Here is a 57,671-nt window from a genome sequence, read left to right on the forward strand (position 1 = left end):
TCCAACCTCTCTGAATGGCCGGAGTTATGAAGTTTAACTTGATGTCTTCTTCGGACATCTGTTTTTTGCCCAATATCGTCATAGCAAAACCTCCCAATTCATTCTTCGTGCTGGCTATTCTCCGGTCGTTTCGAGAATATTTTCTATATGGCAGTCCATTACCTCCCAGATACGAAGCAGAACATCTGTGGTAATGTTGTCCCCTTTGCCGAGCTTTGCAAGGGAAGCAGAGCGAATGCCGGCTTTTTTCTCTCTTGATCTATAAGCCTCTTCCAGAGCTTATTGCAACTGATACGCGCCATCGGAAGCTTCCCAACCAATTCCGTTAATATTTCTTATATTATACCAAAAATCCACAAATTCCTCCACTGGTTTCGCAAATTAAATATTTTGTGATAGAGACAATAAAAATCGTATTCTGTTTTCCTGATCGCAAAAGAAGCGGCCACCGACTATTGAACACTCGGTGGTCGCTTCTACGGACTCCGTTCATCGTTTCGCCAATACTCCAGAATTCCTCAGAGCACGCCAAAATGCCTCAGTGCATCCATAATGGCCGCTTCCTTTTCCGGCGGGCACTGCGGCGCTTTGGCATCTTCCTTCTTCGACAGATGATAGTCTTGGCCAGCCTCCAACCCGCACTTCCGCTTGACCTGGGAGATATGCAGGGACGATACCTTCAAGCCAGTATGCTCCAGTACATACGCTTTGATCTCGTCATAGATGACTTTGCTCTCCGCCGCAGTCAAATCCAGCTCATCTCAATTCAACTCCACCTCGATATGCTACTTAGTATTTGAGTTTGGACAACAGGCACACCGTCTCTACATGCGCCGTCCGCGGAAACAAATCCACCGCCTCCGCCCTCTGCAGCACATACCCCTGCTCCTCCATGCGCTTGACGTCCCGGGCCAGTGTCGCCGGGTCGCAGGAGACATAGACCAGACGCTGCGGGGCCATCTGAACGATGGCGTCGATCACCGCCGGGGCCAGTCCCTTTCGCGGCGGGTCCACGCAGATCACATCGGGGCGCAGGCCGCGGTCGGCCAGGGTCTGGGCGGCCTGCGCCGCGTCGGCGCAGAGAAACTCCGCGTTGGTCACCCCGTTGCGGGCCGCGTTGGCCTTGGCGTCCTCCACCGCGGCGGGGATCACCTCCGCCCCAATGGCCCGCCCCGCCTGCCGGGCCATGACCAGGGTAATGGTTCCAATGCCGCAGTAGAGGTCCAACACCGTCTCCCGCCCTGTCAGCCCCGCAAAGGCCAGCGCCCGGCCATACAAAACCTCCGCCTGCTCCCGGTTCACCTGGTAAAAGGAGGGCACGGAGAGCCGGAAGGTCAGGCCGCATAGGGTATCCTCCAGGTAGTCCCGCCCCCAGAGGCACCGGTGGGTCTTTCCCAAAATAACATTGGTCTTCTCCTGGTTGACCGACAGCACCACCCCCGCCAAATCAGGCTCTGCCCGGCGCAGCGCCTGCACCAATTCCTCCTGATGGGGCAGGTCCGTCCCATTGGCGATCACCGCGCACAGGGACTGTCCCCGCTGGTTGACCCGCACATAGAAATGCCGGATCAGCCCCCCGTGGACCCTTTCATCGTAGGCGGGAACCTGATACCGTTCCATCCACAGTTTGAACGCCTCCCGCAGCCGGGTGGCGGCCAGCGGCTGCAAGAGACAGTCCTCCGCGTCAATCACTTCATGGCTCCGGGCCCGGAAAAAGCCCACCCGAGGGCCGTCGGCCACGGGAAACTGGATTTTGTTCCGATACCGGTCCGGCGCTTCCGCCCCGTGGATCTTCTCCACCCGCCCGGTCCATCCGCCGATCCGCTGCAAGGCGTCCTGGACCTTCTGCCGCTTAAAGCGCAGTTCCTCGGCATAGGTCATGTGCCGCAGCTGACATCCTCCACACCGGGGATACCGGGGGCAGTCGGGGCTCTGGCGGCCTGGAACCGGCGTCAGCACCTGGGTCACCCGGCCCCAGGCGGCGGACTTGCCCACCTTCAACAGCTGAACCTGGCAGATCTCTCCCGCCAAGGCCCCCTTGACAAAGACCGCCTGTCCCTCCAGCCGGGCCACCCCCTCTCCCGCGCTGCCGTATCCTTCGATCCGAAGAGGGTGCTGTTCGTTCTTTTTCGCCGCCATGGCCATGTCTCCTTTTTGGTGTCAATGTCTTTTGGCAACAGTATACCACAGGGAATCTTCCTCGAACAACCTTGATTTTTCCCCGGATTTTCTACCACTTGTTCACAGTTTCCTCTTTTTTCTCCCGGGGGAATGTGTTATAATGCTATGACCATGGGGGTTTATGCCCATTATTTTTACAAAACACAGCGGTTTCCGCTTTTGGAAAGGATCTATCCACTATGGGTTTTTTGACCAAACTGTTCGGCACCAACATGGCAAAGGAGATCAAGCGCATTGATCCCATTGTCCGCAAAATCGAGGCCTTGGAAGAGGAGTACAAGGGGCTCACCGACGCCCAGCTCCAGGCCAAGACCGCAGAATTCAAGGAGCGGTATCAGAAGGGGGAGACCCTGGACGATCTTCTCCCCGAGGCCTTTGCCACCTGCCGGGAGGCCGCGGACCGGGTTCTGGGGCTTCGCCCCTACCGGGTGCAGCTCATCGGCGGCGTCATTCTCCACCAGGGCCGCATCGCCGAGATGAAGACCGGCGAGGGCAAGACCCTGGTGGCCACCCTCCCCGCCTACCTCAACGCCCTGTCCGGGGAAGGGGTCCACATCGTCACCGTCAACGACTACCTGGCCAAGCGCGACAGCGACTGGATGGGAAAAGTTTACCGCTTTTTGGGCCTCACCGTGGGCCTGGTGATCCACGGCGTGGACCCGGTGGGCAAGAAAGCCGCCTACAACGCGGACATCACCTACGGCACCAACAACGAGTTTGGTTTCGATTACCTGCGGGACAACATGGCCATCTACAAGGCTGAGCTCATGCAGCGGGGCCACGCTTTCGCCATTGTGGACGAGGTGGACTCCATCCTCATCGACGAGGCCCGTACCCCCCTGATCATCTCCGGTATGGGGGAACAGTCCACCCAGCTGTACACCCTGGCGGACAATTTTGCCGCCAGTCTGAAGGGCCTGGTGAAGGCCACCGTGGACGACAAGGAAGAGGAGGCCGACGACATCGACGCCGACTACGTGGTCAATGAAAAGGCCCGGGCCGTCACCCTCACCGCCCGGGGCATTGCCAAGGCGGAGAAGGCCTTCAACGTGGAAAACCTCTCCGACCCGGAGAACACCACCCTCTCCCACCACATCAACCAGGCCATCCGGGCCCGGGGCCTCATGAAGCGGGACATCGACTACGTGGTGAAGGACGGCGAGGTCATCATCGTGGATGAATTCACCGGCCGTCTCATGTATGGCCGGCGGTATAACGACGGCCTGCACCAGGCCATTGAGGCCAAGGAAAAGGTCACCGTGGCCCGGGAGTCCAAGACCCTGGCCACCATCACCTTCCAGAACTACTTCCGTCTGTACCGGAAGCTCTCCGGTATGACCGGCACCGCCCTGACCGAAGAGGAGGAGTTCAACGCCACCTACCAGCTGGACATCGTGGAGGTGCCCACCAACAAGCCCCTGATCCGGGTGGACCACCCCGACGAGGTGTACAAAAACACCACCGGCAAATACCACGCCATCGTCCGGCAGATCGCCGCCTGCCATGAAAAGGGACAGCCCGTCCTGGCCGGCACCACCTCCATTGAAAAGTCGGAGGTCCTCTCGAAGCTGCTGACCAAGCAGGGCATCAAGCACAACGTCCTCAACGCCAAAAACCATGAGAAGGAGGCCGAGATTGTCGCCCAGGCCGGCAAGTTCGGGGCGGTCACCGTGGCCACCAACATGGCCGGCCGTGGTACCGACATCATGCTGGGGGGCAACGCGGAGTTTTTGGCCAAGAACGACCTGCGCAAGGCGGGCCTGTCCGACGAGATGATCGCCGAGGCCACCGGCTTTGCCGAGACCGACAACGAGGAGATTCTCCAGGCCCGGAAGATGTTCTCCCAGGCCGAGGCCAAGCATAAAGAAGAACTGGCCCCCGAGGCAGAAAAAGTGCGGGAGGCCGGCGGCCTGTTCATTCTGGGCACCGAACGCCATGAGTCCCGCCGCATCGACAACCAGCTCCGGGGCCGTTCCGGCCGGCAGGGAGATCCCGGTGAGAGCCGCTTCTACCTGTCCATGGAGGACGACATCATGCGTCTGTTCGGCACCGAGCGGATGCAAAACATGATGGAGACCCTGAAGATTGACGACGACACCCCCATTGACGCCAAGATTCTCTCCGGCGCCATTGAGAACGCCCAGAAAAAGGTGGAGTCCAAGAACTTCCAGGCCCGAAAGAACACCCTGGAATACGACGACGTGATGAACGTCCAGCGTGAAGTCATCTATAAGCAGCGCCGCCAGGTGCTGGACGGAGAGAACATGGGGCAGTTCATCCGCAACATGATCCACCGCTGGATTGACACCTCCATCCACGGCCACCTGGGGGAGAACAAGCACCTCTCCGCCGAGTCCTATCAGCTGGCCACCGAGCCCTTCCGCGGTCTCTTCTTCCCCCCGGACCAGTTCCAATACACCGACGAAGACCTGGCCAAGCAGAGCCCCGATGCTCTGGTGGAGGAACTGGACCAGGCCGCCCTGGCTGTCTATGACGCCAAGGAGGCCGCCCTGGGCGACGAGCTCATGCGGGAGCTGGAGCGGGTTATGATGCTCCGGGTGGTGGACGAATACTGGATGGACCACATCGACGCCATGGAAGAGCTGAAAAAGGGGATCCAGCTCCGGGCCTATGCCCAGACCAACCCCGTGGACGCCTATAAGAAGGAAGGCTTCGAGATGTTCGAGGCCATGATCCAGGCCATCCAGGAGGAGACCATCCGCCGGATCATTCTGGCCCGGGTCCAGACCAACGAGGTCCGCCGGGAGCGGGTGGCCAAGGTCACCGGCGAATCCGGCGGCAGTGAGGAGCCCCAGAAAAAGGCGCCGGTCCGCAAATCCATCAAGATCGGCCCCAACGATCCCTGCCCCTGCGGCAGCGGCAAGAAGTATAAGAAGTGCTGCTACCTGAAGGATAAGGCCGCACAGTAAGCACCCGCGGCCCCGGTTAGAAAGGCTCGTCTATGTCATTTACCCAACAAACCCGAAACGGCGTCGTCTTCCACACGGCGGACGCCTTTACCGCCGCCGGCGGGGTGGCCCACGGCTTCGCCACCCGGCTGGGCGGCGTCAGCACCGGTCCCTATGCTCAGCTGAACCTGGGCATCACCCGCCCCGACGAACGGGCGGCAGTCCGGGAGAACTATCACCGGTTCTGCGCCGCCATCGGCGCCGATGTCACCAGCCTGGTTATGACCCACCAGGTCCACGAGGATACCATCCGCCAGGCCACCCGGGCCGATGTGCTGGATGATCTGCTGGACCCCCTGGACTACCAGGCGGACGGCCTGCTCACCAACCAGCCCGGCCTCTGCCTGACCATCTACTACGCCGACTGTATTCCCGTGCTCCTGTACGACCCTGTGCACAGGGCCATTGCCGCGGTGCACTCCGGCTGGCGGGGAACCTCTCTGGGCATTGCCCCCCAGGCGGTGGCCAAGATGACCGCCCTTTACGGCAGTGACCCCGGGGACATCCTGGCCGCCATCGGTCCCGGGATCGGTCCCTGCTGCTTTGAGACCCACGATGATGTCCCCTCCGCCATGGTCCAGCGACTGGGGGAGGACATTCTCTCCCACTGTGTCCCCCTGGCCCACGGCAAGTTCTCTGTGGACCTGAAGGGGATCATCCATTGGCAGCTGACCCAGGCGGGTCTGGCGGACGGCCATGTGGACACCCTGTCCCTGTGCACCGCCTGCCACCCGGAGCTCTACTGGTCCCACCGGAAGATGGGCGACCAGCGGGGCAACCACGCCGCCATGCTCCAGCTCCTTCCCTGACCCCACCGTCCTCTTGGGGCCGTTATCCCCACAGCAAAGGAGTCGATTCCCATGCACCAATCTTCCAACCACTCCAAATTTCAGCGGATGCGCCGCAGGCTGGACCTGTTTCGGCAGAAAAAAGAGGAACAAAGCGTGTCCCACCCCCTGCGCGCCTGCCTGCCCTTTCTCTGCGCCACAGGGGTACTGATGACCACCGTGGTCACTGCCGCCTCCTGCACCCTGTGCTATCGGGTGGACGCCCAGGGGCAGTCCTTGGCGTTTTTCCACGACGTGGCAACCTATGACGCCGCCGTGTCCCAGGCGGAAACCCGGGCCTCTAAAATTTTGGAGACCCAGTATTCCCTGAACCAGGACCTCTCCGTCCGGGCCACACTGGCCCCCAAGGACCAGATTGAATCCCTGTCCGGGGTCACCGGCTCCCTCATGGAGAGCATCCCGGAGCTGGAACACGTCTACACCCTCTCTGTGGACGGCACCATGGTGGGCGCCGCGCAGGACCCTTCGGTCATCACCCAGGCTCTGAACCTGGTGAAGGAACGCTACACCACCCCGGAAACCCGCTCCCTCCACATCGACAGTCAGGTAGATATCCGCTACCAGTATCTTCCCGCCGACACGGGAGAATCCACTGCGGAGGAAATGGCCGCCGCGCTGCTGGCCCAGTCCCCCCGCACCTTCTCCTACACCACCCAGCCGGGGGATACCATGGAGTCCGTCACAGCCCTCTTTTCCATGACAGAGGAGCGGTTCCGGGAACTCAACCCCGACCTCACCCTGGAGCCGGCGGCCCCCACGGCCTCCAGTCCCTTGGATGAGCTGCCGGACAACGAGGCCGCCGATGCCCAGGTCTCGGCCGCAGAGGAGCCATCCCCGGACAGCGCAGAAGCGGACTCCCAGGCCGACGAGAACGTCATTGACCTGGAGGCACTCCTGGGCGACCAGCTGCAAACCCCGCTGGAAGCGGGGCTCACCATCACCATTGAGCAGTCCTGCCCCCTGCTGGTGGTCTCCACCGTGGAGGAGATGAACCTCACCCGGGAGATTCTCCCCGACTTAGAGACCCAAGAGGACGACACCATGTTCCAGGGCCAGCAGCGGATCATCCAGGAGGGAGAGGCCGGCCAATCCAGCGTCCTGTCCCGGGTGGTGAAGCGCTGCGGCGTCCCTGTGGCCAGCAATGACCTCAGCGCCGTCACGCTGTCGGAAGCCACCCCCCTCATTGTGGGCACCGGCACCAAGGCCATGCCGGAGCTCCCCGACGGGTGCCTCTTCCTCTGGCCCGTCCAGGGTCCCATCACCTCTGAGTTCGGCTATCGCTTCATCTTCGGAGAAAACAACTTCCACCGGGGGCTGGACATCGCCGCCGCCGCCGGCACCGCCATCAACGCCGCCGCGGACGGCACGGTGATCTTCTCCGGGGAGAAGGGAACCTACGGCAATCTGGTCATCCTCTCCCACGGGAACGGATTTTTGACCTACTACGCCCACTGCTCCAAGCTCCTGGTCCAAGTGGGGGATTCCGTCACCCAGGGTCAGCCCATCGCTGCGGTGGGCTCTACCGGGCGGTCCACTGGGCCCCACTGCCACTTTGAGGTGCGGTACCAGAACAATCCCATCGACCCCCTGTTCTACCTCCCCGGCGAGAACAACGCCCCCGTCCGCACAGAGCCTCCGGAGGAGGAGGTTCCCCCTGCGGAAGAGCCCCCCGTTTCCCCGGAGACCCCGGAACAGCCCACGGAACCGGTGGAACCCAATGTCCCAGCGGAGCCCTCCCAACCGGAAGACCCCGACAGCTCCACCGAGGACCCCGCCGCCCCGCCGGAAGAGCTGGAAGCCGGCGGCGGTGCCGCCGGCCAGGCTTCCCCTTCCCCATCCCCATAATCTGAGACAGGGCCGAACCAAACTGGTTCGGCCCTGTCTCCTGTTTCCCATCTGTAAAAAGGAGACGGCTTCCCACCCGGAGGCCGTTTCCTGTGTCTATTGCGCCACCCGCTCCAGCAGGACCTTCGCCGCCGACCGGGCAAACAGCCGGGCCCCGGCCAGCGCCTCCTCCAGGGAGTTGCCATGCCCTCCCACCTCCACCAGCAGGGAGCCCTTGGTGAGCTGCTGGTTGAACCGGGCGGTCCGCAGGGTGATGGGCCGGGCCAGGCCGGGCCAAAGGGAGTTCATCTGCTGCTGGATCTGCATGGCCAGGGCCAAATGCTCCCCCCAGTCCGGGAAGGAGGCCCCCGCGTCATCGGTGCCCACCAGCAGCATCACCTGGGCGGTTTTGACGCCGTCGATCTGAAGCACCGGCTTATACACCGTGCCGTCGGTGCCCACCAGGGCGTCCCGGTGGACGTCCAGCACCATCTGAATGGTGGGATACTGGGCCAAATGGGCCTCGATCCCCGCCCGGGCCTTGTCATAGGCGTCGTTATAGGAGGGGTAATCGTACAGTTCCCGGTCGTGAATGACGTTTAATCCCATCTCCTCGAAAATTCGTGCTATCTCATCCCCCACTCTTATGATATTATAGGAGGTGTCCGTGGTCCGGGCCACCCCTGTCTCGGTGTAGGGCTCGGTGCCGTCCCGGGCATAGGATTCCGTTCCATGGGTGTGCATAATCAGGACTTGGGGGCCTGCCTCCGCCTTTTGAAAGGAGAGGGAAGACCCTCCCTTGGCCACCGCCTCCAGATCCACCGTCTTCTCTGTCCGGTTGAACAGGGAGATGCCCTGGGCATTGACATAGCCAGAGCCGCTGCCGGAGATGGTTTTTTCCTGGATCTTGTCCGGGGTCACCGCCTGCAGATTCTGCTCTTCCTCCGCCTCCTCCGGGGCGGTCTCCTCCGGTTTTTCCCCCTGGGCCTGGCCCGCCGATTCCGCGGCCCACTGGGCCAGCAGGGCGGAGTCCCCCAGCAGCAGCCGCTGCCAGAAGGGCACAGGCCCGTCCCCCGCCGGGGCCTGGGCCGCCATGGCGGTCTGGATTCCTCCCAGTCCCCCCAGCCATCCCAGGGGCTGGGGCAGGCCCGCCGTGACCGCCGCCATGCCCATTCCCACAATGGCCAACAGACAGGCAATGCTGCGCCGCAGGAAGCGGCGGACCTGTCCCCTGGCTTTCTGTTTTTTCATTGGCATCACACTCCCGTATGCCAGTATCCTATGTACCGCGGTCCAGGTTCAGAACCTGTCCCCCGCCGAAAAGGAGGTGCCCCCCTTGAAAAAGCTCTGGACTTCCCCCTTTGTCCTCTTCCTGCGGGAGGCCATCATGCTCTATTTCAGCCGCCGGGTGCCCCAGGCCGCCGCCTGCCTGGCCTACTTCGTGCTGCTCACTGTGTTCCCGGTGCTCATCTGCGTGTCCTACATTCTGGGCATGGTGAACATCGACATTGTCAGCCTGATGGATCAGCTCCAGCCCCTGCTGCCGGAGGCCGCCCTGGACGTGCTGGAGAGCTACCTGCGCTACATCTCCTTCCACCAGACCCCGGGCCTCTTTCTGGCGGGGCTGGCGGGCTGTTGGTTCTCCGCGGCCGCCGCCTTCCGAACCATCACCCGGGTCATCATCGACATGTATGAGGATGTGTCCCAATCCATGGTCCGGGGCATGGTGGCCAGCATTCTCTTCCCCCTGGGGCTGCTGGTCACGGTGGACCTGTCCGTGATCGTGGTGGTCACCGGCCAGCGGACCCTGGCCGCCGTGGCCCAGCGTTTCCCCTTCTGGGACCACGTGCTGAACCTATGGTCCTGGACCCGCTATGTTCTGCTGTTCTCCATCTTTTTCCTCTTTATCCTGGCGGTGCTGAACATGGCCGCCCCCTTCGGCACACCGCGGCTGCCCGTGCTGCTGAGCAGTCTGGTCTCCGCCCTGGCCCTGGTGGTCTCTTCTGCGGTCTTCTCCTGGTTTATCAGTATGTCCTCCCGGTATTCCCTGGTCTACGGCTCCCTGGTCTCCCTGATCATTCTGCTGATCTGGCTCTACCTGTGCGGACAAATTCTGTTCATCGGGATTGTGTTTACCAGCGTATGGTATAAACATTGGCGCCGCCGGCGGCTGACAGATCCAGATGACTAACCCTTGTCACCCGATAGGGATTGTGCTATAATGTATCATTACTATCTTAGCATCTCTTTGTTTTCCCGATCCTGAATCACTTGGCAGTGCCCCACTGCCTGGAGGGTACCGTTATGCGTCAGCAAACCTTTCAAAAAGCCCTTTCCCGAATGACGGAAACCGGCGTTCGACTGTTTTTTGCGGCCTGTCTTCTCTTCGCGTTGCTCACTGCCATCTACAACATCTGGCTCTGCCTGGCGGAGCTGGTCCTGATCCTTCTGCTCTACCTCTTCTTCCAGACCGGCATCAGCCGCCGGAAGAAAGAGGTCATGGCCTATCTGGACCACATGACCAGCGGCGTGGACGTGGCCTCCCGGCGGACCTTGATCTCCTCCCCCCTCCCCATCGCCATCTTCCGGCCGGACACCGATGACATCATCTGGAGCAATGAACGCTTTCTCCACCTCACCGGCGACCCCGACCACCTTTTTGAGACCAAGCTCTCCGCCCTGGTGCCCTCCTTCCAGTCCCAGTGGCTGCTGGATGGAGACCACCTCAGCCCCGAACCCGTTCCCGTGGGCGACCAGTTGTACCTGGTTTTCGGCAATCTGGTCTGTACCGGGGGACAGGACGAATTCCTGGCCACCACCTATTGGGTGGATGTCACAGAGTACGCCCGGGTGGCGGAACAATTTGACGCCACCCGGCCTGTGGTGGGCATTTTGCAGGTGGACAACTATGAGGACCTGAACCGCGGCCTGGAGGAAGGAGAGCGGTCCGTGATCCGCACCGAGATCAACAACCGTCTGGCCGCCTGGGTAGACCCCGCCCACGGGATGCTCTGCCGGTATGACCGGGACCACTACATTCTTCTGGTGGAAGCCGGTCAATTCCAGGACTTCTACCGGCGGAAATTTTCCATCTTAGATGAGATCCGGCAGGTACAGAGCCCCAACGGCGTCGCCGCCACCCTCTCCATCGGCTTCGGCCGCAACGGCGCCTCTCCCCGGGAGCTCCACGAATTCGCCTCCCTGGCCCTGGACATGGCGCTGAGCCGGGGCGGCGACCAGGTGGTCATCCGGGACGGGGGAGAATTCCTCTTCTTCGGCGGCCGCTCCAAGGAAACCGAACGCCGCACCAAGGTGAAAAGCCGGGTGGTGGCCTCCGCCTTTTCCGAGCTGCTGGCCAGCACGGACCAGGTGATCGTCATGGGGCACAAGTACCCCGACCTGGACGTTCTGGGGGCGGTGGCCGGTGTGTGCGCCATTGCCCGAAAAAAAGGGGTCTCCATTCAGGCCGTCCGGGCCCCCTCCCCCTACCCCGCCGAGGAGCAGACCCGTCAGCTGGCCGCCCTGCCGGAGTACCAGGGGATTTTTGTGCCTCCGGATGAGGCCCTTCACCTGGCCGGTCCCAACACCATTTTGGTGGTGGTGGACACCAACCGCCCGGAACAGACCCAGGTTCCAGAGCTGCTTGACTCCGGGGCCCGAATCGTGGTCATCGACCACCACCGCCGGGCCGCCTCCTATATCGAAAAGCCCGCCCTCAGCTTCCACGATCCCTACGCCTCCTCCGCCAGTGAGCTGGTGGCGGAGCTGGTCCAATACATCTTGGACACCGGCGACCTGAAGCGCCAGGAGGCCGAGGCCCTGCTGGCCGGCATTGTGCTGGACACCAAGGGCTTTACCATGCGCACCGGCAGCCGTACCTTTGAGACCGCCGCTTTCCTGCGCAAATCCGGGGCCGACACCGCCCAGGTGAACAAGTTCTTCCAGAACGACCTGCGGGACACGGTCACCAAGTTCCATATCATTCAGGGCGCCCACACCTACCGGGGCTCCATCGCCCTGGCCCTCACCGACCGGCTTGTGGGCCGGGCCATCGCCGGCCAAGCCGCCGACGAACTGCTCAACATCGCGGGCATCGAGGCCTCCTTCGTCCTCTTCCCGGAGGCCGGCCAGGCCTATCTCTCCGCCCGCTCCAACAGCGATGTCAATGTCCAGGTCATCAGCGAGATGCTGGGCGGCGGCGGCAACGCCGCCACCGCAGGGGCCCAGTTCCCGGGGAAAACCCCGGAAGAGGTCCTTCCCCTGCTGAAGAATGCCATTGACACCTATTTTGACGATGAGAAATCATAATTTAATTTTCATTTACACCATATAACTTGGGAGGTAACACCGATGAAAGTGATTTTACAGCAAGATGTCAAAGGACAGGGCAAGCGGGGCCAGCTGGTCAACGTCTCCGACGGATATGCCCGCAACTTCCTGTTCCCCAAAAACCTGGCCGTCCCCGCCAACGCCGACAACATGAACAAGATGATCATGCAGGACAAGGCCAAGAAGGCCCAGATGGCCGCGGAAAAGGCCGAGGCCCAGGCCATCGCGGAAAAGCTCAAGGGCGTGATGGTAAAAATTCCCGCCAAGGCGGGCACCGGCGGCCGGCTCTTCGGCGCGGTGACCAGCAAGGAAATTTCCGAGGCCCTGCAGGCCCAGTTTGACCTGACGATTGCCAAGAGCAAGATTGTCCAGGAGGAGCCCATCAAGAGCTTCGGGACCTATCAGCTCAAGTGCAAGCTGGGGTATGAGATCATCGGGACCGTCAACGTGGTGGTCACCGAAGAGACCTGATCCCCCCGGGGCAGTCCCTTGCTTCCAAAGGTGGTGTTTCCATGGACGAGTCGTCCCTCCTATTGCGACAAATTCCCCACAGCATTGAGGCGGAACAGTCCGTCTTGGGCGCCATGCTCATTGACGCCCGCTGTATCCCCGACGTGGTGGAGGCCCTGACCGGGGAGGACTTCTATCTCAAGGCCAACCGGGAGATCTACGAGACCATCTATACCATGTTCAACTTCTCCGCCACCATTGACCCGGTGACGGTGCTGGACCAGATGAAGCTCACAGGTGTTTACGATGAAAACACCTCCCGCAGCTACCTGCTCCAGCTCATGGAGATCACCCCCACCGCCGCCAACGTCAAGGAGTACATCCGCATCGTCAAGGACAAGGCCCTCCTCCGCCGGATCGCGGAGACCGCCGGGGAGCTCACCACCCTGGTGCAGGAGGGGGGGGAGACCGCCCAGGCCGTGCTGGATTTGGCCGAGCAGCGGGTCTACGCCATCCGCCAGGGCCGCAGCGCCCAGGGGCTGGAGCCCCTGTCCAAAATTCTGGTGGACGTGTTCGACCAGCTCCAGGAGCTGTCCATGTCGGGCTCCGAGGTCCCCGGGATGGCCACCGGCTTCGGGGACCTGGACCGGACCCTCACAGGGTTTCACGGCTCTGAACTGATCCTCCTGGCCGCCCGGCCGGGCATGGGCAAAACCTCCTTTGCCCTGAACGTCCTCCTACACGCGGGAAAGTTCTCCGGCAAGAGCGTGGTCTTTTTTTCCCTGGAAATGAGCCGGGAGCAGCTGGCCACCCGTCTGATCTCCAGCGAGGCCTTCCTGGACAACAAAAAGCTCATGACCGGCAAGCTCTCCCCTGACGATTGGGATAAAGTGACCCTGGCCTCCACGGCCTTGGCCCACACCAAAATCTACATTGACGACAACCCCTCCCTGTCCGTGGCCGACATGAACGCCAAGTGCCGGCGGATCGAGGACCTGGGCATGGTTGTCATCGACTATTTGCAGCTGATGCAGTCCTCTGGCAGCACCACCCGGTACGCCGGGGAAAACCGCCAGCAGGTGGTGGCCGACATCAGCCGGGCCCTGAAAATCATGGCCAAGGAACTCCACGTCCCCGTTCTCTGCCTGTCCCAGCTCTCCCGTGCCAACGAGAGCCGCTCGGATAAGCGCCCCATGCTCTCGGACCTCCGGGAGTCCGGCGCCATTGAGCAGGACGCCGACGTGGTCATGTTCCTCTACCGAGACGACTACTATAACAAGGACAGTGACAAGCGCAACCAGGCCGAGTGCATCATCGCCAAGAACCGCCGGGGGGAGACCACCACCATCCCCCTCCAGTGGCTGCCGGAATTCACTGCCTTCTCCTCTGTGGAGCGTAATTATGAAGAACCCTATTGACCTGGCCGCCCAGGCGGCGGCTTTTGCCGACAAGTATAATATGCTCCCCCAGGGGAGCACCGTCCTCTGCGCCCTGTCCGGGGGCGCAGATTCCATGGCCCTGCTCTCCGTGCTGGAGGCCCTGGCCAAACCCCGGTCCCTCACCCTCCACGCCGCCCACTTCAACCATCAGCTGCGGGGGGAGGAGTCCCAACGGGACGAGGACTTCGTGGTCCAGTGGTGCCAGAAGCGGGGCATCCCCCTGGTGGTGGGCCGGGGCGACGTGGCCCAGGAGGCCCAGGAACAGGGCAAAGGGGTGGAGGAAACCGCCCGCGCCATGCGCTACGGCTTTCTCACCGCCACCGCCCAGGAGCTGGGCGCCGACAAGATCGCCACCGCCCACAATGCCGATGACAACGCGGAGACCCTCCTGCTCCACCTGGCCCGGGGCACCGGATTGGATGGACTGACAGGGATTCCCCCGGTACGAGGCATTTTGATCCGTCCCCTGCTGGCCACCCCCCGCATCGACATCGCCGTCTATCTGGCCCAGGAAGAAATTCCCCATGTGGAGGACAGCTCCAACCAAGACACCGTCTATGCCCGCAACCGTCTGCGGCAGGAGGTGATGCCGGTGCTCCGGGATCTGAACCCCGCCTTTGTCTCCACCCTGGCCGCCAATCTGGTCCACCTGCGGGAGGACCGGGACCTTCTCCACGCCATGGCGGAAAAGGCCACCAAGACCGCGGTGGTGTCCGAGGGGCGGGTCTCCCTCTCCGCCCGGACCCTGGCCGCGCTGCCCCACCCCGTGGCGGTGCGGGCGGTGAAGCAGCTCCTGGCCAAGGTGGACCGCTTCCAAATTTCCTCCGTCCATTTGGAACAGATCCTGTCCCTGGCCGCCGGCCCCTCCCCTTCGGCCACCCTGAACCTGCCAGACGATCTGTTTGTCTGGCGGGAGTACGATCAGCTGGTTCTCTGTCCCTCTTCCGCCATGCCCCTGGCCTTCTCCCTGCGCCTGCTCACCGGGCCGGGCACCTTCGCCCTGGACAACGGCTGGAAGATCGAGATCACAGAGACCATCTGCCCTGATCTCCCCGCCCAGGAGGAATACGAGTGGGACATTGCCCAGAACACCGTAACCTTCCCCCTGGTCCTCCGCTCCCGCCAGGCTGGCGATCAGCTCCGCCTGCCGGGCCGCAGGACCAAAACCCTGAAGAAATGGTACATTGACGAGAAAATTCCCCGGCAGAACCGCCAGTCCCTTCCGGTCCTGGCGGATGAATCCGGCCTGCTGGCCGCCGCCGGCCTGGGGCCCAACTATCCCCGCCTGGCTCAACCCGGCCAGCCCGCCCTCCACATTCGACTGACCCCCAAAACCAAACCAGAGGAAAGGACTTAGAGAGAGTATGATGGAACAGGATATGCAGCAGATCCTATTCACCCAGGACCAGGTGGCCGCCCGCGTGCAGGAGCTGGCCGCCCAGATCACCCGGGATTACGCCGGAAAGACCCCCCTGGTGGTGGGGGTGCTCCGGGGTTCGTTCATTTTCATGGCCGACCTGGTGCGGCATCTGGACCTCCCCCTCACCCTGGATTTCATGGCCGCCTCCTCCTACGGCGCCGGCACCACCAGCTCCGGACTGGTCAACATCCGCTTAGACCTTCACGATGACATCGCCGGCCGGGATGTGCTCCTGGTGGAGGATATCTTGGACACCGGCAACACCCTGTCCAAGCTGGTGGCCGAGCTCAAGGGACGCCATCCCGCCTCCCTGAAGCTGTGTGTCCTGCTGGATAAGCCCGAGCGGCGGACACGGCCTCTGGAAGCCGACTATGTGGGTTTCACCATCCCAGACGCCTTCGTGGTGGGCTGCGGCCTGGACTACGACCAAAAATACCGCCAGCTGCCGTACATCGGGGTGCTGAAACCCAGCGTCTACGAATAACCGCGCCCGGCGGGCCCCCCTGCCCAGGCATCCTGCGGCGGAAGCCTCACCGCCGCAAAAAGGAGTGACATCTTTTTGAAACAAAACACGAACCCCTTTCGCGGTCTGATCCTGATGCTCTGTATCCTGGCGCTGATCTTCTGCGCCACCAGCATCTTTCGGACCACCTCCCACCAGACAGAATACTCCTACGCCGATATCCGGGCGCTTTTTGAAGAGAAAAAGGTCGATAAGGTGCTGGTGGACGACGATACCCTCACCCTGACCCTCAAAGAGCCCCTGAACGGCGCCCAAGTGGTCACGTATTCCCTTTACAATTTTGATCTGTTCTACAATGACTTTAACGACCTGGTGGTCCAGCAGTGGAAGGACGGGATCATCTCCGACTATGAGTACCCCGACAGCCCCTCCCCCGCCTGGATGGGCAATATCCTCACCTGGGTGGTGGTCCTGGCTGTCATGGCCCTGCTCTGGTACTTCCTGTTTCTGCGCCGGGCCCAGGGCGGGGGCGGTCCCTCCGCCACCCAGTTCGGCAAGGTCAAGGCCCGCACCCTGGCGGAAACCGGCCGGACCGTCACCTTTGCCGACGTGGCCGGCGCCGACGAGGAGAAGGAAGAACTGGCCGAGGTGGTGGATTTTCTCCGCCAGCCCGCCCAGTATACCCAGCTGGGCGCCCGCATTCCCAAGGGCATCCTCCTGGTGGGCCCGCCGGGCACCGGCAAAACCCTGCTGGCCCGGGCGGTGGCCGGGGAGGCCGGCTGCCAGTATCTCTCCATCTCCGGCTCGGACTTTGTGGAGCTCTACGTGGGCGTAGGCGCCTCCCGGGTCCGGGACCTGTTTGAGCAGGCCAAGAAGAATGCCCCCGCCATTGTCTTCATCGATGAGATTGACGCCGTGGGCCGCCAGCGGGGCACCGGCCTGGGCGGCGGCCATGACGAGCGGGAGCAGACCCTGAACCAGCTATTGGTGGAGATGGACGGCTTTGCCTCCAACGAGGGGGTCATCGTGCTGGCCGCCACCAACCGGGCCGACATTCTGGACCCGGCCCTGCTGCGGCCCGGCCGGTTTGACCGCCAGATTTACGTGGGCCTGCCCGACATCAAGGGCCGGGAGGAAATCCTCCGGGTCCACGCCCGGAACAAGCCCCTGGCCGAGGACGTGGACCTGCACACCGTGGCCCAGGCCACCGTGGGCTTCACCGGCGCTGATCTGGAGAACCTGCTCAACGAAGCCGCCCTTCTCTCCGCCCGGGAAAAGCGTCCCTTCATCCGCATGGATGTCCTCCATGAGGCCATGCTGAAGGTCATCGCCGGGCCGGAAAAGAAGAGCCGGGTGGTCCCCCTCCACGCCCGGAAGCTCACCGCCTACCATGAGGCGGGCCACGCCGTGGTCATCCACGAGCTGAAAACCCAGGACCCGGTGCACCAGATCACCATCATCCCCCGGGGACCTGCCGGCGGCCTGACCATCTCCCTGCCGGAGGAGGACCGGATGTACCAGTCCCGGCAGGAGCTCCAGGAGCGCATCTGCACCTGCCTGGGCGGCCGGGTGGCGGAAGAGCTGGTCCTGGGCGATATCTCCACCGGGGCCTCCAACGACCTGCAGACCGCCACCTCCATCGCCCGGAGCATGGTGATGAAGTACGGCATGAGCGACCGGCTGGGCGCCATCTCCTATGACAGCGACCAGGAGGTCTTCATCGGCCGGAGCATGTCCCAGGCCCGGGCCTACTCGGAGGAGGTGGCCGGGCTGATCGACGAGGAGATCAAAGCCATTCTGGACACCGCCTATGCCCGCTGCCGGGAGATTCTCTCCCAGAACATGGACGCCCTGGAGCGGACCGCCCAGTATCTTCTGGAATTTGAAACCATGTCCGCCGAGGACTTCCAGCTGGTCTTCCAGCCCCCGGAGGTTCTGGAACGCCGGAAGGCCGAGGAGCGGGTCCAGCGAACCCGGCAGGCCGAGGAAAAGGCCGCCGAGCAAGCCCGTCTCCAGGCCGCGCGGGAGGCGGAGATGGCCCGCCGCCTGCAGGAGGCGGACGAAGCTGCCCAGTCCAAGGAGGACGAGACGCCTCCGCCGCCGCAGAATCCCGATCCCTTTTAACGGATTGATCGCCCCGCATTTTCTCCGCGAGCAGAGCTGGGAAAATGCGGGGCTTTCTTCTGCCGGGGATCGACGGTTTTTCCTGCACCCTTCCCGCCCCTTCGACATAGATTGCCATGGGTCCCAAAAATTCGAGAGGAGAATTTTGACCATGTGTAATATGTCTTCTTGGAACAGCGGCTGTGGCTGCGGCTGCGGCGGTACCAGCTTCCGCCCCACCACCATGACCGCGCGGGTCCTGGAGGTCCAGTGCTGCTCCCTGCTGGTCTGCGACTGCGACACCTGCCAGCAGGTCCAGGTGAACACCGACGACGCCTGCTGCTACCGCGTGGGGGATTGTCTGTGCATCCACTACAACGGCGCCATGACCAACAGCCTCCCGCCCCAGATCTCTGCCACCTGCATCCACCGCAGATAACCATCCCCAAGGGCCCAAAAAACCGGTGCTCGGAAGATCCGAGCACCGGTTTTCCACGGTACATGGGTCAGGAGGCTTTCCGCAAACGAACCCGAATGGCCTTGAGCAGCTGGATCACCACCATGCTCCCCACAGCCAGCGCCGGGATGGCCAGCCCCAGCTGCCAGGGCAGGGCCACAGCCTGCATCAGCTCCTCCAGGGGGGGGATCACCAGCACCGCCGACAGCAGGAGCGCCCCCACCAGGAAGGCCCCCAACAGGGGCTTGTTGTTCCAGAACCGCCGGGTGAAGAGAACGGGCTCCGCGGCCTTGCAGTTGAAGCCGTGGAACAGCCGGGACAGACATAGGGTCGCAAAGGCCATGGTGGCCCCCGCCGCCTCTCCGCCGTAGCGCAGGCCCAAATGGAAGGCCACAATGGTCCCCACCGCGATGACCAGCCCCTCCAGACCCACGCTGGCCAGGAAGGGCTTGGTGAGAATTCCCTCCTTCCGGGGCCGGGGTTTCTCGTGCATCACCTGCTCGGTGTGGGGCTCCAGCCCCAGGGCGATGGCGGGCAGGGAATCGGTGAGCAGATTGATAAACAGCAGATGGACCGCCGCGAAGGGCACCGGCAGAGCCAGCAGGGAGGCATACAGCACCGTGAGAATCCCCGCCATGTTCCCCGACAGCAAAAACTGAATGGACCGGCGGATGTTGGCATAGACGTTCCGGCCGTTCTTCACCGCCTGCACAATGGTGGCGAAGTTGTCGTCGGTGAGCACCATGCCGGCGGCGTCCTTGGCCACCTCGGTGCCGGTGATGCCCATGGCCACACCGATGTCCGCCTGCTTCAGGGCGGGGGCGTCGTTGACCCCGTCTCCGGTCATGGCCACCAGGGCCCCCCGCTCCTGCCAGGCCCGGACAATCCGAATCTTATGTTCCGGCGACACCCGGGCATAGACCGACACCTGGGGCACAAAGTCCTGGAGTTCCTGGTCGGTCATGGACTCGATGACCGCGCCCTCCACCGCCTGGGTGCCCGGGGTCAGAATCCCGATTTCCCGGGCAATGGCCGAGGCGGTTACCACATGGTCCCCTGTAATCATAATGGGACGGATCCCTGCGGCGATGCAGTGGGCCACCGCCTCTTTGGACTCTGCTCTGGGAGGGTCCATCATGGCGATCAGGCCCAGGAAGAGCATGTTGTTCTCCTCCTCCAGGGAGACCTCCGTGGACTCCAGCCGCCGGCAGGCAAAGGCCAGTACCCGAAGGCCCTGGTTAGAAAAGGTCTGGTTGACCCGCTCGATCTCCTCCCGTTCCCCGGGCCCCAGCACCGTCCGGTCCAGCATCACGTCCACCGCGCCCTTGGTCACCAACATATAGCCGCCGGCAAACCGATGGACCGTGGACATGAGCTTCCGGTCCGAGTCAAAGGGCAGTTCCCCCAGCCGGGGCCACTGGTCCCGGACATCCAGCTCATCAAAGCCAAAGTCCTCCCCCAGGCGGACCAGGGCGGTCTCCGTGGGGTCCCCGATCTCCCCTTTCTCATTCACCGTGGCGTCGCTGCACAGCAGAGCCGCCCGGAGAAGGGGCTCCTGCACAGGGTCCTTGAAGTTGGCCTCCTGAGCGGGTATGATCCGCCCGCCCACATAGAGCTGCCGGACGGTCATCTTGTTCTGGGTCAGGGTGCCAGTCTTATCCGAGCAGATCACCGACACACTCCCCAACCCTTCCACCGCCTGGAGCTTTCGGATCACCGCGTGCTCCTTGGCCATCTTCCGGGTGCCGAAGGAGAGGACAATGGTGACAATGGAGCTCAGCGCCTCAGGGATGGCCGCCACCGCCAGGGCCACGGCGAAGAGGAAAGCGCTCATCACATTTTCCCCGCGGAGCAGAACACTCACGGCAAACAAAAGGCCGCACAGGATCAAAATGCCGATGGAGAGTTTTTTGCCAAACTGATCCAGGCTCACCTGGAGGGGGGTCTTCTTCTCCGAGGTGGACTTCAGCAGGGCCGCAATCTTGCCCATCTCGGTGTCCATCCCTGTGCCGGTGACCAAAAACCGGCCCCGGCCATAGGTGACAAAGGTGCCAGAGAACACCATATTCTTCCGGTCTCCCAGGGGAACCTCCCCGTCAATGACCTCCGCGGCCTTCTCCACCGGCAGGCTCTCCCCGGTCAGGGCGCTCTCGGCGGTCTTCAGGCTGGCACATTCCAGCAGGCGGCCGTCGGCACAGACGGCGTCGCCTGCCTCCAGCACCACGATATCCCCCGGGACAACCTCCCGGCCGGGAATTTGGACCACTGTACCATCCCGCAGAACCTTCGCCGTGGGGGCCGACATCTGTTTCAGGCTGTCCAGGGAGGCCTCCGCCTTCACCGTCTGGACCGTGCCCAGAACCGCGTTCATGGTGATCACCGCCAGGATGACCACCGTACTCTCCACATCTCCCAGCACGGCGGAGACCACTGCGGCCAGGATCAGAATGATCACCAAAAAGTCCGCGAACTGCTCCAAAAAAATCCGAAATGTGGATTTTTTTCCCCCTTCCCGCAGCTCATTGGGGCCGTACCGCTCCAGCCGCCGGGCGGCCTCGTGGCTGGTCAGGCCGCCAGGGCCGCTTTCCAGGGTGTCCAGCAGGTCCTTGCCGGACCGCTGCCAGATCTGATCGGGTGTTTTCATGCCTTCTTCTTCCTTTCTGTTCCGCGACAGCCTGGGCACGCAAAAAAGACGAGCCCTTTTGCCCCCACACCTTCGCGTATGGATTCAAAAGTCTCGCCATTTCAAACCGAAGCGGGGCCCTTTGGCCCGTGCATTGACGCCGCGGCTCCACAATCCCTTGTGCCAGCTACTCCCTTTTTCTACGGGGCATCATATCCTATTTTGCAGGGTTTGTCAAGAGGAATCCCCGGTCTTTCCCCGGAAAAGGGGCCCTCCCCTCCAGGCCCGCCTCCCGCAAAAACTCTTGCTATTCTTCCCCGAATGCAGTAAGATATTTGTATCTTATCCCCTCGTTTGGAGGTGGGCACATGCCCCAAGCTTCCTCAGGCAAACCCCTTCGTTTCTGGCTTCTGCTCATCGGCCTCATCGCCCTGGCGTGTGTGGCCGGTCTGGTCACCCTTTCCCTCCACCGCCAGTCCGGCGCCATGGTGCAGATCACCCAGGACGGCCAGGTGGTGGGAACCTATTCCCTGCAGCAGCCCCGCACCCTGCGCTATGAGAGTCAGGACGGCGGGTACAATATCGTGGTCATTGCAGACGGCAAGGTGCGGGTCTCCGAGGCCAGCTGCCCGGACCAGGTCTGTGTCCGCACCGGTCCCACAGACCAAACTGCTTCCCCCATCGCCTGCCTTCCCAACCGCCTGGTCATCCAGGTCATTGACAATGGGACGTCGTCCCAGCTGGACGGAGTGTCGTAATGAATATCAGAAAACTCACCACCATGGCCATGCTCACGGCCATCTCCATGATCGTCTTTCTCATTGAGGCCCAGATCCCCCTCCCCATCGCCATCCCCGGCGTGAAGCTGGGCATCGCCAACGTGATTACCCTCTTTGCCATCTGGACCCTGGGCCGCCGGGAGGCTGGCGCCATTCTCATGGTGCGGATCGTCCTGGGCAATCTCATCATCGGCAATGTCATGGGCATGCTGTACAGTCTGGCCGGCGGGGTGCTGTGCTGGCTCGTCATGTGCCTGCTCAAGCCCCACGTGGGCCGGAAGCAGATCTGGGTGATGAGCGTCTTCGGCGCCTTGGGCCACAATGCCGGCCAGCTGGCTGTGGCTGTCTGGGTCTCCGGCACCCCCGCCCTGGCCTTTTACGCACCGGTTCTTCTGCTGGCGGGGATTGTCACCGGTTTCTTCACCGGCCAATGCACCCAGGCGGTGCTGAATCATTTAGACAAGCTGAAGCACACCGCAGAATCGTCAACCAGTCCAAAAGATTAAGTTGACAAATATCTCTTTTTCGTGGTATACTGACGCATCCCTTCCGAAATGAGGCGAATGCTGATGTCTGTACCTACCCACACCAAAGCCCTGGACCTGGCGTATATTGCCCTGATGGCCGCCCTGATCGCCCTGTGTGCCTGGATCTCTGTCCCCTTGGGGCCGGTCCCTTTTACCATGCAGACCTTTGGCATCTTCGCCGCTCTGGGGCTGCTGGGGGGCCGCCGCGCTCCTCTTCTGGGGCCTCACCGCCAAGCTGGGGCAAACCCTTCCGGTGATGGCCTCGGCCATGGTGCTGGGGCTGGTGCTCTGCTATGCCTTCGGCACCTTCTGGTTTCTCACCGTCTACACCGGCGGCAGCGGGGAGACCCTGCTGGGCGCCCTGACCCTGTGTGTGTTCCCCTATGTTCTGCCTGACCTGGGGAAGATTTTCCTCGCCCTGGTGCTGGTCTCCCGGGTGAAAAAACACCTGGCCCTATAACCTCTGTTTTCCAAGGAGTTGATTTCCCGATGCAAGTCAAAGACCGTGTCCTGGAAGCCCTGGAGGGCCACCGGGGAACCTATTTCTCTGGCGAAGCCCTGGCCAAAGAGCTCCAGGTCAGCCGGAACGCCGTCTGGAAGGCTATCCGTCAGCTTCGGGACCAGGGGTATCCCATCCACGCAGTCTCCAACCGGGGGTACTCTCTGGCCCCGGACAGCGCCATGCTCTCCCCCCAGAGCATCGCCCCCTTCCTCACCGTTCCCGGCCTGCAGGTGGAGGTCCAGCCCGTGGTCACCTCCACGAATCAGGTTTTACGCCAGCGAGCGGAGGAGGGGGCCCATGAGGGACTGGCTCTGGTGGCTGTTACCCAGACCGCCGGTCGGGGCCGGCGGGATCACAGTTTCTTCTCCCCCCCAGATTCCGGCCTTTACCTGAGCTTTCTTCTCCGCCCCGATCTCTCCGCCCGGGATGCCCTCTCTTTGACCACCTGCGCCGCCGCCTCGGTGGCCCTGGCCATTGAGGAGTGCGCCGGAGTGGACGCCAAGATCAAGTGGGTCAACGATGTGTTTTGTCATGGGAAAAAGGTCTGCGGCATTCTCACTGAGGCCGCCTTGGATTTAGAAACCGGCGGCCTGCAGTATGCCATTGTGGGCATTGGGGTGAACCTCTTCCCCCCGAAGGGGGGCTTCCCTCCGGAGCTGCCGGAGGCCGGCGCGGTTTTCCCCACCCGTCCTCAGGGGCTGGAGGGGCGCAGCCAGCTGGCAGGGTCCATTCTCAACCACTTCTTCTCTTTCTATCCCCACCTAAAAGATAAACCCTTCTTTGCGGATTACCGGCGCCGCTCCCTGGTTCTGGGCCAGGAGATCACCGTCTTAGAAGGCGGGCAGACCCGCACCGCCTTTGCCCTGGACCTGGAACGGGATTTCTCCCTCCGGGTCCGGGAAACCGACGGCACCATCCATACCCTATCCTCTGGGGAGGTTCGGGTCCGGCCGGCTCATGGTTGAGTTCACACATTTTTTACGATTCTTCCCTTGACTGTCCCTCCCCCTGGGGTATAATATTCTTTACTATCTGCAAAGGGGGATGATTCCTTGGCGGAGCCCACAAAAACATTTTGGCAGCGGCACCCTGGCTTTGACGTTTACAGCCTGTTCTGGCTGGTTCTCTTTCTGATCCTGGCGGCGCTGGGGCGGTTTTATCTCCCCCTGTTCCTCCCAGCCGCCGTGGTTCTGGTCTACCTCCTCATCCGGCTGTTCTCCAAAAATCAGCAGAAGCGGCAGGTGGAAAATGCCCGTTTTATCGCCCTGTTCCGGTCCATCTTCCGGTGGTTCCGGGGGCGGAAGGTGCTCCAGACCGACAAAGAGTATTACTATTTCAAGTGTCCCACCTGCGGTCAGTCCATGCGCCTGCCCCGGGGACTGGGCAAGGTGGAGATCACCTGCCGGTCCTGCGCCTCTCGGTTTGAGACAAAGTCCTAATGTCAAATAAGTTCTCCAATGCAGTAGGCATTGGAGAACTTATTTTTTCATAGAGCTTAACCCCTTTTCAAAGCGTGACTATCTTTGCATTTTATAGAAACCAGGTCCAATTATATAACAAAAAATTGCAGGCACAGGCCAGTGTCAAATAGATTACCGGTTCACAGCTGCCCAGTGAAACCGTCCGTTGTGCCTCCTTCCCCCCGAAAAAATGCTTTCCCACCGTCTTCCACACCAGATATCCTAACATGGTCCCCAACGTATTCATCATTACATCATCCACATCCACCAGCCGATTCGTCGGTACTTGGGCAAACTCAATAAAGACAGACAGCAAGAAACCTGTGAATGCCACTTTGAAGGGATTTCTAAAGTTCTTCCATATATAGGGGAGCAAAAATCCCAACGGCATCAGCATGATCACATTCATGCAATAGGTGAATATCCCCTCCGATTGAAAGGGGACCCAGCTTATGTTTGCCTGCTGAACCGTGGCAGCCCATCCGCCTTTGGCAATGACATCCCATATAGAGCCGATTCCCGTCACAGAAAAAACAAGCCATATATAAAGCATCATCGTGTATGTCCACACATAGTGGGTCAGTGTAGACTTTTTTCGTGCCAGCAGCCTCATGCTCTGATAGAGCATACCCGGCACTATGGTCAAAAGAATTGGGATCATCAGCATCAAAAGCATTCTTTCCGCTCCCCCTTCCACTTACCCATCCAATCTACCATGGATCTCTGAAAAAAGCGTTAAGGTTTGCGAAATTTTTTCTTAAATCACGATGGCTTCCGTGCCACTTCCCCTCTTGCAATCCGGCGCTGTCAAATTCACCGCGCCATGGTTCGACCGGTACAGGCTTCGTCCCTGCCCGAACAAAAAAACGCGCGGCCTACGCCGCGCGTTGGAGACGGTTATTCTTTTCCTTCCGGCCGTCTGCCGCAGACGGGGCAGCGGTCCGAGGAGGCCCGGTACCAGGTTCCGCAGGCAGGACAGTGGGACATGGCCTGGTTCTCCCGGCAGGGTACCGCAGACTTTTCCGCCGCCGGGGCGGCGGTCTCCGGGGCAGGCTGCTGACGTCCAGGGGCAGCGGCCGGTCCCCTCTCCTCTGTCATCTGGGTCAGCTTCTGGTGGATTTCCCGGGTGGTCTTCACCTGCATCACCAGCAGCAGGATCAGCTCATACCCCACCCGCAGCAGGATGGGCCCCACCGCCAGGATCACCAGGCCCAGGGCCAGGTTCTGAAACCCTGAGAAGAACCCGCTGAAAAAGACCACAATCCCGTACAGCACCGCCAGGCAGGTGAGAAACACGTAGAGAATTTGCAGCAGCTTCTCCATCACCAGGGTCTTGGGGCTGAAGAGATCATAGAGCATCTGAAACACCGACGGCAGATGGCCGTCCTTCTCCTTGGGCAGCACCAGCACCACCAGCAGGGCGGTCAGCGCCACCGCCAGCACCAGGATTCCAATGACACCGGCGGCATAATTTTGATAACCGTAATAATACATGGCAGCATCCCTTTCTTTGTCTGTGGGGCTCCAACGGGGCCGTTATGTTTGTTGCTTCGTGCGGTACAGATCGGTCCGGCGGCCAGAGAGAATGGGAATCTGGGCCCGGTAGCGGGCCAGGTCCCCCAAGTCAAGGTCCACCACCCGGACCGCCTCCCCCTCGCCACAGTCCGTGAGGATCTCCCCCCAGGGATTGCACACCAGGGAGTGGCCATAGGCCACATAGGAGGCCGACCTGTCCCGGGCCGGGGAACAGCCGGCCACAAAGCACTGCTGATCCAACGCCCGCATCCGGAAGGCCAGGTCCCAATGCAGGGGGCCCGTGGTCATGTTGAAGGCGGCGGGCACCAGGATCAGCTGGGCCCCCAGGTCCCCCATGACCCGGAAAAACTCGGCAAAGCGGATATCAAAGCAGATGGCCAGCCCCAGTTTTCCCAGCGCTGTGTCCACCACCGTGATCTGGCTGCCGGCGGTGAGGGTGTCCGACTCCATAAACCGCTGGCCCCCCGGCACATCAATGTCAAAGAGGTGAACCTTGCGGTGGCGGGCCAGCTCCTCCCCCTGGGGAGAGAAGAGATAACAGGTGTTGTAAATGGCCTCCCCCTCGATCTCCGGTACCGACCCTCCCGCCAGGTAAATCCCCAGCTCCCGGGCCATGCCGGAAAGAAATTGCCAGGTCTCTCCTCCGGCGGGCTCCCCGTAGACCGGAAAGCAGGCATTCTCATAGGGACAGTTGAACATCTCCGGCAGCAGGGCCAAATTGGCGCCCTGGGCGGCGGCCTGACGGAGGCAGCTCTCCGCCCGGCGGAGGTTCTCCTGTTTGTCCGGTGTCACACGCATCTGGCACAATCCCAATCGGATTCCCATCGGCAGGCTCCTTTCCTTCTCCCGGGCCCCGCCGGGGACCGGCGGGGAACCACGGGGGTTCTTCCATGACTGTACCATATTTTCTGCCCGGACGCAAGGTGAAGCAGGCGGGTTCTCCTTCCCTTTCCATTGCGTCCCAGGGTGTTTTCCTGTATAATAAAAGGGATTTCCTCCCAAACTGTTTGGGAAAGATGGAAAGGAACTCCTTTTTATGACTGCATCTCCCACCCGCCGGCAGCTGGTTTTCCTGCTGGGCAGCCTGCTGCTGGCTCCCCTTGTCACCCTGTATGCCACCCAAGCCGTGTGGCTCCAGAGCCTGTGGGCGCCCCTGCCCTGGATGGCCTCGCATGGCGGTGCAACCGTGCTGTTTTGGGTGCTCTTCTCCAGTCTGAGCCTCACCCTCTACGGCTTTTTCCGCCGGCTGTTTCCCGCCTATCTGCCGGAAGTGGCCGTCTTTATGGGGGTGGCCGTCACCAGCCGGTATAAGCTGGACATCAACGGCGCACCTCTCCAGTTAAGTGATTTTGCCTTCGTGGGCAACCTGGGCGACATCACCGGGTATGCCGCCTCTCAGCTCATTCCCACCTTGACTACCCTGCTGGCCATCGGCGTGGCGGCCGTTCTCACGGAAACCCTCCGCCGCAAGGAGACCTGGCGTCCCTCCCTCACCCAGGGCTTCGTCCTGGGCAGCCTGTGCCTGACGCTGTTCCTCTCGGCGCTGTACCCCGGTGCCCTTCAGTCCGCCGCCCTTCGCCTGGACCAGAACAGCCCGGACCAGGAGACCCGCAACGAACGGATGGGGGTGGTGCTGGGCCTCTACACCGCCTGGGCCCAGCGTCTCCAGGTGGAGACCGGCACCGCCGACCCGGAGACCACCCGTCTGGTGGACCAGCTGCGGGCGGACGCCATGGGGCCAGGCACCCCCGCGCCTGCCGCCGCCCCGGACATTATCTTTGTCACCTCCGAGAGCTTTTTTGACGTAACCCGTCTGCCGGGTCTCACCTTTTCCCAGGACCCCCTGCCCAATTTCCACCGTCTGTCGGAGACCTGCACCAACGGCCCCTTTCTCTCCAACACCTATGGCGGCGGGACCGGACATGTGGAGATGGAGATGTTCACCGGCCTGACCTCCTCTCTGCTCAAGGAGGGGGATACCCTAAATACCCTTCACACCGCGGTCTATCAGGACCTGCCCACCACCGTCCGGCTGCTGCAAAAGGCGGGATACGCCACCACCGCCCTCCACGCCCACACCAGTGAGCTGTACAACCGGGAGACCATCTATCCCGCCATCGGCTTTGACACGGTGGCCTTTCTGGACGACTTCCTCACCCCCGTGGAGATCGCAGGCAAGTACGCCTCCGACGACTCCTTCGCCCGGGAACTCATCGCCCGGTATGAAGCCCGGGACCCCAGCCAGCCGGTCTTTCTGTACGGCATGTCCATGGAGAACCACCAGACCTACACCCCGGAAAAGTACGGCCAGCCCTCGGGCTTTCCCGCCCAGTGCGACAAGCTGTCCCAGGAGGACTTGGCCATTCTGGACGCGCTGGTCATGGGGCTGCACCACGCGGATGCCTCCCTGGGGCTGCTCACCGACTACTTCTCCCAGGTGGACCGTCCGGTGATGCTGGTCTTTGTGGGGGACCATCTCCCCTCCTTGAACCTGTCCGACGGGGTCTCCCTCTACACCCACCTGGGGTACTCTCCCACGGAAGAGGCTGCGGACTGGGACCCGGAGACCCTGGAGAACATCCTGTCCACCGACTACCTGATCTGGACCAATTACGAGGCCCAGGCCGCCCCGGACCGGATGGAGAGCTGTACCTTCCTGGGGCTGCACACCTTACAGCGGGCGGGCATTCCTCTGAACCAGTATTTCTCCTGGCTGGACCGGGAGGTGGCCTCCCACATGCTCCTCTCCCGCCGCACCCTCTTTGTGGACCAGGACGGGAAGGGCACCTATTCCCCGTCCCAGGAGGACCTGGCCATACTGGAACAGTACACCGCCGTGGAGCGGAACCTGCTCTACCGTCGGTAGACCGCAGTTCTCCCCCACGCATTCTCAATCTTACAAAGGAGGTATTTCTCTATGGAAGAAAACAAACTCACCCACCGGGCCGGTCTGGTCCGGGAAGCCGCGGAAATTCTCAACCGCTACACCCCTTACGCCGCCGAGCGCCGGGTCACCTTTCAGACTGCGGAGAACGGCTGGCTCACCGCCCGGCTGGAACGGACCGACGGCCAGCCCCTGGCCCAAAGCGCCAACCCCATTGACCAAAAGCTGGCCCATCTGAAGGACCAGACCCTGGTGATCCGTCCCTTCTTTCTCCCCATGGCCAAAAGTCCCTGGGAGGAATCCGACGCCAACGACTTCACCCAGGTGAACTTTGACTACGCCGCCATTCTGGGCTACGGCGTGACCCCGGAGGGAACCTCCTTTATGAAGGCCCTCTATTTCCTCCCCACCGACGCCCTCCTGGCCGGTCAGAAGCCCCGCCCCGACGGCACCTGGCATCTGCCGCTGGCCACCTACTATGTCCACCAAATCAGTCTGGACCCCCGGAAAAAGTTTGCCCGGTTCCTCTATCTGGTGGAGCGGATCACCGAGGCATTGGAATACCAATACGACAAAACCGGCGGCTTCTTCAGCAACCCCGCCGCCCAGTGACAGCCCGTCTCCCCCGCCCGGCAACGGGGGAGACGGGTTTCCGTTTCCTGCATATTTTTCCCAAAATTTTCGTTGGAAATGGTGGCAATGTACGCAAAAATACGCTATACTATCCCTACCACCGCGGGTGAGAGGTCCCTCTCTCGTCCCCGGGAAATTTGAAGATATGGAGGATTGTCCAACATGAAACTATGGAAGAAGTTTTCCGCGCTCTTCCTGGCACTGGTCATGGTGCTGGCCCTGGCCATTCCCGCCGGAGCCACAGAGACGGAACAGGACCTGACCGGTCACATCGTTATTCTGCACACCAACGATGTCCACGGGGCCATCGGCGAGTATGCCAAAGTCGCCGCCTTGAAGCAGGCCTACCAAGCGGCCGGCGCCTATGTGCTGCTGGCGGATGCCGGCGACTTTATCCAGGGAGACCCCACCGTGAGCGCCTCCCAGGGAAAGACCGCCATTGAGCTTATGAACCTGGCCGGCTACGACGTGGCCGCCCCCGGCAACCACGAGTTTGACTACGGCTACCCCAATCTGAAGACCCTGGCCGGGGAAGCGGACTTCCCCATCCTGGCCGCCAACGTACGGTATGACAACGCCGCCGCCCTGGGGGATCAGACCACCTTCACCACCACCGACGGCAAAAAGATCGGCATTTTCGGCCTGGACACCCCTGAGACCGCCACCAAGGCCCACCCGGACAAGATCAAGGGGGTCTCCTTCCTGGCCGCCCAGGAGATGTTCGACTGCGCCCAGGCCCAGGTGGACGCCCTGAAGGCCGACGGCTGCGACTACATCATCTGCCTGGGCCACCTGGGCATTGACGCTGAGTCCACCGGCAACCGCTCCATCGACCTGCTGGAGAAGGTCACCGGCATTGACGTCTTCATCGACGGCCACTCCCACTCCACCCTGGAAGAGATCAAGGAAGCCACCAACGGCACTGGCAAGGTGGGTGACACCGTGCTCACCTCCACCGGTACCAAGCTGGCCAACGTGGGCATGGTGGATATTTCCCCCGACGGCACCATCTCCACCTCCAGCCTGGCCACCAGCGAGCTGACCGTCACCCCCGACGCCAAGGTCGCCGCCCGGGCCGAGGAAATCCAGAAGGAAATCGACGCCGACTACGGCACGGTCTTTGCCAAGACCGAGGTTGCTCTGGACGGCGAGAAAGCCAACGTCCGCACCGGCGAGACCAATCTGGGCGACCTGATCGCCGACGCCATGCTGTGGCAGGCCGGCCTCCTGGATGAAGGGGTGGACGCGGCCGTCACCAACGGCGGCGGCATCCGCGCCAGCATCGCCGCCGGGGACATCACCAAGAAGGACATCAACACCGTCCTCCCCTTCGGCAACACCCTGTACGTGGTAAAGGTGACCGGCGCAGAGCTGCTGGAAGCTCTGGAGGCCTCCACCTACTGCACCCCCGAGGCCATTGGCGGCTTCCCCCAGGTGGCCGGCATTGAGTTCACCGTGAACACCGGCGCCCAGTTTGACACCAAGGAGCTCTATCCCGGCTCCACCTATGGCAAGCCCGCCTCCATCAACCGGGTCATGATCCAGACCGTGGGCGGCGAGGCATTCAACCCCGAAGAGACCTACACCATTGTCACCAACGACTTTATGGGCGCCGGCGGCGACACCTACTACGCCTTCAAGGCTGCCTCCAGCGGCTATGACTCCGGCGTGCCCCTGGACGAAGTGGTCATGGACTACATCACCTCCGAGCTCAAGGGCGTGGTCTCCAAGGCGCAGTACGGCGAGACCGATAACCGCATCCACACCATCTCCTACAACGATGTGAAGGCCGGCGACTGGTATGCCAATGCCGTGAACTATGTGACCCTCACCGGTCTCATGAACGGCACCGGGGACGGCTTCTCCCCCAACCTGGCCATTAACCGGGGCATGATGGTCACCGTCCTCTATCGGATGGCCGGCTCCCCCGAAGTCACCGCGGAGAATCCCTTCACCGATGTGCCGGCGGACACTTGGTACACCGACGCAGTGATCTGGGCTTCCGAGAACGGCATCACCGCCGGCACCTCCGAGACCACCTTCTCCCCCACCAATTCCCTGACCCGGGAGCAGCTGGCCACCTTCTTCTATCGGTTCGCCGACTTTGAGAATCCCGATCCCATCGAGATCACCGGCGATCTGACCGGCTTCACCGACGCGGGCCAGGTGGCCTCCTATGCCACCGACGCCATGAAGTGGGCCATTGGCGAGGGCCTGATCTCCGGCACCACCGAGACCACCCTCTCCCCCAAGGCAACCGCCACCCGGGCACAGGTCGCCACCATTCTCATGCGGTACACCGCGGAGTAATTCCGGCGCCCTTGTCCCGTTTCTGACAGAAAAGCCCCGAACCCACTTGGGTTCGGGGCTTTTTCCCCGGCAGGGCAGCGGCCCATCCGGTCAGTGTTCATACCAGCCCACCGGGCCGGGGTTGAGATTGATGTTGATTTGCTTGACCTCCTGGTACTCCTCCAGGCCGTGGACACCCAGCTCCCGTCCGATGCCGGACATCTTATAGCCCCCCCACGGGGCCTCATTGAAGGTGGGGTTGTAGCAGTTGACCCAGGTGATCCCCGCCCGGATCTCCTTGATGACCCGCAGCGCCCGGGCCCCGTCCGCGGTGAATACCCCGCCGGCCAGACCGTAGATGGTGTCGTTGGCCAGGGCCACAGCCTCCTCCTCAGTTCGGAAGGTCTGGATGGTGACCACCGGGCCGAAAATCTCCTCCCGGACAATGGTCATCTCCGAGGTGCAGTTGTCAAAGATGGTGGGCTGCACAAAGTATCCCTTGGCGCACTCGCCCTCGGTGTACCGCGCACCGCCGCAGACCAGGGTTGCCCCCTCTTCCACCCCCTTGCGGATAAAGCCCAGAACGTCGTTCATCTGGCTCTCGCTGACCATGGGCCCCATGTCGGGGTTGTTCAGGGGATTGCCCAGGGTAATGGCGTTGGTCCGTTCCACCAGGCGCCGCAGGAAGGTCTCCTTAAAGCTCTCCTCAATGAGGATCCGGGACCCGGCGGAGCAGACCTCCCCCTGGTTGAAGAAAATCCCGATCATGGCCCACTCCACGGCCCCTTCCAGGTCGGCGTCGGCAAAGATGATGTTGGGGGATTTTCCCCCCAGTTCCAGGCCGATCTTCTTGACATTTGCCGCCGCGCAGCGCATAATGTCCTGTCCCACCGCCGTGGACCCGGTGAAGGTCACCATGCTGATGCCGGGATGGGCGGCGATGGCGCTGCCCACAGAGCCGCCAGGCCCCAGGATCAGGTTGACCGAGCCCTTGGGCATGCCGGCCTTTTCAAAAATCTCAAACATCTTCACCGTGGATAAAACGCAGTTGGAGCTGGGTTTGAAAATCACGCTGTTCCCTGCGGCCAGCGCCGGGGCCAGCTTCCAGGCCCCCATGAGGAAGGGGTAGTTCCAGGGGGTAATGAGCCCCACAACCCCCACCGGCTCATGGATGGTGTAGGAATGCATCTCCCCAAAGCCGGCGTTCACGCCATAGCTGCCCCCCTGGGGCATTTTGATGAGGCCCGCATAGTAGCGGTAGCAGTGGATGGCGTCGTCCACATCCCCCTCCGCCTCCCGCAGGGGCTTTCCCATGTCCACCGCGTCCAGGTAGGCCAGCTCCTCCCGGGCCTCTGCAATCAGGTCAGCGATCCGCAGCAGGAAATCTCCCCTGGTCTGGCTGTCCATATCCCGCCATTCCCGGGTCTCATAAAACGAGGTGTGGGCCGCGGCCACCGCCCGGTCCACGTCCTCCGGCGTGCTGACCACCACCTGGGCCAGTTCCTCCCCGGTGGCGGGATTGAACGTAGGGGCGGCGTTTCCGCTCACGCTCTCGGTCCATGCCCCGTTGATATAATTCTTGCAGCGCTTCATAGTTACCTCCTTCAATGGCATTGCGTTCCCTGTGGGCCCCGTGCCAACGCGAAAGGGCCCCTGTGTCCCCAGCTCTCACAAAGGAACTGGGCGGCTTTGGCTTCATTATAAGGGGCGGCGCTCCATTTTGAAATTCTTTCTTTCCCCCTCTTTTTACGGGAAAAAAAGTATAAATTCCTATTTTGAGGTATGGTGTTTCCTGTTATTTCATATTAAACTAAAAAAAGCAAACCATCCGGAGAAAGGAGCAGGCGTTTCATTGCTGGAGAAAAACCAATTTTTGATCTTCAATCATGTACTGTCTGAGCTGTACCGATGCCGGACCTATCAGGACCTGGGGGACGCCTTTCTGCCGATGCTGCGGATGCTCATTCCCTACCGCTACGCCAGCATCATGCGCCGGGCGGAGGCCGGGCCCTCCATCCACCTGGTGGACCCCCTCTGCGTCCCCGCCGCCTTTGCCGAGGCCGAGCGCCGGTACATGCGCTTTGCCGCCGACGACTACACCGCCTGGCTGAGCTGCTGCCGGGAGGCCACCCTCTTCCGGGAGAGCGACCTGGTGGGGGAACAGCAGCGGCTGCGCTCCACCATCTACCAGGAGTGCTATCAGCCCTTTGAGGTCTATGACTCCCTCCAGTACGGCATTGTCTGCAACGGTCAGCCCTTGGGGGCGCTGAGCCTGTTCCGCTGCCGGGAGGACGGGCCTTTCTCCGACCACGAGCTCTTCCTGCTCCGGTCCGTGGGCACGCACCTCAACCAGCAGATGGCCGCTCTGCTGGCGGGCACCCCCCCTGCGGGCGGGTCCCCTGACCACAGCCTGGCCGCCGTGGCCGCCCGCCACGGCCTCACCCTCCGGGAGCGCCAGCTGTTGGAGGAATTGACCCGGTTTCGGAACAACCAGGAGATCGCGGAGGCCCTGTCGGTGCGGGCCTCCACCTTACAGAAGCATTTTCAGAACATGTTTCGAAAATTCGGCGTGACCTCCCGCTGGGAGCTCATGCGCCTGCTGCTGGAGGAGGGCGCCCTGCCCTGGGTGCCCCCTGTCCCCCAGAGCGAATAAAAAAGGACCTGCCCGCCGGCAGGTCCTTTTGCCTCTGTTTTTCAGTGTGCACGAAAGCGGGAGAGGAACTCCTGGGTCTCCGCCTTCTGGGGGTTCTCAAAAATCTGCTGGGGGGTGCCCTCTTCCCAGATGACACCGTCCCGCATAAAGACCACATGGTTGGACACGTCCCGGGCAAAGGCCATCTCATGGGTGACCACCAGCATGGTCAGACCCTCCGCGGCCAGGTCCCGCATGACGGAGAGCACCTCCCCCACCATCTCCGGGTCCAGGGCGGAGGTGGGCTCGTCAAAGAGGAGGACCTCCGGGTCCATGGCCAGGGCCCGGGCGATGGCCACCCGCTGCTTCTGGCCGCCGGAGAGCTGCCGGGGCTTGGCGTTGATGTAGGGGGCCATGCCCACCTTGGTCAGGTACTTCATGGCCAGCTCCTTGGCCTCGGCGGCGCTCTTCTTGAGCACCTTGATCTGGCCCACGGTGCAGTTGTCCAGCACCGACATATTGTTAAAGAGGTTGAAGGACTGGAAGACCATACCCACCTTCGTCCGGTAGGCCGCGGCCCCGCCCTTCCGGGTGAGGATGTTCTCCCCGTGGAAGGTGATCTCCCCGCTGGTGGGGGTCTCCAGAAGGTTGACACACCGCAGCAGGGTGGACTTGCCCGAGCCGGAGGCCCCGATGATGGAGGTCACATCCCCCCGGTTCACCGTAAAATCAATGTCCCGGAGAACCTCATGCTTGCCAAAGGATTTGGACAGGTGGCGCACCTGTAAAATCATCTCATCCATGTCACTGGTCCCCTCCGTCCTGGTTTCTGGTTTCGTTGCCGTGGGCCCGGCGGGTCTCCGCCTTTTGCCCCTCCCGGACCGCGGCGTCCCGCTCGGCCTGGCGGCGCAGCTCCTCCCGGAGCATGCTCTTCTGGGCCTCCGGGTTGCGCTCGTCAAAGGGGGTGCCCCGGCCAGGATAATTGTAGGTACCGGCGGACATGGTCAGCGCGTCTACCTGAACCAAATCATAGCTGTCATTGCCGTCCAGCTTCTTCTCCAGCAACCGCAGCAGGAAGGAGGCAATGAGGGTCATGGTCAGGTATCCCACCATCTCAATGGCAGCGGAGGGGAAGTAGAGATAGTTCGACCCCACCACGGTGCGATGGATGGCAAAAAACTCGGTAAAGCTGATGATAAACATCACCGAAGTATCCTTGATATTAATGATGAAGTTGTTGCCGATTTGCGGAACGATATTTCGGAATGCCTGGGGCAGAATGACGCTGACCATGGTCTGCACGTGTGTCATGCCGATGGCCTTGGCCCCTTCGGTCTGGCCAGGGTCCACGGAGATAATGCCGCCCCGGACGGTTTCCGCCATATAGGCGCCGGTGTTGATGGAGACGATAAGGATGGCCGCCGCCCAGATATTGTCAAACCGCAGGGCGTTGTTGCTGAAATAGGGCAGGCCATAGTAAATGAACACCGCCTGGAGCACCATAGGAGTCCCCCGAAAAATCTCCACATAAACGCGCACAATAATTCGGATCAGCTTCAGCAGAAACCGCTTGGGCAGGGAATCACTTTTGGTATAAGGAATGGTGTTCAACACACCACAGACAAAGCCGATCAGGCACCCGATCAAGGTAGCCACCACCGCCAAGATCAGGGTGTTCTTGATGCCGTTCAAATAGGAACCACTGTACTGGCTCCACAAACGCACCATATCGGAGCCGAGCTGGGCGAATTGTTCCACAGAGGAGCACTCCTTTCTCTCTTTGCCCGGAACTGGGCAGTCCGGCGCCCCCGCCGGGGTACCGGCGGGGGCGGTTATGAATAATTGTGAAAATTACTGATTCAAAGGCTGGATGGAAACAGCATAATCCATCAGGTTGTCGAAGTTATCCTTGTTGAGCGCGGAAACCACCTTGTTGATGGCGTCCTTCAGCTCGGTATTGCCTTTCTTCAGGGAGATGCCGATGTTAATGTCCCCCTCGTCCACTTGGAAGTTATCCTCCGTGTCGGTGAAGTCCAGAATGACCATGTCATCGTAAGCAGCCACAGCACCCTTGGCTGTGGGAATGTCGGTGCAGATAAACTCTACGGCGCCAGTCTCCAGCGCCATCAGCATAGCAGGCGCCGTCTCAGCGGCGGTCTGGATCTCTGCGCCCTTAATCTGCGGCAGGCAGGTATCATACCAAATGGTTTCAATCTGCGCGGTGGCGGTACCGGTCAGTTCGCTGATTCCCTTTGCGGAAGCCTGAGGGCTGCCATCCTTTGCCACACAGACAATAGAAGCGTAGTAGTAGGGGCCGGCAAAGTCCACTTGCTCCATACGATCCTCCGTCATAGACTGACCGGCGATCACAGCATCATACAAACCGCTCTGAATCCCGGGAACCAAGGAGTTCCAGTCAGTGCGAACAATTTCCAGCTCCCAGCCGTAAGCCTCACAAATGCGCTTGGCGATCATCACATCATAGCCATTGGCGTATTCACTGGAGCCCTTGATGGGCACAGCGCCATTGGAATCGTCCATCTGGGTCCAGTTGTAGGGAGCGTAGGTACACTCCATCGCCACAGTGAGCACGCCATCCTCTACTCCAGCGATGGCGCTGGTGTCAGTACCGGTCAGGTCTTCCACGGGGGGAAGGTCCAGCGTAACGGTTTCCGCAGGGGAATTGGTCTCCGGGTTTTCCGCCGGGGCATCCCCATTGTCCGTGGTGTCTCCGCCACAGGCGCACAGGCCCAGGGCCATCACCAGTGCCAGGGTCAAGGCAAGCATCTTTTTCATGGTGGTCTCCTCTTTTCATTTTTTATTTGTTAAAAAAACCATGGACCCGAAGCAGATCCATGGCAAACAAACACAAATACGGGGCTCCCGCCCCTTTGGTTGTCCCATGATAGCGCTCCATCGTTTTGACAATGGCAGTCCGGCAGATCTTCTCTGCCGACCCAGGGCACCCCTCAGGCAGGAACCCGAGAAGCCCTTCGGCGGTGCCCCCTTTCGCTTCCCCGGTTGCCTGCCGGAGGTTGGAAGGTACTGATGAGCGCCGCGCCTCTATCATTGTTCTTCATTATACGGGACAAGACCTCCCCTTGTCAAGGAAGCAGAAGGAACAAGATACGCCCAGGTTTTTCACCTATTTTTGGGCAGTTCCGCACAGTTTCCAGGCTTTGCCCGGGGAAGGGCCTGCCTCCCCCGGGCAAAGCCCCGGTTCACTCCATCTTTTTTCTGCCGTCGTGGTAGGCCTGTCCCACCACACCGCCCAGCAGGCGGTATACCCGCCGAACCCGGTCAAAGGACAGGAACTGGGCCTTGTCGGCGTCCACCAGGCCATCCTCCCCCAGGATGGCCTCATCGGCGCTCATGTTCACCACCTGGCCCACAATCCGCACGCCGCCGGGGCCGTCGCTCCTCTCCACCACCTGGCACTCCAAGGTCAGGGGGAACTCCTCAAACAGGGGCGCGTCCACGAAAGCACTCCGCACCGGGGTGAGCCCTGCCCGGGCAATCTTGTCCGGGGTGGTGTGGCCGGAGACCAGACCCACATAATCCGCTTCCGTCAGGTGCGCCCGGTCGGCAAAGCTCACGGTGAAGGCCCCCTTTAGGGAGAGGTTTTCCGTGGTCTTATGGCCCTGGGAAATGTTGATCTCCACATAGCCGCCCCCCACCAGGCCGCCCCAGCCCACATTCATGGCGTCCGGAACCCCGTCGGTGTCGTAGGTGCCGATGATCAGCACCGGCTGGGGATAAAAGCCAACATCCTTGAAATTTTTTCGCATGGATTTCTCCTCCTTCTCACAACATCCGTCCCACGGTGTAGGCGCTGCCAATGGCGGTCATCACACTGCCCACCCGGCTGCCGTCTCCCACCTGGTAGACCTCCATTCCCGCCCCGGCCAGCTCCGGCGCCAGGGAGGTCCGGGGGGCAAATCCCACCGCCAGGACAATGTGGTCCGCGGACAGCTTCTCCTCTCCGTCGGGGCCATCGGCCACCGCCCCGTCCTCTGTGACCCGAGACAGCCGGCGGCCGGTTCTGCGGACCACCCCGGCCTCGTCCAGCAGGTCCCGGAGCATGGAGTCATTCATCTCCGGCACCGGGATACCGGCGGAGAGAATGTCCGGCAGGGCCTCTAAAATGGTGACCTGCTTGCCTGCCTGGGCATAGCCCAGGGCGGTCTCACAGCCCACCAGGCCGCCGCCCACCACCAGCACCCGCTGGCCGGGGAGGTCCGGGCCGGTGAGGGCGGTGACGCAGTCGATCACCTTGGGGCTGTCGATCCCCGGCACCGGGGGCACCGCCGGGGCGGCCCCCACCGCCAGCACCACCGCGTCCGGACTTCGGTCCTGGATCTCCCGGGCGGTCAGACGGACGCCCAGTTCCACCGTCACCCCCAGCTGGGCCAGCTGGCCCTGATACCAGCGGTTGAGCTCGTTCAGCTCCTCCTTAAAGGGATGGGCGCCGGCGGGGATCAGATTGCCCCCCAGCCGGTCGCTCCCCTCGCACAGGGTGACGTCGTGGCCCCGCAGGGCGGCACATCGGGCGGCCTCCATCCCGGCCACGCCGCCCCCCACCACCAGCACGGATTTCTTCCGGGGGGCGGGGGTGAGGGCAAAGGAAGCCTCCCGGGCGGCCTGGGGATTCACCGCGCACCCGGCCCGGCGACCCACTTTCAGGGCGCCAATGCACCCCTGGTTGCAGCCGATACAGGGGCGGATGTCCTCCGGCCGCCCCGTGGCCACCTTCTGGGGGTAGGCCGGGTCGGCCAGGGAGGGCCGGCCCAGCACCACCGCGTCCAGCTTCCCCTGGGCAATGGCCTGGGCGGCCAGATCGGGGTCGTTCATGCGGCCGCCGCAGAGAATGGGGATTTTCACCACCTGCTTCACCGCCGCCGCCAGGGGAATCACCCGCCCTTTCTCCATATAGCAGGGGGGCGCCGCATAATAAAAGGAATCATACTGCCCAAAGTCCACACTCAGGCAGTCATAGCCGTAGGCCTCCAGCCGGCGGGCAATCTCCAGCCCCTCCTCCAGGGTCCGCCCCACTTCCTCTTCCCCGTGAAGGGAGGGCTTGTTATAGCCCTTGATGTAGGACTTCAGCGCCAGGCGCATGGAGACCACAAAATCCGCGCCGCAGGCGGCCTTGACCCCCTCCACAATCTCCCGGGCACAGCGGAGGCGGTTCTCCAGCGCCCCGCCGTACTCATCCGTCCGGTGGTTCATAAAGGACAGGGCAAACTGGTCCAGCAGATACCCCCAGTGCATGGCGTGGACCTCAATCCCCGGGAACCCGCACTGGCGGAGGAGAACTGCCGTGGCAATCATCTGATCGATCTTCTGCTGGATCTGCTCCCGGGTCAGGGCAGGGGCCTTCCGGGCGGGATCGTGGTAATAGGGAATCTCCGAGGGACAGAAGCATCCCAGGGCGTTGCGGCCATATCCCATGGAAACCTGGGGCAGCATCTTGGTGCCATAGGCGTCCAACCGCTCCAGCAGCTCCACCGCCGACCGCTGAAAGGTCTTGGGGGCCTTCAACGGCTGCTTGCTGTCCAGGGGATGGACCGGGTCCACCAAGGTGTCCGGGTGAAAGGCCCCGGTAAACAACAGGCCAAAGCCCCCCTTGGCCCGAGCCTCAAAATAGGCCAGGCCGTCCGGGGAGAACTCGCCAAAGGGCCCCTGCAGGGAGGGCAGGGTGAGGGGTCCCGCACAGAAGCGGTTCTGGATGGTCATTGCCCCAATCCTCAGGGGCTGAAGCAGAGGCGCGTGGATGAATGTCATAGGATTGTTCCTCCTGTTCTCTCGTGTTTTTTCAGAGGACCGGGGCTTACAAAACCCGCCGGTAAAATTCCCAGGCGTTTTTCCAGCACACCGCCTCAATCTCCCGGGGGGTGAACCCCGCCCCCTCCATGGCCTGGACCAGCCGGTCCATGTGGCCGGCGTCCTCCAGTTCCAGGGGGCAGTCGATACCGTCAAAGTCCGAGCCCAGCGCCACCAGGTCCAGGCCGCCCACCTGGATCATGTGGCGGATGTGGCGGGTGAGATCGGCCAGCCGGCTGGTCCCATGGGGCCCCAGGAACCCCGCGTAAAAGTTGACCCCCACCAGACACCCCCGGTCCGCCAGGGCCCGGAGCATGGCATCGGTGAGGTTGCGCCGGTGGGGGTGCAGCGCCCGGCAGCTGGAATGACTGGCCACAAAGGGCTTCCGGGCCGCCCGGCACACGTCCCAAACCCCGTCGTCGGACAGGTGGGACACGTCGGGGATCATCCCCAGGTTCTCCATCTCCTCCAGGAACTGGAACCCCCGCCGGGTCAGCCCGCCCGGCTGGCCGTTGGGGCGGCCCAGCTCATTGGGATAGTTCCAGGTGAGGGTGAGCATCCGCACCCCCAGCCGGTAAAGGGTCCGCAGCAGCGGAAGGGACCCCAGGCAGACGCCCCCCTCCTCCACGGTCAGCAGGCAGGCAATCTTTCCCGCCTGCCGGGCCCGCTCCATCTCCTGAAAGGACCGAACCGGCACAGCCAGGTCCTCGTTGGCCTCCATCTCCGTCCAATAGAGGTCCGCCAGGGTCAAAACCTCCTCCAACGGCGACCCCGCCCGGCAGCCCATGGACAGGCGGTAAAGGTCCTCGGCACCGGCCCCTTCCCCAGGGGGCGGCGTCTCCCCCTGCAAATTGACAAACAGGGCAAAGTTCTGGAGCAGGTATCCGCTCCGCTGGAGTTTTTCCAAGGTAACATGGGCCCCTTCCCCGGTCCGAAGCTGACCGGGCAGCCCCGCCCGCCGGCAAGCCAGCAGGCGGGCAATGGTATCACAGTGCAAATCCACAAAGGGCATGAAGTCCCCTCCTTATCCCTCCCCGTGGGGAGCGTGACAGGCTACCCGGTGTTCCCCTGTTCCCTGAAGGGGCGGGGGAGCCTGGGCGCAGACCGGGGCGGCATAGGGACAGCGGGTGCGGAACCGGCAGCCGGAGGGCGGGGTGACAGGGCTGGGAATCTCCCCTGGCAGCAGTTCCCGCCCCTCCCCCCGGCGGGTGGGGTCCGGCCGGGGCACCGAATCCAGCAGGAAGCGGGTATACGGATGCCGCGGGGCGGTAAACAGCGCCTCCGTGGGCCCCACCTCACACACCCGCCCCAGGAACATCACACACACCCGGTCGGCGCTGTGGCGGACCACCCCCAGGTCGTGGGAGACCAGCACATAGGTCAGCCCCCTCGCCGCCTGCAGGTCGGCCAGCAGGTTGAGCATCTGGGCCTGCACCGACACATCCAGGGCCGAGACCGGCTCATCGCAGACCACCAGCCGGGGGGACAGGGCCAGGGCCCGGGCAATGCCCACCCGCTGGCGCTGGCCCCCGGACAGGGCGTGGGGATAGCGCCCCAGCAGGTCCCGGGGCAGCCCCACCTGGTCCAGCAGCACCGCCGCCCGGGCGGGAATCTCCCGCCGGGGGCAGAGGCGGTGGACCCGCAGCGGCTCTGCCAGAATGCCCTCCACGGTCAGCCGGGGGTTCAGGGAAGCCGCGGTATCCTGAAACACCATCTGCATCTGCCGCCGAAGGGCCCGCAGGTCCCGGGGCGAACAGGCCGCCAGGTCCCGCCCATCAAAAAACACCTGCCCCTGGGTGGGGGGCAGCAGGCCCAGCAGGAGCCGGCCCAGGGTGCTCTTTCCGCACCCGGACTCCCCCACCAGGGCCAGGGTCTCCCCCTCGTAAACCACCAGGTCCACCTGGGACACCCCGTGGAGAACCGCCCCCTTTCCCTGTCCCCGGGCGGGAAAGGTTTTGGAGAGGTCCCGCCCCTCCGCTAAAATCTTCGCCATAGCCCCTCCTCTCAGGATATGTGGCAGCAGCGCACCCAATGCCCCGCCGCCAGGGCCCGCAGGTCCGGGACCTGGCGGGCGCAGTCCTGCCGGCTCTGGTCACACCGGGGGCAAAACCGGCAACCAGGCAGGGGACAGCGGGGGTCCGGGACGGACCCCCGGATGGTATACAGCCGGTCCGCCGTCCCCTCCAGGGAGGGGATGGCCTTCAGCAGGCCCTGGGTATAGGGATGGCGGGGGGCCCGGAAGAGGGCAAAGGTCTCCGCCGCCTCCACAATCTGTCCCGCGTACATCACATAGACATAGTCGCACAGCTGGGCCACCACCCCCATGTTGTGGGTGATGAGAAGGATGGCCGTGCCGTGGTCCCGGCGCAGGTCCCCCATCAGCCGGAGAATCTGGGCCTGGATGGTCACGTCCAGGGCGGTGGTGGGCTCGTCGGCAATGAGGAGCTCCGGCTCACAGGCCATGGCCATGGCGATCATCACCCGCTGGCGCAGACCCCCGGACAGCTGCCGGGGATAGGCGTCATACCGGGCCGCCGGGTCCGGGATGCCCACCTGCTGGAAGAGCTCCACGGTGCGGGCCTTGGCCGCCCAGCGGTCCAGGCGCCGGTGGAGGCGGAGGACCTCCGCCACCTGCCGGCCCACAGGGTACACCGGGTTCAGAGAGGTCATAGGGTCCTGGAAGATCATGGCGATCCGGTTGCCCCGGAGTTTCCGCAGCGCCCCCTCCCCCAAGGTCCGCAGGTCCGTCTCTCCAAAGCGGATCTCCCCGGCGGCAACCCGGCCGGCGGGGGGGACCAGGCCCAGCACGGACAGGGCGGTCACGCTCTTGCCGCAGCCGGACTCCCCCACCAGCCCCACGATACTCCCCCGGGGGATGGCCAGGTCAACGCCGTCCACTGCGGCAAGAGGCCCCTCCGGGGTGAGAAACTCCGTCCGCAGGCCGGTGATGGTCAGGGTATTCTGTCGCGCTTCCACCGTGTTCCCTCCTCTGCCTGGATTCTTACATAGCGTCAGTTTAGCACAGGCCGGACCGTTGGGCAACTCTTTTGCCCCGAGAAGTCTCCGCCAAAGGTCTTCTGCAAAAATCCCTGCAAAAAATTTCTGAATTTTGACAGACAGCCATTCACTTTTTCTCTGCTTTGGGGTATAATAACTACAAAATTACTCTCCTTTTCCCTCTGGATTCGGAGTGGAAAAAGGCCGCATCGTAATTCATCGGAAGAAAGAAGGATATGAGTATGATGATCTCCACCAAAGGACGGTATGCTCTTCGCGTGATGCTGGACTTAGCCGACCACAACACCGGAGAGTACATTCCTCTGAAAGATATCGCCCAACGGCAGGAAATTTCTGTGAAATACCTGGAAAATATTTTGGCCTCCCTCAGCCGGGCCAACTTAGTGGACGCCATCCGGGGTAAAGGCGGCGGCTACCGTCTTTGCCGCGCCCCCGAGGCATACGCCGCCGGGGAGATCATCCGTCTGGCCGAGGGCAGCCTGGCCACAGTCTCCTGTCTGAAGGGGGAGAAAAACGGCTGTGAAAAAGCCGGCCACTGCCGGGCCCTCCCCCTGTGGAAGGGGCTGGACCAGGTGGTCGATGAATACCTGGACAGCGTCTCCCTGGCCGACCTGCAAAAAATGGAGGAGAACTGACGTGTCTGTCCGCGCCCCCTGCGATATGCAGGGGGCGCTTTTTTATCCGATGCTTTTTTTGTTTTTCCTATTGACTTTATATGTAATTCATGGTATTCTTCAATCAACCTAATAATTTAGTAGGAATTAAGCAATAAGGAGGTTGCTCCATGATATACGCAGACAACGCCGCCACCACCAAGCTCAGCGGCACCGCCCTGAACGCCATGCTCCCCTACCTGCGGGAAGCATACGGCAATCCCTCCTCCCTGTACTCCCTGGGCCAGCAGGCCGCTGAAGCCCTGGCAGAGGCCCGGCAGACCGTGGCGGACTGCCTTCACTGCCGGCCGGAGGAGATCTACTTTACCTCTGGTGGCAGCGAGGCGGACAACCAGGCCATTCTCTCCGCCGCCCGCCGGGGAAAGGCGCGGGGAAAGACCCACATCATTTCCACTTCCTTTGAGCACCACGCCGTCCTCCACACCCTCCAGAAGCTGGAGAAGGAGGGCTTCACCGTCACCCTGCTGGATGTCCATGAGACCGGCCGCGTCACCCCCCAGCAGGTGGCCGAGGCCATCACGGACGACACATGTCTTGTGACCATCATGTATGCCAACAACGAGATTGGCACCATTCAGCCCATTGCCGACATCGGCCGGCTGTGCCGGGAGAGAAACGTCCTCTTCCACACCGACGCGGTGCAGGCCGCCGGCCACCTGGAGATTGACGTGGGCCGGGAGAACATCGACATGCTCTCCCTCTCCGGCCATAAATTCCACGGCCCCAAAGGGGTGGGCGCCCTCTATGTCCGCAAGGGCATTCCCCTCACCCCCCTCATTGAAGGGGGCGCCCAGGAGCGCCGGAAGCGGGCGGGGACGGAAAACGTGGCCGGCATTGTGGGCATGGCCGCCGCCCTGAAAGAGGCCTGTGACCACTTACCGGAACATACCGCCAAGGTCTCCGCCCTGCGGGACAAGCTCATCGCCGGTCTGGATGCCATCCCCCACGGCGCCCTCAACGGGGACCGGAACCACCGGCTGCCGGGCAACGTCAGCTTCTGCTTTGAGGGCATTGAGGGGGAGTCCATGCTCCTGCTGCTGGATGACCGGGGCATCTGCGCCTCCTCCGGCTCCGCCTGTACCTCCGGGTCCCTGGACCCCAGCCATGTGCTGCTGGCCATCGGGCGGCCCCATGAGGTGGCCCACGGCTCTCTCCGCCTGTCCCTGTGTGAGGAAAACACCGAGCAGGAGGTGGACGTCATGCTCCGGGAGATCCCCCAGGTCATCGACTACTTACGAAATATGTCCCCGGTATGGCGCAAATTGCAGAAAGGAGAATGCAGCTATGTTATACAGTGAGAAGGTCATGGACCATTTCCGCCACCCCCGCAACGTGGGCATCCTGGAACACCCAGACGGCGTGGGCGAGGTCGGCAACGCCAAATGCGGCGATATTATGAAAATCTACCTGAAAATTGACCAGGACACGGTCTCTGACGTGAAGTTTGAAACCTTTGGCTGCGGCAGCGCCATTGCCTCCAGTTCCATGGCCACGGAGATGATTAAGGGCAAGTCCCTGGATGAGGTGATGGACCTCACCAACAAGGCGGTGGCGGAGGCCCTGGACGGACTGCCCGCCCATAAACTCCACTGCTCCGTACTGGCGGAGGAGGCGGTCAAGGCCGCTTTGAAGGACTACTACGACAGACACAACATCGCTTACGATCCCAAACAGTTTTCTTCCATTGACTGTGAAGGGTGTCATTAACCCCCAAACCCTCTCTTTCCTCCGCAGGGGCCCGGCACGTCTTGTGCCGGGCCCCTGCCTCTCTATCCCTCTCTCAAGCAAAGGCCCCCGGCGCGGTGTGCAGACGCGCCGGGGGCTCTCCCCTTGTTTTACTGGGCGGTATAGCGGGCCATGCCCTCCTGGTCCAGGGCGCGTACAACGGCCCCCTCCTCCGCCAGGTATTCCAAATGGGCCAGGGCCTCTCCCGTGGCGAACCACTTCTGATTCAGGGGAAAGTCCGCCCAGCTGTCGGCCCGGATATCCCAGGTCATGCGGCTGGCCACCTGGTAGGCGTTCAGTCCCCCCTCCCGCCGGACAATGGCCAGCGTCTCCGCCGCCCGCCGCCGGTGGTGGGCCAGAAGGGCCTGAATCCGGGGGGCCAAATCCGCCGTGTGCCGGTGGCCGGGGAGGGCCAGCCGGGCCGGATAGGTCCCGATGCGGGTTAAGCTCTCCAGGTAGCGGCCCAGGGCGTTGGGCAGATTGGGCCACATGGTGATGTTGGGGGTGATGTCAAAGAGAACATGGTCCGCGGTGAAGAGGACCTGCTGGTTTGCCATCCACAGGCAGATCTGACCCGGGGTATGGCCGGGGGCAGCGATGACCTCCAGGGTATATTCCCCCACGGTGAGCCTGTCCCCGTCCTCCAGGGGCTGGTAATTGGGCAGGTCCAGGTCCGGACCCAGGGTCCGGGCCGGGTTGGTGCCGGTGGTGATCCGCAGCTCCTCCGGGGGAAAGCCCTCCTGGAGAAACCGCTGGTCAATGCGGCCCCAGTATTCCTCCTCCCAGGCCCGGCTGGTGAAGGGATAGTCCCCCCGCCCGATATAGATGGCGCCCCCTGGGCGCACCACCTCCGAGGCCAGCCCGGTGTGGTCGGTGTGAATGTGGGTGAGCAGCACATCCAGGGGATCGTGCTCCGCCCCGGCGGCACGCAGCCCTGCCTGGAGAGCCTGGCGGCACGCGGGCTCCCGGAAGCCCGTGTCAATGAGCAGGCTTCTCTCCCGCCCCCGGATCAGGTAGGCATTGAGCTCCCGCAGGGGGTTGCGGGGCAGGGGAATGGGCAGGCGAAACAGCCCCGGCAGCAGCTCCAGCACCCTGTCGGGCCCATGCACATCCCGCAGCTGCTGGACAGCGTCGGCCCTCATCCCTGCTTCCGGGCCTCTCCCACCAGGGCACTGGCGCCCAGACGGTCCGCTCCCAGCGCCAGATAGGCTTCCCCGTCGGCCAGGGTACGGATGCCGCCGGATGCCTTGAGCTTCACCTGCTTGGGCAGGTTTTCCCGAAGCAGGGCCACATCCTCCCGGGTGGCGCCGCCGGTGGAGAAGCCGGTGGAGGTCTTCAGATAGTCGGCCCCCTCCTTGGCCACCAGCTGGCAGAGCTTGATTTTCTCCATGTCGCTGAGCAGGCAGGTCTCAATGATGACCTTCAGGGGGCGGCCCAGGCAGGCGGCCTTGACCCCGGCGATCTCCTGGGCCAGGTCCTTCCAGTTCCGGTCCTTCACCCAGCCCAGGTTAATGACCATGTCGATCTCACTGGCGCCGTTTTCCACCGCGTCCTTGGTCTCAAAAATTTTGGCCGCCATAGTGTTGTATCCATTGGGGAAACCGATGACGGTGCAGATCTTCAAATTTCCCTGGACATACTCCGCCGCCCGCTTAACATAGGACGGCGGGATACACACTGTGGCGCAGCCAAACTCCATGGCCTCGTCACAGAGGGTCTTGATCTGGTCCCATGTGGCCTCGGGCTTGAGCAGGGTATGGTCCACGTGGCTGAGAATGGTTGCAGTCTCCATAATCAATTACTCCTTTGTCTGATTTCCTGATTTGGGTTCATCATATCCTATTTTTCTCCCGTTCTCAAGGGTCTCCGGCGAAAAAATCACCGCATGGACAGACTGTTGTTGAGCAGGAGGGTGCTGTACAGAAAGAGGACGTCCTGGTCCTCAAAGTCGATATATTGGTCCAACTGGTCGCTGGATAGGTACCGCAGGTCCACCAGGGTGATGGTCCGGTAGCCTGAGGCCAGCAGAGGGGCCAGGCTGCTCCCGTAGGAATCCCGGAAGAGGATGAGGTTTTTGTCCATGGGAGCCTGGAGATTCTTCACGGTGACAAGCCCCTTGGAGCCGGACAGGAAGAGCACATAGGGGTAGTTCAAATGCCCTGAGGCCACCTCATAGACCTTTTTCCGCTGGGGCCTGCCGCCCTGGTCATAGACCGCCACCAGACACTGGTCCAGGGTGGGGCTGGTGAGATAATACAGGTCCTCCCAGGCCATGGTCAGACCCATCTGAATGGCGTACCGCCCGGTAAAGGGCCGGGCCAGGCGCTGGACGTGATAGGCCTCGGGCCCGTCAATCTCCGCCCCCATGGCTCCGGCCAGACGCTGGGCCACGTCCAAAATCTTCTCCTGCCGCCAATGGCTGTCGGTGTTGTAGTAATCCTCCAGGGACAGCAGGTCGGTAATGTCCACATACTCCATGGGCGGGGTGTGCGCCCGCATGTACTGGAACAGTTCCCCATAGTCCAGGCTGGGATAGCCGTATTCTTCCGCCAGATAGGCGTTCTTTCCCGGAATCATAGACAGGTAACAGGTGACATCCGTGCCGGCCAAGTAGGTATCGTATACCCACTGGATCTTCTTGGCCGCGTGGTCCAGCATCTCCGGACGCAGGGGGTACTCCATCTGGGCCAGGTAGGTCCCCGCCTGGTACAAATGGTCCAGGTCCTTTTGCCCCAACAGCTTCAGGGCACTCAGCCCCTTCACTGTGCGGAAGCTGTCCCGCAGGGGGAACTGATCCTGGGTGTGTTGGGCAAAGTCCCCGGCAAAGGACCCGTCGGCCAGGTCCTCCCACTTGGGGTCCAGGTACCAGGCCAGTCCCCGCTCCTCGGTCTCCGAATAGTGCTTCGGAGGCTGCACCCAGGCCCACACCGAAAGGGTCACCAGCAGTCCTCCCACCACCAGCACCACCGCGCCCTCCCGGCAGCGAAGACGGGGCAGCGCCCGTCCCAGCCGGCGGAAGGGGCGGGCCAGATGCCCCCGGGGATCGGCCCGCCAGGCTTGCCAGGCCCGGGCAAGTCCCGCCCTTCCCCGGCTGATCCGGCCAGGCAGGTCCCAGGCTGTCCACAGCCGGGCGCCCCAGGTTCGGATGGAATTTTTCCGGTTCGCACGCATGCTCTCCCCCCTCAATACCAAAACGGCTGGACGCCGCCATCCACCAGATAGCCCGTGGAGATCACAAGCAGGGCCGCCAGCACCAGCGGTTCCGCCACCGCCACCACCTTGCCCGTCCAGGTCCCCCGACGGAGGCGGGCCATCCAACGGCTGGGCCAGGGGGTGGCCCCCAGGGCGGCCAGCAGCAGGGTGGGGCCATAGCTTCTCAGGGCATACCACCCCGCGGTCCCCATTCCCCCCGGTTCCCCCTGGCCCAGCAGGCCGCCCCACAGCGCCAGGCTCTGGCCCAGGTCCTCCCCAGTCAGGAGAACCGCCCCAAAGCCCAGAACGGCCAGCACAAACAGGTGGCCCAAAGGGGGAAACCGGTTCAGCCAGCCCCCCAGGCCCAGGCGCTCCGCCGCCAGCAGCAGGCCAAAGAGCAGGCCCCAGAGGAGAAAATTCCACCCTGCCCCGTGCCACAGGCCCACCAGGAGCCACACCAGCAGCAGGCAGCCGGTCCGTTTTCCCCCGGCCGCCCGGACCAGCGGCCGGTACAGATGATCCCGAAACCACCAGCCCAAGGTGATGTGCCACCGCCGCCAGAAATCGGTCAGCGTCCTGGCGGCCAGGGGCCAGCGGAAATTCTCCGCCAGGTCAAAGCCCAGCAGCTTTCCCACCCCCAGGGCCATGTCGGTGTACCCGGAGAAGTCAAAGTACAGGGCCAGCACCAGCGCCAGGGCATAGAGCCAGCAGAAGGCCAGGGTCCGCTCCTGCCCTTCCTGGAAACTCTGGCAGAGGCCCCACAGCGTCTGGGCCAGAATGCACTTTTTCCCCAGGCCCACCACCAGCCGCCGCAGGCCCTCCGCCCCTTTGGTTAACGTGCAGGTCCGGCGGTCCAGCTGTGCGGCCAAGGAAGCATAGGGCATCATGGGGCCGGCCAGCACCCAGGGAAATCCCATGAGATACAGTGCCACGGAGAGGCCCCCCTTCCGGGGGGATACGGTCCCCCGCCAGACCCCCAGAACATAGGCCGCGCCCTGCAAGGTGTAAAAGCCAATGCCCACCGGGCAAACCAGCTTCACCAGGGGTACCGGTAGCCCGGTGGCCGCCCGAAATTCCTCCCAGAAAAAGCCCAGGTAACGAAAGACAAACAGCAGCCCCAAACTCACCCCCAGGGAGAGGATCAGAATCCGTTTGGCCGCCGGCCGGCCCCGCATCCTCTGGATCAGCCAGCCGCACACCCCGCTGTTGACCGCGCAGGCCGTCAACAAGAGCAAAAAAAGGCCCTCCACCCAGCCATAAAACACCAGGCTGGCTGCCAGGAGGACCCCATTGCGCCCCTTGGAGGGCACCAAAAAATACACCGCAAGGACAACGGGCAGAAAGTAATATAGGAATGGCAGACTGGCAAAGGACAAACTTCTCACCCAACTTTCCCCCGCCGGCGGGCACAGGCCCAAGCCGGCGGGGTGAGATGCCGGGCCCCCCTGCCGCGGCGCCAAAGGCAGCGTACAGGGGAGCCCCTCCGGCGCACAGGCCGGTTATTCCTCCATAGACTGGGGACACATCAGGAAGAAGACGATGTCCCCCTCCTGCTGGACCACCGTCTCATCGGCCTCGGTGCAGATATTCCACCGGGGGTCCGCGGCGTCGCGGAGGGTCTGTACGAAGTCCTGCCCGCTGGTCTGCTCCTCCAGCCGGAAGAGGTAACCCACAAAGGGAATGGTGCTGATGACAGGCGCAAACATCACCCCCTGGGAAAAGCCCTGGATCGTCTCGTTGCCAAAGCCCATGAGCAGGCCGGGCTCCACCGGGGTGACAGCGCCCTGAAATTCCAAGTCTTCCTGGTCCAGCAGGCCCTGGGCCAGGGTCTCCAGGTCCGCCTGAGGGCTGTCTTTGACACGGGTCTGAAAGTCCTGCAGCAGCGCCTGTCCCAGCGTGGCTGGCGCCTGCGGCGCTTCCTGGCCGCAGGCGACCAGGGAGAGCAGGAGAAGAACGGCAAGCAGGAGGGATGCAACGGATTTCATACACAGTATTCCTTTCTGATCCGCGCCGCCCCGGCTAAAATGTTCTCAGCCAAGACAGCGCCGTAGTAGAGTGATTATAGCATAGATCCAGCCGACGCGCTACCCTCTCCCCTCATTTCGCAAGTTTTGTGTCGTCCCGGCGGGTTTTCGGGCTGATTTGCAGGATTTCGTGCTATTCCCTTCAAAATTTTTCCTGAAAGCAAAGATAAAAAAGACATAAAGAACTTTTTCCCCGTTCCCTCCCTGCCCGGCCTGTGCTATGATACTGCATTGGTCTGAGCCGTCGGGCTTTGACCCGGATTCTGACAAAAGGAGGACCCCCATGCCCAGAGAAAATAAGAGAAAGAAACCTTCCCTGACCGTGCAAATCACCATCAGCCTCATCATCGGCATTGTGGCCGGCATCGCCATGCAGTCGATCCCAGACATCGCCGAAGGTTACGTCAAGCCCTTCGGCACCATTTACCTGAACCTGATCAAGATGATCGTGGTGCCCGTGGTGGTCCTGTCCATCATCCAAGGCATCGTCTCCCTGCAAGATGTCCGCAAGGTGGGGTCTATCGGGATCAAGACCATCGCCTTCTATCTAGTCACCACCGCCATTGCCGTCACCCTGGGCCTGGTGGCTGCCAACCTGCTCCAGGTGGGCGCAGGGTACACCCTGGGCACGGAAGCCCTCACCTATGAACCGGCAGAGCCCTTAAACCTGATGGACACCCTGGTGAACATCTTCCCCTCCAACGCCTTCCAGCCCCTGGCCGACGCCACCATGCTCCAGGTCATCGTCATCGCACTGTTCTTTGGCTTTGGCATCATCGCGGTAGGGGAAAAGGGGGTGCCCGCCAAGAATGTGGTGGACAGCTTCGCGGAGGTCTGCTTTAAGATTATGTCCATGATCCTCAAGCTCTCCCCCATCGGCGTGTTCGCCTTGATCTGCCCCGTGGTGGCTGCCAACGGCCCCAGTGTGCTGCTGCCTCTGCTGAAGGTCATTCTGGTGGCCTACGTAGCCTACGTGGCCCACATGGTGCTCACCTATTCCCTGGCGGTGAAGGGCTTCGCCGGTCTGAGCCCCCTGCGGTTTTTCCGGGCTATGAGCGAGCCCATGCTCTTTGCCTTCTCCAGCGCCAGCAGCGTGGGCACGCTTCCTTTCAACATGGATGCCACCCAACAGCTGGGGGCACGGAAGGAGATCTCCAGCTTTGTGCTCCCCCTAGGCGCCACCATCAACATGGACGGTACCGCCATTTATCAGGGGGTCTGCGCCATCTTCATCGCCCAGATTTTCGGCATTGAGCTGACCATTGCCCAGCAGTTAACCATCATTCTCACCGCCACCCTGGCCTCCATTGGCACCGCCGGGGTGCCCGGCTCGGGGATGATTATGCTCACCATGGTGCTGGAAACCGTGGGCCTGCCGGTGGAGGGCATCGCCCTGGTGGCCGGCATTGACCGGATTCTGGACATGGGGCGCACCACCGTGAACATCACCGGCGACGCCACCTGCACCATTGTGGTGGACGCCTGGGAAAAGCGACGGGAACGAAAAAAAATGGCGGCCAATCTTGCCGCGAAATAAACCCCGTTTTTGCACGCCGCCCCCACGCCTGTTTTGGCGTGGGGGCGGCGTTTTAATTGTGTTCACCTGTCTTATCTCATTCATATTGGGACCAGTCGGGGGTCTCCCGCAGCTGGGTCCAGGTCTCATAGATGCCTGTGGTGCGTTCATAGTCGTGGCTGTTGGTGGCCTCCTGGATGGCCAGGTAGTACCACTGGCTGGGGTCCTGGTTGTCCGGCCAGGTAACCATGTCCTTCAGCAGATCCTCCGGGCTCTGGGGATTGCGCTGGAGGACACGGTTGATCATGGTCACCGCTTCAGCCCGGGTGATGGCCTTGTCCGGCCGGAAGGTGTTGTCCTCATAGCCCATAATCCAGCCCAGGGACACCGCCCGTTCCACTTCCTCCTTGGCCCAGTGGCCCACCAGATCGGGGAAGGTGGCGCCGCCCGCGTTTTCCCCGGTGTCAAACCGGGCACAGATGGCCGCGAATTCCGCCCGGGTGATAGGGGCATTGGGGACGAAGGTATCCGGGGTCCGGCCCTTCAAGATGCCCAGCTCCGCCATGGTGGAGATGGCCGTGTTGTACCAGTCACCGGCGCCAACGTCAGCAAAGACGTTGTCAGTGGTCAGGTTCTCCTGGCGCACCTGGTCCTGGAGCAGCCGGAAGAAGATAGTGGCCACTTCGGCCCGGCTGATGTTCCCGTCGGGCCGCACTGTGCCGTCCTCATAGCCCACCACATAAGCATAGTGGTCCTCTCCATTGAGCATGCCGGGGACATCCGTCTCTTCCCAACCGGCGTAGACGGTTTTGTTCGAGGTCATCTTGATCTCCGTGATGGCCTGGGTCAGTTCCTTATCGGCATACCAGCCGGTGAAGGTATACCCCTCCCGGGTGGGCACCTTGTCCAGTTGGACCACGGTGTTGCGCCGGTACCGCTCGCTGTCGTACTGGGTGCCGCCGTTGGAGTCGTAGGTCAGGGTATAATACGTGGGCCGGCTGGGGCCGCTGCCGCCGGTGTCTTTCTCATAGACCAGGGCAAAGGGAGAGAATGCCTCCGTCTCAAATTTGATATACTGCTGATTTCCAATGGATATTGGCTTCAGATTTTCATACAGCTCTGGCGGATTCGCTTGTAAAAGCCCATCAATCTCCTCCGTCGTCCCGTAGTTTCGATCCAGGGCATCAAAGTGCACAATATAGAAAGGTTCCGCCGTGTCGGCATCCGCCGGCACCGGCCAGTAAAGGGTCATTTTCTGCCCTTCCCCCATGGTGACCACGGCGTTGCCGTTGCTGGTGTCCACCAGGTCCAGGTACTGAACGGCAAACAGGTACGCTCCGGCTGGAATGTCCTCCATGCCGGCAATATAGTCGGTCAGTACCTGGGTGTCCAGCACATCATCGACCAGCAGTTTAACATTCTCTTTGTCTGTAATCTCTACTTGACTGTCGTTGACATAGTAGGTGACATCCGCCGGTGCCATCGCGGTCACCTCGTTGCCGTAGACCTCTGACTCCTCAGATACAATCTCTGTGGAAGCAGGCTCCTCCGTGGTACCCCGGACGGTAAGGGTGCCAGTCTTTAACTGAATGGGATAAGAGCAAGCCTCCATCCCCTCTATTCCCGAGAAGTTAGCCTGAACATGCCCCTGATCCAGCTGATTGAGATACAGTGCCATGGTATACTCTGTATTCAGGCAGTCTTCGTCAAACACAAATTCATCGCTGACAACTTCTTGCCCCTCATCATTGGTAAAAGTAAGACGCACGGGGTCCTGGCTTTCTGCGGGAACCATGCGGTAGACATAGCGGGCAATGCCGTCCACCGGGTCCAATGTACTGGAACCATCGGGAGTATACGGCTGTATCGACCATGTTCTTGTTGTCCCCTGACCATCGTTATAAGTAAACGTCAAATACTTCGAAAGGTCCACTGCATTTGCTTTTCCTTCCAGCGCCGCATTGATCTCGTCCGGCACGGTAAACAGGAAGCCAGGTTCCGGCAGACCCTCACTGTTGGTGGTTTCCCCACTGTCTATATCACCTACCACGCTCTCATAACCGTCTCCGCCCATATAAACTGTAATATCCGCTGGCTGGATGATCACCGGCTCCGTTTTGTCAACAAACCATTCATTCTGGATTCCTCCCCCAGAAGCTGTACGGCTATCGGTAAAATAGCCTTCTGCTTTCCCAGTTTCAGAAACCGCAAAGGGCGTTTGTCCTGAATATTCGGACATGCTCCGAAGAAACACGTCTCCTTTTACATAGGCCGCATCTTTCGCCCCATTGTCTTCTGTGGACACATACGTTGCACCTTCCGACACAGCAACGGTCCCCGTTACAATGAAATACACGGTATCACGCTCTGCACTCACCGGCTTGGGCATTTTCAATGTCCCTGCCGTGGTAAACGCCCCTGTGATCTCATTGGTTTGCAACAGGTCGAGGGTGCCGCCCTTTGCAATGGTAACAGTCCCCACATTGTTAAACAGGGTTTTGGGGGTCTGATGCTCCCGCAGGCATCCTCCATCCTGGACGACAATCTCAGAAAAACCGACAATCCCAGTGGATGTGTAGTCTCCCTTGACAATGACTTTGGTCTCAGGAACCGTATTTTCGGTATTCCCAATTTCATAATTGTACAGATATTGTGTCTGTTCTGCATTTCCGCGCACTGCACCGTGCAGTTGGTCCGTGTCGTCCAGTGTGACCGTTACCGATTTACCTTCGGCAATTTGTCCGTCTTCGCCCAGCGTGTATACATCGGCACGGCTGCCGTTGAGCGTGATGGAAACGTCGCCGCCGATCTTCGCTTTTTCCTCGGCATCTTTTCCTTTTCCTGTTGCAAAAATATCTGGACACGAAGTGATGGGGCCACCGGTTAATGTAATTTCTACTGCACCGCTTACATTGCCTTCCTCACCGCCGCCATGAATATCTCCGATTACTTCTTTGCTATCCAATATGTTTATGCTCACATTTCCGTTTACATTAGCCTCGTTACCGCCACCCCAAACAGTATCTGAAGCGATCGTGCTGTCTTTCATTTGAATGGTAACATTTCCTTCCACTGTTGCTCCATCATAACCTCCGCCATAGAGAGCCGCAGCATTGTTGGTCATGTCAATATTTTGGGCAATAATCGCAACTTCGCCCACTGGAGCTGTCTCTCCACATCCACCGCCATAAATCGGGCGGCCAAACCCGTTATTCAATGCAGAGAGATCTATTGATACTTTCCCCGTTACTGCTGCGCTCTTTTTGTTGGGATATCCAACCTCTCCTCCACCGTATATGGCATTATCTGTTACAGAGTTAGCAAATTTTAAGTTAACATTTCCCGTAACAGTGGCATCTTTGTCTTTTGCATATCCGCCGCCGCGGACATGTTGTACTTTACCGCAGTTTTGGATGGTCAGGTTAACATCTCCAGTGACCGTTCCATTATAGCCTCCGCCATAGACTCTGGTTACCGGAACAGAAGCATTGATGGTGACGGATGTCCCTGTGGTAATGTCTTCATTAAGGCCACCACCTATAATATAACAACCGGATGCCTCCTCCTGGCGCTCAGTATCGGGATTATATTCTGCATTCGCATTGTAGAGTATCTCAACCTTCTCCCCTATCATCAGCGGATTTCCGTTGGCTACAATAACATAATTGCCAATGTATGGACTGGATGAGGTTATACCTTCCTCCTCATAATACACATCAAAGCTCACTCCATCAATCGAAAGCGGGCCGCTCAAATTGATATTTGGTGTACCCTCAGATATCGCATGATAATGGAATTTCAGAACTGCGTCCTCGTCCTTCCCTACCAACTCGGTCTCTACCGTGGGGCTTGTCCATGTATCAACACTGACAATCCCAACAACCACAATTTGAACAGGTCCTCCTTTGTCGTTTGCTATCTCTGTTGCATGATCCAGCGTTGTTGCGTTTTCCTCACTGGTTCCGTCCTTATCATTACTTCCTGATTCTGAGACATAAAGTACGCTTGGCTCTGCACTTCCCAGCGGTTTTCCTACCGCCAAAGCATACGGCGCCAGAGACAGCACAAAGCACAGTGCCAACAGCGCCGCGGTCCATCGCTTCTTCATCTTCGTTTCCTCCTTTGTCTTCCCGGCAAATCTTCCTTTCTCCCGGGGCTGTCAAAAGGTGTACCTTTTGATAGCATGCAAAATACAAAGGAAATGACAGGTCTTTTTAGGCGAATATTCCGAATTTTCCAACAAAATTCTTGCATCTTTCGATGTTTTATTGTAAACTATTGCATATAAAAACAGCTATCAAAAGGTACACCTTTTGATAGCTGCTGTCCTTTCCAGCATAAAAAAAGAAGCCGCTTCTGGTAGCTACTCATAAAACAGTATCAACCAACAAATTGAAATAGGGTAGCTGCCATACAGGGTGCAGAAAAGAGCGAGTAAGAAATGAAGCGTTTCTTGCCCGCTTTTTTCATGCTCCTTGTTACGCAATAGGGGTTGAAAAAGCCTTGATATAAGCGGCTTTGCGGGTGCGTTTTCCGCGTGGCAAGGGTTTTATACCTTTTTTCTCAAAAACGCCTTTCTACTGCGTAACAAATCTGTGGTAATTATCTGAGGAAGCATAGACCACATATCTCGGTTTTCCCGTTGTTGGATTATCCAATATTGGATTTTCCGACATCGGAAAATCCAACGCAATTAAATAAAGATATACTAACTAAAGAAAAACCAAATACAGATTTAATCAAATACCTATTCCTATCCTTTCCTTTCCCTAATCCCTCTCCTTTGGGGCAAGGTATAGCGGCAGAGCCGCCGGAACGGAAAAGAATGGAACAGAAGCGACAATACAAAATATCGTTTGCCATGTTACGCAGTAGAACGCCATTTTTAAGGGTGGGAGTATAAAACCTTTACCCTTGCCCCTATCGTCGCTGTAACGCGCTTAAATCAAGCGAGAAACGCACCCTATCGCATAACATTCCATACTGGATTGAGAGCGCAAGCGGTCTATCCGATTGCGCTCTCTTGGTTGCCCAACAGCAAAGACGGAAACAGTCGTCAAGGACGCTTGCGCAAAGTTTATCCTTGACGACTGTTTTTGACTTTGCTATCTGTTACCTGTCAAATCGGAATTGCAGGATAGCTTTGATAAGCTGTGCTTTTAAGCGGTCTTGAATATCGTCGTTGATATGTCCACGATAGGTAGACAAATATTTTATACGCCCCTCGTAGTGCCGCAATACTGCGGCTATCGCTTCCGGCTCTCCGGCAACAGCTTTTTCAATGGTTTCAAAGGGTATCAGCTTCTTATTCCTCATGTTTCGTTTTCTCCAATTCTTTTCTTAACTGTTTC

49 protein-coding genes and 1 riboswitch (1 of these 50 running past the window's edge) are annotated in these 57,671 nt (G+C 61.2%); of the genes, 24 read left to right on the top strand and 25 right to left on the bottom strand.

Going from position 1 to position 57,671, the window contains the following annotated elements:
- Positions 1 to 114 precede the first annotated feature (114 nt).
- From DV520_RS04580 to rlmD, 3 genes are all read right to left on the bottom strand, one after another.
- Positions 115 to 276, bottom strand: a complete 162-nt coding sequence (locus DV520_RS04580) for a helix-turn-helix domain-containing protein (protein WP_333818746.1) — start codon at positions 274 to 276, stop codon at positions 115 to 117.
- A 242-nt stretch (positions 277 to 518) separates the two neighbouring features.
- Positions 519 to 749 carry a 23S rRNA methyltransferase gene (locus tag DV520_RS12275; RefSeq protein ID WP_242984648.1) on the bottom strand — a complete coding sequence of 77 codons (231 nt, stop codon included), beginning with the start codon at positions 747 to 749 and terminating at the stop codon, positions 519 to 521.
- Between the two features lie 40 nt (positions 750 to 789).
- On the bottom strand, positions 790 to 2,139 hold the full coding sequence (gene rlmD, locus DV520_RS04585; RefSeq protein ID WP_165850036.1) for a 23S rRNA (uracil(1939)-C(5))-methyltransferase RlmD: 1,350 nt from the start codon (positions 2,137 to 2,139) through the stop codon (positions 790 to 792).
- Positions 2,140 to 2,360: 221 nt separating this feature from the next.
- Here rlmD and secA point away from each other — a divergent pair, with 221 nt between their 5' ends.
- The 3 genes from secA to DV520_RS04600 are packed head-to-tail and all read left to right on the top strand — an operon-like array spanning position 2,361 to position 7,843.
- Entirely contained in the window at positions 2,361 to 5,111 is a 2,751-nt protein-coding gene (secA, locus tag DV520_RS04590) for a preprotein translocase subunit SecA (protein WP_117141934.1), read from the top strand.
- A 32-nt stretch (positions 5,112 to 5,143) separates the two neighbouring features.
- Positions 5,144 to 5,959 (top strand): peptidoglycan editing factor PgeF, encoded by an 816-nt coding sequence (pgeF, locus tag DV520_RS04595; RefSeq protein WP_021920400.1) that lies wholly within the window; start codon positions 5,144 to 5,146, stop codon positions 5,957 to 5,959.
- A 51-nt stretch (positions 5,960 to 6,010) separates the two neighbouring features.
- Complete coding sequence (locus tag DV520_RS04600; RefSeq protein ID WP_117141935.1) at positions 6,011 to 7,843, top strand: M23 family metallopeptidase; 1,833 nt, start codon at positions 6,011 to 6,013, stop codon at positions 7,841 to 7,843.
- Between the two features lie 96 nt (positions 7,844 to 7,939).
- Here the strand turns inward: DV520_RS04600 and spoIIP are convergent, their stop codons facing one another.
- Positions 7,940 to 9,073: a stage II sporulation protein P gene (gene spoIIP / locus DV520_RS04605; protein WP_021920402.1), complete on the bottom strand. Its 1,134-nt coding sequence runs from the start codon at positions 9,071 to 9,073 to the stop codon at positions 7,940 to 7,942.
- Between the two features lie 85 nt (positions 9,074 to 9,158).
- Between spoIIP and DV520_RS04610 the strand changes: the two genes are divergently transcribed.
- From DV520_RS04610 to DV520_RS04645, 8 genes are all read left to right on the top strand, one after another.
- Positions 9,159 to 10,013 (top strand): YihY/virulence factor BrkB family protein, encoded by an 855-nt coding sequence (locus DV520_RS04610; protein WP_021920403.1) that lies wholly within the window; start codon positions 9,159 to 9,161, stop codon positions 10,011 to 10,013.
- Positions 10,014 to 10,126: 113 nt separating this feature from the next.
- Positions 10,127 to 12,130, top strand: coding sequence for a DHH family phosphoesterase (locus tag DV520_RS04615; protein WP_021920404.1), 2,004 nt, complete (start codon positions 10,127 to 10,129; stop codon positions 12,128 to 12,130).
- A gap of 42 nt (positions 12,131 to 12,172) precedes the next feature.
- Positions 12,173 to 12,622 carry a 50S ribosomal protein L9 gene (rplI, locus tag DV520_RS04620; protein ID WP_117141937.1) on the top strand — a complete coding sequence of 150 codons (450 nt, stop codon included), beginning with the start codon at positions 12,173 to 12,175 and terminating at the stop codon, positions 12,620 to 12,622.
- Between the two features lie 41 nt (positions 12,623 to 12,663).
- Positions 12,664 to 14,019 carry a replicative DNA helicase gene (gene dnaB, locus DV520_RS04625; RefSeq protein ID WP_021920406.1) on the top strand — a complete coding sequence of 452 codons (1,356 nt, stop codon included), beginning with the start codon at positions 12,664 to 12,666 and terminating at the stop codon, positions 14,017 to 14,019.
- A complete protein-coding gene (gene tilS / locus DV520_RS04630) occupies positions 14,003 to 15,397 on the top strand; it encodes a tRNA lysidine(34) synthetase TilS (RefSeq protein WP_021920407.1) in 1,395 nt (464 codons plus the stop codon). Before dnaB ends, tilS begins: the two co-directional genes overlap by 17 nt.
- Positions 15,398 to 15,404: 7 nt before the next feature.
- The gene (hpt, locus tag DV520_RS04635; RefSeq protein WP_021920408.1) at positions 15,405 to 15,944 is read left to right on the top strand and encodes a hypoxanthine phosphoribosyltransferase; all 540 of its coding nucleotides are present in this window, start codon (positions 15,405 to 15,407) and stop codon (positions 15,942 to 15,944) included.
- A 114-nt stretch (positions 15,945 to 16,058) separates the two neighbouring features.
- Entirely contained in the window at positions 16,059 to 18,047 is a 1,989-nt protein-coding gene (ftsH, locus tag DV520_RS04640; protein ID WP_117141980.1) for an ATP-dependent zinc metalloprotease FtsH, read from the top strand.
- 151 nt (positions 18,048 to 18,198) lie between these two features.
- Positions 18,199 to 18,465, top strand: coding sequence for a hypothetical protein (locus DV520_RS04645; protein WP_117141938.1), 267 nt, complete (start codon positions 18,199 to 18,201; stop codon positions 18,463 to 18,465).
- Between the two features lie 67 nt (positions 18,466 to 18,532).
- On the opposite strand, the gene DV520_RS04650 is transcribed toward DV520_RS04645, so the two are convergent.
- Entirely contained in the window at positions 18,533 to 21,127 is a 2,595-nt protein-coding gene (locus tag DV520_RS04650) for a cation-translocating P-type ATPase (RefSeq protein WP_117141939.1), read from the bottom strand.
- Positions 21,128 to 21,474: 347 nt separating this feature from the next.
- Here DV520_RS04650 and DV520_RS04655 point away from each other — a divergent pair, with 347 nt between their 5' ends.
- The 5 genes from DV520_RS04655 (at position 21,475) to DV520_RS04675 (ending at position 24,353) form a co-directional block, all read left to right on the top strand.
- Positions 21,475 to 21,864 carry a NusG domain II-containing protein gene (locus tag DV520_RS04655; RefSeq protein ID WP_117141940.1) on the top strand — a complete coding sequence of 130 codons (390 nt, stop codon included), beginning with the start codon at positions 21,475 to 21,477 and terminating at the stop codon, positions 21,862 to 21,864.
- Positions 21,864 to 22,391, top strand: coding sequence for a Gx transporter family protein (locus tag DV520_RS04660; protein WP_117141941.1), 528 nt, complete (start codon positions 21,864 to 21,866; stop codon positions 22,389 to 22,391). The genes DV520_RS04655 and DV520_RS04660 overlap by 1 nt, the downstream gene beginning before the upstream one ends.
- Positions 22,392 to 22,578: 187 nt before the next feature.
- The gene (locus DV520_RS04665; RefSeq protein ID WP_242984649.1) at positions 22,579 to 22,872 is read left to right on the top strand and encodes a biotin transporter BioY; all 294 of its coding nucleotides are present in this window, start codon (positions 22,579 to 22,581) and stop codon (positions 22,870 to 22,872) included.
- Between the two features lie 29 nt (positions 22,873 to 22,901).
- Entirely contained in the window at positions 22,902 to 23,879 is a 978-nt protein-coding gene (locus DV520_RS04670; protein ID WP_117141942.1) for a biotin--[acetyl-CoA-carboxylase] ligase, read from the top strand.
- Positions 23,880 to 23,966: 87 nt separating this feature from the next.
- Positions 23,967 to 24,353 (top strand): hypothetical protein, encoded by a 387-nt coding sequence (locus tag DV520_RS04675; RefSeq protein ID WP_021920437.1) that lies wholly within the window; start codon positions 23,967 to 23,969, stop codon positions 24,351 to 24,353.
- Between the two features lie 91 nt (positions 24,354 to 24,444).
- Here the strand turns inward: DV520_RS04675 and DV520_RS04680 are convergent, their stop codons facing one another.
- From DV520_RS04680 to DV520_RS04690, 3 genes are all read right to left on the bottom strand, one after another.
- Positions 24,445 to 25,050, bottom strand: a complete 606-nt coding sequence (locus DV520_RS04680; RefSeq protein ID WP_117141943.1) for a VanZ family protein — start codon at positions 25,048 to 25,050, stop codon at positions 24,445 to 24,447.
- Positions 25,051 to 25,271: 221 nt separating this feature from the next.
- Entirely contained in the window at positions 25,272 to 25,868 is a 597-nt protein-coding gene (locus DV520_RS04685) for a hypothetical protein (protein ID WP_117141944.1), read from the bottom strand.
- 42 nt (positions 25,869 to 25,910) lie between these two features.
- Entirely contained in the window at positions 25,911 to 26,735 is an 825-nt protein-coding gene (locus DV520_RS04690) for a carbon-nitrogen hydrolase family protein (protein WP_021920440.1), read from the bottom strand.
- A 211-nt stretch (positions 26,736 to 26,946) separates the two neighbouring features.
- Here DV520_RS04690 and DV520_RS04695 point away from each other — a divergent pair, with 211 nt between their 5' ends.
- The 3 genes from DV520_RS04695 (at position 26,947) to DV520_RS04705 (ending at position 31,737) form a co-directional block, all read left to right on the top strand.
- Positions 26,947 to 28,776: an LTA synthase family protein gene (locus DV520_RS04695; protein WP_117141945.1), complete on the top strand. Its 1,830-nt coding sequence runs from the start codon at positions 26,947 to 26,949 to the stop codon at positions 28,774 to 28,776.
- Between the two features lie 51 nt (positions 28,777 to 28,827).
- Positions 28,828 to 29,406, top strand: coding sequence for a hypothetical protein (locus tag DV520_RS04700; RefSeq protein ID WP_021920442.1), 579 nt, complete (start codon positions 28,828 to 28,830; stop codon positions 29,404 to 29,406).
- Between the two features lie 183 nt (positions 29,407 to 29,589).
- A complete protein-coding gene (locus DV520_RS04705; protein ID WP_117141946.1) occupies positions 29,590 to 31,737 on the top strand; it encodes a 5'-nucleotidase C-terminal domain-containing protein in 2,148 nt (715 codons plus the stop codon).
- A gap of 90 nt (positions 31,738 to 31,827) precedes the next feature.
- On the opposite strand, the gene DV520_RS04710 is transcribed toward DV520_RS04705, so the two are convergent.
- On the bottom strand, positions 31,828 to 33,309 hold the full coding sequence (locus DV520_RS04710; protein WP_021920444.1) for an aldehyde dehydrogenase family protein: 1,482 nt from the start codon (positions 33,307 to 33,309) through the stop codon (positions 31,828 to 31,830).
- A 259-nt stretch (positions 33,310 to 33,568) separates the two neighbouring features.
- On the opposite strand from DV520_RS04710, the gene DV520_RS04715 reads away from it, so the two are divergent.
- Entirely contained in the window at positions 33,569 to 34,369 is an 801-nt protein-coding gene (locus DV520_RS04715; protein WP_117141947.1) for a response regulator transcription factor, read from the top strand.
- Positions 34,370 to 34,410: 41 nt separating this feature from the next.
- Here DV520_RS04715 and DV520_RS04720 read toward each other — a convergent pair whose 3' ends face one another.
- The 8 genes from DV520_RS04720 to DV520_RS04760 form a co-directional block, all read right to left on the bottom strand.
- Positions 34,411 to 35,151 (bottom strand): amino acid ABC transporter ATP-binding protein, encoded by a 741-nt coding sequence (locus DV520_RS04720; protein WP_117141948.1) that lies wholly within the window; start codon positions 35,149 to 35,151, stop codon positions 34,411 to 34,413.
- 1 nt (position 35,152) lies between these two features.
- Complete coding sequence (locus tag DV520_RS04725; RefSeq protein ID WP_021920452.1) at positions 35,153 to 36,106, bottom strand: amino acid ABC transporter permease; 954 nt, start codon at positions 36,104 to 36,106, stop codon at positions 35,153 to 35,155.
- A gap of 93 nt (positions 36,107 to 36,199) precedes the next feature.
- On the bottom strand, positions 36,200 to 37,144 hold the full coding sequence (locus DV520_RS04730; protein ID WP_021920453.1) for a transporter substrate-binding domain-containing protein: 945 nt from the start codon (positions 37,142 to 37,144) through the stop codon (positions 36,200 to 36,202).
- A gap of 102 nt (positions 37,145 to 37,246) precedes the next feature.
- A riboswitch (Lysine riboswitch) is annotated at positions 37,247 to 37,422 on the bottom strand.
- Positions 37,423 to 37,569: 147 nt separating this feature from the next.
- Positions 37,570 to 38,136: a flavin reductase family protein gene (locus tag DV520_RS04740; protein ID WP_117141950.1), complete on the bottom strand. Its 567-nt coding sequence runs from the start codon at positions 38,134 to 38,136 to the stop codon at positions 37,570 to 37,572.
- 16 nt (positions 38,137 to 38,152) lie between these two features.
- Positions 38,153 to 40,132, bottom strand: coding sequence for an oxidoreductase (locus DV520_RS04745; RefSeq protein ID WP_117141951.1), 1,980 nt, complete (start codon positions 40,130 to 40,132; stop codon positions 38,153 to 38,155).
- Between the two features lie 46 nt (positions 40,133 to 40,178).
- A complete protein-coding gene (locus tag DV520_RS04750; RefSeq protein ID WP_117141952.1) occupies positions 40,179 to 41,183 on the bottom strand; it encodes a dipeptidase in 1,005 nt (334 codons plus the stop codon).
- 12 nt (positions 41,184 to 41,195) lie between these two features.
- The gene (locus tag DV520_RS04755) at positions 41,196 to 42,164 is read right to left on the bottom strand and encodes an ABC transporter ATP-binding protein (RefSeq protein WP_117141953.1); all 969 of its coding nucleotides are present in this window, start codon (positions 42,162 to 42,164) and stop codon (positions 41,196 to 41,198) included.
- Positions 42,165 to 42,175: 11 nt separating this feature from the next.
- Positions 42,176 to 43,147: an ABC transporter ATP-binding protein gene (locus DV520_RS04760; protein ID WP_021920458.1), complete on the bottom strand. Its 972-nt coding sequence runs from the start codon at positions 43,145 to 43,147 to the stop codon at positions 42,176 to 42,178.
- 263 nt (positions 43,148 to 43,410) lie between these two features.
- On the opposite strand from DV520_RS04760, the gene DV520_RS04765 reads away from it, so the two are divergent.
- From DV520_RS04765 to nifU, 3 genes are all read left to right on the top strand, one after another.
- On the top strand, positions 43,411 to 43,824 hold the full coding sequence (locus tag DV520_RS04765; RefSeq protein WP_021920459.1) for an RrF2 family transcriptional regulator: 414 nt from the start codon (positions 43,411 to 43,413) through the stop codon (positions 43,822 to 43,824).
- Between the two features lie 149 nt (positions 43,825 to 43,973).
- Positions 43,974 to 45,161: a cysteine desulfurase NifS gene (gene nifS / locus DV520_RS04770; RefSeq protein ID WP_117141954.1), complete on the top strand. Its 1,188-nt coding sequence runs from the start codon at positions 43,974 to 43,976 to the stop codon at positions 45,159 to 45,161.
- On the top strand, positions 45,148 to 45,570 hold the full coding sequence (nifU, locus tag DV520_RS04775) for a Fe-S cluster assembly scaffold protein NifU (RefSeq protein ID WP_021920461.1): 423 nt from the start codon (positions 45,148 to 45,150) through the stop codon (positions 45,568 to 45,570). The genes nifS and nifU overlap by 14 nt, the downstream gene beginning before the upstream one ends.
- A 128-nt stretch (positions 45,571 to 45,698) precedes the next feature.
- On the opposite strand, the gene DV520_RS04780 is transcribed toward nifU, so the two are convergent.
- The 5 genes from DV520_RS04780 to DV520_RS04800 form a co-directional block, all read right to left on the bottom strand.
- Positions 45,699 to 46,730, bottom strand: a complete 1,032-nt coding sequence (locus DV520_RS04780; protein ID WP_117141955.1) for an MBL fold metallo-hydrolase — start codon at positions 46,728 to 46,730, stop codon at positions 45,699 to 45,701.
- Positions 46,727 to 47,380: a deoxyribose-phosphate aldolase gene (gene deoC, locus DV520_RS04785; RefSeq protein WP_021920463.1), complete on the bottom strand. Its 654-nt coding sequence runs from the start codon at positions 47,378 to 47,380 to the stop codon at positions 46,727 to 46,729. The genes DV520_RS04780 and deoC overlap by 4 nt, the downstream gene beginning before the upstream one ends.
- Before the next feature lie 86 nt (positions 47,381 to 47,466).
- Positions 47,467 to 48,759: an alginate O-acetyltransferase AlgX-related protein gene (locus DV520_RS04790; RefSeq protein ID WP_117141956.1), complete on the bottom strand. Its 1,293-nt coding sequence runs from the start codon at positions 48,757 to 48,759 to the stop codon at positions 47,467 to 47,469.
- A gap of 11 nt (positions 48,760 to 48,770) precedes the next feature.
- Entirely contained in the window at positions 48,771 to 50,015 is a 1,245-nt protein-coding gene (locus DV520_RS12660; RefSeq protein ID WP_133308832.1) for an MBOAT family O-acyltransferase, read from the bottom strand.
- 264 nt (positions 50,016 to 50,279) lie between these two features.
- Complete coding sequence (locus tag DV520_RS04800; RefSeq protein WP_117141958.1) at positions 50,280 to 50,765, bottom strand: hypothetical protein; 486 nt, start codon at positions 50,763 to 50,765, stop codon at positions 50,280 to 50,282.
- 322 nt (positions 50,766 to 51,087) lie between these two features.
- On the opposite strand from DV520_RS04800, the gene DV520_RS04805 reads away from it, so the two are divergent.
- Positions 51,088 to 52,341 (top strand): dicarboxylate/amino acid:cation symporter, encoded by a 1,254-nt coding sequence (locus DV520_RS04805; protein ID WP_117141959.1) that lies wholly within the window; start codon positions 51,088 to 51,090, stop codon positions 52,339 to 52,341.
- 76 nt (positions 52,342 to 52,417) lie between these two features.
- Here the strand turns inward: DV520_RS04805 and DV520_RS04810 are convergent, their stop codons facing one another.
- From DV520_RS04810 to DV520_RS04820, 3 genes are all read right to left on the bottom strand, one after another.
- Positions 52,418 to 55,285 carry an S-layer homology domain-containing protein gene (locus DV520_RS04810; protein WP_165850037.1) on the bottom strand — a complete coding sequence of 956 codons (2,868 nt, stop codon included), beginning with the start codon at positions 55,283 to 55,285 and terminating at the stop codon, positions 52,418 to 52,420.
- 2,147 nt (positions 55,286 to 57,432) lie between these two features.
- Positions 57,433 to 57,636, bottom strand: coding sequence for a helix-turn-helix domain-containing protein (locus DV520_RS04815; protein ID WP_024730800.1), 204 nt, complete (start codon positions 57,634 to 57,636; stop codon positions 57,433 to 57,435).
- Positions 57,626 to 57,671: the end of an RNA polymerase sigma factor gene (locus DV520_RS04820; protein ID WP_024730799.1), read on the bottom strand. 401 nt of this gene lie beyond the right edge of the window; the window shows 46 of its 447 coding nt (coding positions 402-447); its start codon lies off the right edge, out of view; it ends in the stop codon at positions 57,626 to 57,628. Before DV520_RS04820 ends, DV520_RS04815 begins: the two co-directional genes overlap by 11 nt.

Source organism: Evtepia gabavorous, from assembly GCF_003425665.1.
GTDB classification, from domain to species: Bacteria; Bacillota; Clostridia; order Oscillospirales; family Oscillospiraceae; genus Evtepia; species Evtepia gabavorous.

What these genes read in the sequence shown, in the direction of transcription:
- rlmD (WP_165850036.1), bottom strand. Translation starts at nt 2,139, where the DNA reads ATGGCGGCGAAAAAGAACGAACAGCACCCTCTTCGGATCGAAGGATAC.
- secA (WP_117141934.1), top strand. Translation starts at nt 2,361, where the DNA reads ATGGGTTTTTTGACCAAACTGTTCGGCACCAACATGGCAAAGGAGATC.
- pgeF (WP_021920400.1), top strand. Translation starts at nt 5,144, where the DNA reads ATGTCATTTACCCAACAAACCCGAAACGGCGTCGTCTTCCACACGGCG.
- DV520_RS04600 (WP_117141935.1), top strand. Translation starts at nt 6,011, where the DNA reads ATGCACCAATCTTCCAACCACTCCAAATTTCAGCGGATGCGCCGCAGG.
- spoIIP (WP_021920402.1), bottom strand. Translation starts at nt 9,073, where the DNA reads ATGAAAAAACAGAAAGCCAGGGGACAGGTCCGCCGCTTCCTGCGGCGC.
- DV520_RS04615 (WP_021920404.1), top strand. Translation starts at nt 10,127, where the DNA reads ATGCGTCAGCAAACCTTTCAAAAAGCCCTTTCCCGAATGACGGAAACC.
- rplI (WP_117141937.1), top strand. Translation starts at nt 12,173, where the DNA reads ATGAAAGTGATTTTACAGCAAGATGTCAAAGGACAGGGCAAGCGGGGC.
- dnaB (WP_021920406.1), top strand. Translation starts at nt 12,664, where the DNA reads ATGGACGAGTCGTCCCTCCTATTGCGACAAATTCCCCACAGCATTGAG.
- tilS (WP_021920407.1), top strand. Translation starts at nt 14,003, where the DNA reads ATGAAGAACCCTATTGACCTGGCCGCCCAGGCGGCGGCTTTTGCCGAC.
- hpt (WP_021920408.1), top strand. Translation starts at nt 15,405, where the DNA reads ATGATGGAACAGGATATGCAGCAGATCCTATTCACCCAGGACCAGGTG.
- ftsH (WP_117141980.1), top strand. Translation starts at nt 16,059, where the DNA reads ATGCTCTGTATCCTGGCGCTGATCTTCTGCGCCACCAGCATCTTTCGG.
- DV520_RS04645 (WP_117141938.1), top strand. Translation starts at nt 18,199, where the DNA reads ATGTGTAATATGTCTTCTTGGAACAGCGGCTGTGGCTGCGGCTGCGGC.
- DV520_RS04650 (WP_117141939.1), bottom strand. Translation starts at nt 21,127, where the DNA reads ATGAAAACACCCGATCAGATCTGGCAGCGGTCCGGCAAGGACCTGCTG.
- DV520_RS04655 (WP_117141940.1), top strand. Translation starts at nt 21,475, where the DNA reads ATGCCCCAAGCTTCCTCAGGCAAACCCCTTCGTTTCTGGCTTCTGCTC.
- DV520_RS04660 (WP_117141941.1), top strand. Translation starts at nt 21,864, where the DNA reads ATGAATATCAGAAAACTCACCACCATGGCCATGCTCACGGCCATCTCC.
- DV520_RS04670 (WP_117141942.1), top strand. Translation starts at nt 22,902, where the DNA reads ATGCAAGTCAAAGACCGTGTCCTGGAAGCCCTGGAGGGCCACCGGGGA.
- DV520_RS04680 (WP_117141943.1), bottom strand. Translation starts at nt 25,050, where the DNA reads ATGCTTTTGATGCTGATGATCCCAATTCTTTTGACCATAGTGCCGGGT.
- DV520_RS04685 (WP_117141944.1), bottom strand. Translation starts at nt 25,868, where the DNA reads ATGTATTATTACGGTTATCAAAATTATGCCGCCGGTGTCATTGGAATC.
- DV520_RS04690 (WP_021920440.1), bottom strand. Translation starts at nt 26,735, where the DNA reads ATGGGAATCCGATTGGGATTGTGCCAGATGCGTGTGACACCGGACAAA.
- DV520_RS04695 (WP_117141945.1), top strand. Translation starts at nt 26,947, where the DNA reads ATGACTGCATCTCCCACCCGCCGGCAGCTGGTTTTCCTGCTGGGCAGC.
- DV520_RS04700 (WP_021920442.1), top strand. Translation starts at nt 28,828, where the DNA reads ATGGAAGAAAACAAACTCACCCACCGGGCCGGTCTGGTCCGGGAAGCC.
- DV520_RS04705 (WP_117141946.1), top strand. Translation starts at nt 29,590, where the DNA reads ATGAAACTATGGAAGAAGTTTTCCGCGCTCTTCCTGGCACTGGTCATG.
- DV520_RS04710 (WP_021920444.1), bottom strand. Translation starts at nt 33,309, where the DNA reads ATGAAGCGCTGCAAGAATTATATCAACGGGGCATGGACCGAGAGCGTG.
- DV520_RS04720 (WP_117141948.1), bottom strand. Translation starts at nt 35,151, where the DNA reads ATGGATGAGATGATTTTACAGGTGCGCCACCTGTCCAAATCCTTTGGC.
- DV520_RS04730 (WP_021920453.1), bottom strand. Translation starts at nt 37,144, where the DNA reads ATGAAAAAGATGCTTGCCTTGACCCTGGCACTGGTGATGGCCCTGGGC.
- DV520_RS04740 (WP_117141950.1), bottom strand. Translation starts at nt 38,136, where the DNA reads ATGCGAAAAAATTTCAAGGATGTTGGCTTTTATCCCCAGCCGGTGCTG.
- DV520_RS04745 (WP_117141951.1), bottom strand. Translation starts at nt 40,132, where the DNA reads ATGACATTCATCCACGCGCCTCTGCTTCAGCCCCTGAGGATTGGGGCA.
- DV520_RS04750 (WP_117141952.1), bottom strand. Translation starts at nt 41,183, where the DNA reads ATGCCCTTTGTGGATTTGCACTGTGATACCATTGCCCGCCTGCTGGCT.
- DV520_RS04755 (WP_117141953.1), bottom strand. Translation starts at nt 42,164, where the DNA reads ATGGCGAAGATTTTAGCGGAGGGGCGGGACCTCTCCAAAACCTTTCCC.
- DV520_RS04765 (WP_021920459.1), top strand. Translation starts at nt 43,411, where the DNA reads ATGATGATCTCCACCAAAGGACGGTATGCTCTTCGCGTGATGCTGGAC.
- nifS (WP_117141954.1), top strand. Translation starts at nt 43,974, where the DNA reads ATGATATACGCAGACAACGCCGCCACCACCAAGCTCAGCGGCACCGCC.
- nifU (WP_021920461.1), top strand. Translation starts at nt 45,148, where the DNA reads ATGTTATACAGTGAGAAGGTCATGGACCATTTCCGCCACCCCCGCAAC.
- DV520_RS04780 (WP_117141955.1), bottom strand. Translation starts at nt 46,730, where the DNA reads ATGAGGGCCGACGCTGTCCAGCAGCTGCGGGATGTGCATGGGCCCGAC.
- deoC (WP_021920463.1), bottom strand. Translation starts at nt 47,380, where the DNA reads ATGGAGACTGCAACCATTCTCAGCCACGTGGACCATACCCTGCTCAAG.
- DV520_RS04790 (WP_117141956.1), bottom strand. Translation starts at nt 48,759, where the DNA reads ATGCGTGCGAACCGGAAAAATTCCATCCGAACCTGGGGCGCCCGGCTG.
- DV520_RS04800 (WP_117141958.1), bottom strand. Translation starts at nt 50,765, where the DNA reads ATGAAATCCGTTGCATCCCTCCTGCTTGCCGTTCTTCTCCTGCTCTCC.
- DV520_RS04805 (WP_117141959.1), top strand. Translation starts at nt 51,088, where the DNA reads ATGCCCAGAGAAAATAAGAGAAAGAAACCTTCCCTGACCGTGCAAATC.
- DV520_RS04815 (WP_024730800.1), bottom strand. Translation starts at nt 57,636, where the DNA reads ATGAGGAATAAGAAGCTGATACCCTTTGAAACCATTGAAAAAGCTGTT.